The organism is Mycobacterium sp. 050128, assembly GCF_036409155.1.
Taxonomy (GTDB): domain Bacteria; phylum Actinomycetota; class Actinomycetes; order Mycobacteriales; family Mycobacteriaceae; genus Mycobacterium.
This window is the reverse complement of sequence record NZ_JAZGLW010000001.1, coordinates 1371154-1428694: the sequence shown is the minus strand read 5'-3', so window position 1 is coordinate 1428694 and position 57541 is coordinate 1371154. Positions and strand designations below refer to the sequence as shown.

Here is a 57541-nt window from a genome sequence, read left to right as displayed (position 1 = left end):
CCGGCCCTCGCCGACGACCACCGCGTTTGCGCCTACGACCGGCCCGGCACCTTGCGCTATCCCGACCCGCCCAGCATCAGCAACCGCAGTTCGCCGGTTGCGATGCCACGCACCGCCCAAGACGTTGTCCAAGATTTGCACGCCCTGCTGGCCGCCGCACATCTGCCGAGCCCCTACGTTCTGGTCGGGCACTCACTCGGGGGGCTGTTCATCCGCCTGTATGCGCAGACCTATCCCGACCAGGTGCGGGCATGCGCGTTCGTCGATGCCTTCGCCGTCGAGATCCCGAGCCTGATGGGATCGGACTGGCCCGTTTATCGTCGGCAGTTGGATCATCCGTTGCCACAGTTCGCGAACGCGGATTCGTTCGAGGTGATCGACATCGACCAGAGCGTCGCGCAGGTCGCGGCGGCCCCGGCCTTCCCTCCGGTGCCGACCGTCGTGCTGACGAGGACCGAGCCGTTCGCGGTTCCCGGCAGCGTCTCGGATGAGCAGAGCGCGACGCTGGAGCGGGCCTGGCGAGACGGCGCGTCAGATCTGATCGCGCTGCGTCCGCAAACGCCCCACCTGATCGCGACCGATAGCGACCACTTCATCCAAATCCACCAGCCCGACCTGGTGGTGGCCGGTGTACGTCTGCTGATCCAGAGGTCTGTCGAAAACCGCTGACGAAGCACTGCGGCATACTCGGCCCAATGACGTTAGTGCTGGCTGTGGTTGCGGTGGCCGAACTGGGCGGCCTCATCGCGCTCGGCGTGCTGCTCATCGTGTCGAGACGCCAGCTCAGCGGCGCGCGTGCCGCGCTCGAGCGCAGCCGTCGCAGCGGTGGCCGGCGCCGACGCCGCCGCGGAGTCGCGCCCATTGCGATCAGAACCGCATTCAAGACGGCCGATTCACTACTGACCAAAGGCGTCGGCGCGACAGTCCGTAACTCGGTCGAAGACCTCGCCGGCTGGGCGCAGGTGGAACGGCCCGACCTCGCCCGGCTCACCGCCGCCGGCGACGTGGTGATCGCCTTCTCCGACATCGAGAATTCGACCGCCCATAACGAGGCCCTGGGCGACCGAGAATGGGTGCGGGTGCTGCAACAACACAACAGGCTCATCCAGAAATTCGTCGACGACCACGGCGGTCACGTCGTGAAAAATCAGGGCGACGGCTTCATGATCGCCTTCGCTGATCCCCGCCAGGCCGTGCTGTGCGGTATCGGTGTCCAGCGCGCCCTACTCGAAGACGCCGAAGGCATTCGCGTCCGGATCGGCATGCACCTCGGACCGTCGGTCCGGCGCGGCGACGACCTTTTCGGGCGCAACGTCGCGATGGCGGCCCGGGTCGCCGGACAGGCCGACGGCGGCGAGATCCTTGTCAGCGAGCCGGTGCGCGACGCGATCGACGGCGCCCCCGATATCGAGCTCTGCGCACCGTGCGAGGCCGAATTGAAAGGCTTCCAGGGCACCCACAACCTCTACCCGGTCAAGATTTCCGAGACCGATTAAAAGAACGTCCCGGCATGGGGGGCCTCGGGAACGGCGAACAACCGATCGGCCACGGCCAGCGTCGCCGGGTCCGCTGCGCGCGCCAGCCCCGCCACGGCCAGACTGCGCCAGGTCGTGCCGCCCAGCAGCGCCGCACCCAGGCCCTCGATCCCGACGTGCAGATCGGCGGGACGGGTCGTGGCCTCGACCCCATCGCCGCTAATCGTGTAGCTGGCCGAATTCTTCGGTAGCAGTGCGTCGTTGACCGCAACGGTGACCGCGTCGTCACCGGCGTAGGAGCGCGCCGCCAGCGCGCGTTCGGCGTCGATGACACGCAGCCATGTTTCGTCGTGCATCGCGGTCACCTTGACCGCCCGGCGATCGACCAATAGCGACGGCAGCGGATCATCGAGCGGCAGCATCCAAAACGTCACTCGGTCAATCAGATCCAGCCCGAACAGGAAGCGCAGCAGCCCCAGGTAGGCGTCGATGTTGGGCGCGAAGAAATCCTCGACCACGATGGTGCGCTGCTCGCTGACAAACCACCTGTCGGTGTCGACGGGGCGGTAGCGGACGAACCCCGACTCGTTTCCGGGCTCCCCGTGCACGGCGACATACCAAGCCCCAGAGGATAATTCGGTGCGCAGCCGTACGCCCTCCCACCACACTGCAGGCCGGTCGATGGTCCCCGGCCGAGATGGGCGATTGGCGTCATAGATGCGAGGCAGCATTTCCCAGGCCTCGGCGGCGCCGACAAGTCGCACCGGGCCACCCGTCCCGACTCCGGGACGAAACGCCGCCCGCACGGTCGTAATCTCCACACTTTGGGCCAAACTCGCCACGCCGTAGCCGTAGCGTCCGTAGATCGTGGCCTCCGAGGCCCGTAATGAGGCGACCACCTCACCCCGCGCGGTGAAGTCGTCCAACTGGTGACGCATCAGGTCGGTGGCGATGCCCCGTCGGGTGAACGACGGCAGCACGCCGACGTCTGTCACGGCGGCGTGGCCGACGATGGCTCCGCCGGGCAGGGTCAGCGAGCTCGTCGCGGCGTATGCGGTGCCGACCAATTGGTCAGCGTCGAACGCGCCGACCATACGCCCGGGGTCGAGCATCTTGGTGATCTGGCCGGGCGGCAGGTCCGGAATCGGCGGAAACCCCACCATCGCGACGCGGAACAGGTTAAGCCCTGCGAGGAGGTCGCTCTCGCTATCGAGAACCCGGATCTCGGTGGTCACTCCGCCATCATGGCCTGTACCGCGAGTGGCGGCAGATGGTTGACGTATCCACCCACGTCAGCCCGAAGACGAACTGCAGAGACCCGAAATAAAGTCCGACTCAGGTCGACACCTCACCCGATCGATGTGATCCCCGCATTGGAAATGGTGAACCCCTTGCCCGAGGACACGGTGCAGGTGACTCCGTCGGACTTCGATGTGCAGGTGAAGGGACCGACGCCGGCGGTCTGGTCGTAGGCAAGGACGGGCGTGCCCTCTCCAGCGTTGCCGAGGCAGGAAACACCCTTGCAGGTGGTGACGACTCCGCCGGTGGACAGGTGCACGGACTGTTGCGGTTCGTTGGTCTGGCAATAGGCCTCGTCGGGGATGCCCGGGTCGCGCTTGTAGTCGACCTCGCAGCTGATGTTGCGCGACGGAGACAAGAACGCGCACACCGACGCCGTGCAGGCCGGGTTATCCGCTGCGGCCACCGGCATTCGGACCCAGCAGCCGACGACGAGAAATCCGATAATCGCGACCGCACGCTTCATGTCGTCAAACCTAACGGATGGGCAGCCCGGTCAGCGCCCGCGAAATCACCAGGCGCTGGATCTCACTGGTTCCCTCGAAGATGGTGAAGATCTTCGCGTCGCGGTGCATCCGCTCCACCGGGTAGTCGCGGGTGTATCCGTTGCCGCCGAGGATCTGGATGGCCTCGTCGGTGACATACACCGCGGCCTCGCTCGCGACCAGCTTGGCCATCGAGCCCTCGGCGGAGTCGAAGTTCTGGTTGTTGCGGGCCATCCAGCCCGCCCGCCACACCAGCAGGCGGGCGGCGTCGACCCGGCTCTTCATGTCGGCGAGCTTGAACGCCACTGCCTGGAACTCGCCGATCTTGCGGCCGAATTGCTCACGCTGGCAGGCATATTCGAGTGCATATTCATAGGCGGCCCGGGCTACGCCGACGGCCATCGCGCCGACAGTCGGCCGGGTGCGCTCGAAGGTCTTCAGCGCCGCCTGGCCACCCGCCGAGGCGCCGGATTTGACCCGCGCGATCCGGGCCTCGAATTTCTCGCGACCGCCGAGAATGCAGTCCTCGGGCAACCGGACGTTGTCGAGGACCACCTCGGCGGTGTGCGACGCGCGGATGCCGTGCTTCTTGAATTTCTGCCCTTGCGACAGCCCCTTGGTCTCGGGCGGGATGACGAACGACACCTGGCCGCGGGTGCCCAGCTCCGGATAGACCGACGCCACCACGATGTGCACGTTGGCGATACCGCCGTTGGTAGCCCACGTCTTGGTGCCGTTGAGCACCCATTCGTTTGTCGCCTCGTCGAATCGGGCCCGGGTGCGGATGGCGCCGACGTCCGAACCCGCGTCGGGCTCCGACGAGCAGAACGCACCGAGCTTGGGGTCGCCGGGTGTACCGAACATCTCGGGCAAATACTGCCCGAGCTGCTCGGGAGTTCCGTTGCCCGCCAACGCCGCTGCGGCCAGGCCGGTTCCCATGATGGACAGCGCGATGCCGGCGTCGCCCCAGAACATCTCCTCGAACGCGGTGAGGAAGCCCAGGCCGGTCGGTTCGGCGGCCTGCTGTGCAAAGAAGTCGGGGGAGTAGAGGCCCACCTTCGCGGCCTCCTGGATCACCGGCCACGGGGTTTCCTCCCGTTCATCCCATTCGGCCGCGGCGGGGCGGATGGTTTCGGCCGCGAACTGGTGCACCCAATCGCGCACCTCGATGACGTCGTCGCTCAGTTGCATTGAGAAAGTCATGGTTTTACTCCTGGAAGAGGTTGATACTCAACGGTTTCTGGGGTTGGTGTGTTGCGCGAGGACGCTGACGGTCTGGGTGACCCAGGCTTCGAAATAGCGATCCTCGTCGACGTTGCCCGGCAAGCGTCCGGACAGCGCCTGCAGCGTCGCCGCGTGTGACAGGGAAGCGATCGCCACTGCCGCCGTGGCCTCGGGGTCGGGAATGCTGGTACGGCCGGAGCGATTGGACGCGGCCAGCTCATCGGCGAACCGTTGATAGGCGTTGTCGGTGATGACCTGCCAGGTCTTCTCGTCGAGATCGCCGAGCTCTTCGGGTTCGCGCAGCATGACCTTGAGCAAATCCTCGCTTTGGCGCAGGTTGCTCCAGATCAGTTGCCCGGCGGTACGCACCGCCTGCTCGACGCCGCCCGGCTGCCCGGCGTCGAACTGCTCTCGTGCGGCGACGATGCTGTCGATCCGTTGGGTCACCGCCGCCTCCAGCAGTTCACGCTTGGAGGCGAAGTGCTTGTACAACGCGCCCGAGCCGGGGGCGAGGCCGGATGCCCGCTGGATATCGGCGACCGAGGTCGCCGCGTAGCCCTTGGCGGCGAAGAGCTTGAGCGCCTCCGCCAGCAATCGATCGCGTCCCGAATCGGGCATGGTGAGAGAGTACTCACTCACCATGGGGATGGCAAACCGCTGCCGCCCGCACGCACCACGACCGCTGCCAGGTGCAGGTGTCGATCCGACGGCGCGAAATGTTCAGGCCGGTATCAGCTTGAGCGGAAGGTATCGATGGCGGCGGATGATGTTGTTCACCGCCCAGACGGGTTGCCCGACAACCTCGAGACGGTCCACCCGTTGCAGCAGGGCGCGCAAAATGGCAGCGGTTTCCATCCGGGAGAGTCCCTGACCGGCGCAGGCGTGGGTTCCGTGGCCGAAACCGAGGTGGCGCCCGGCGTCGCGACGGATGTCGAAGATTTCGGGTCTGTCCCATTCGTTTTCGTCGCGGTTGGCTGAGGCGTACATGACCAGAACCCGTGATCCGGCAGGTATCGGCGTGCCGGCGATCTCGGTGTCGTGGGGTACCTGGCGGGCGAAGGCTCGCAGCGGCGATTCGTAGCGGATCACTTCGTTGACGGCATTGGGGATCAGCCCGGGGTCCTCTTTCGCCAGGCGCCACTGGTCGGGGTGTGTAGCGAACAGATACAGGGCGTTGGAGATGGCGCTGATCGTCGTGTCCAGGGATGGGGCGATGTAGTCGATCATCAGTGCCGAGCAGTCGTCGTAGCTGAGCCGGCCGGCGTCGACGGCGCAGAGCAGTTCGTGCGCCATGCTTCCGTCCAGGACGGCCCGTTGCCGCACCACACGACGGGCGAACAGCAGCATCTGCAGGCTGCGTGGAGTCGCTTTGACGGCTTGCCAATTGAGCGGGCCGAGGACATCGAACGTGGCGCCGGCCCATTCGATCAAATGCTGACGTCGATCGCGGGGCCAGCCGACGAGATCGGGGACGATGGCGAGCGGCAGGGCCGTCGCCAGATCGGCGACAGCGTCGACGGTGCCGCGTCGTATCGCAGCGTCGACGACGGTATCCGCCATCCTTTCGATGGTTTCGCTGGCGGAGCGCAGTGCCCTGGGCAGCAGCCGGTGAGCAAGAAGCTTCCGGCGTTGATCGTGGTCGGCGCCGTCACTGTTGAGTGTGGTGCCGCGCGATAGTCGGTTACTGAACGGGTTGAGCGCGACGCCGCGTCCGGAGATGAACGCTGAGTCGTTGCGGAGCGTGGCTTTGCACTCGGCATAGCGCGGCAGTGCGTAGACCCGGTGCCGGTGCAGCCGGACCACCGGGCCGGCGTCGCGCAGTCGCCGATAGTGCGGATAGGGGTCGAGCACGGCGGCGCGGCTGTAGATGTCATGCCGGTAGGAGGCGGCCGCATCCTTGCGCCCGTTGCTCATTGGGAATCTCCTCGCTGCCCGGCCGAGCCGCTCATCCGTGACTTGCCGATGCTGACGAAATCGTCACATATGCCGATCAGCTCAGTCAATAGGACCTGATCAACTCACCGGGGTGCGGTGTACCGCCAGGAGTCGAAATGCCTGTAGGCGCGGGGGGTGGCGGTGCGCAATGCTGGGACCTTGGAGGTTCCCAGCGGCGGGCCGCGGACCGGATCAGGCGACGACGGAAGGAACGCAGTGAACGAAGAACAACGCAACGCGATGGCCTCGGGCCACGGCTTCATCGCCGCGCTGGACCAAAGCGGCGGCAGCACGCCGAAAGCTTTGAAGCTCTACGGGATTGGAGAAGACGAATACAGCGGGGACGAGCAGATGTTCGACCTCATCCACCAGATGCGCGCGCGGCTGATCACGAGCCCGAGCTTTACCGGCGACAAGGTGATCGCGACCATCCTGTTCGAACAGACCATGGACCGCACCATCAACGGCGAGGACTCCGCGGCGTTCCTGTGGAAGCAAAAGCACATCGTTCCGTTCGTCAAGGTCGACCAGGGCCTCGCCGACGCCGAAAACGGTGTCCAGCTGATGAAGCCGATGACCAAACTCGACTCCCTGCTGGATCGGGCCGCGGCCTTGGGCATCTTCGGCACCAAGATGCGCTCGTTCATCCAAGAGCCCAGCGAGGCGGGCATCAACGCCATTGTCGACCAGCAATTCGAGTACGCCGCCACGATCGCCGAGCGCGGATTGATGCCGATCGTCGAGCCCGAGGTCAGCATCAAAAGCCCGGACAAGCCCAAGGCGGACGGCCTGCTGGTGGCGGCGCTGCACGCAAAACTCGACGAGCTCCCGGGCGACCGGCAGGTGATGCTCAAGCTGACGTTGCCCGACGAAGACAATCTCTACGCGCCGCTGATCGACCACCCCCGGGTGCTACGGGTGGTCGCGCTGTCCGGCGGCTACAGCCTCACCGAGAGCTGCGAGATCCTGGCCCGCAACCACGGACTGATCGCGAGCTTCTCGCGGGCGTTGACCGAGGGACTGACCGCCCAGCAGAGCGACGCGGAATTCGACGAGAAGCTCGGATCGAACATCGCGGAGATCTACGCGGCATCGATCACCTAGGCGGCCCGGGTCAACGGGCCGGGGGCGAGCCCTGGGTGACGCTGCCGTCGGTGCCGACCGCGATGGATCCGCCGAGCGGCCCGTCGGACGCGTGGATGCGCAGGCTTAGCGGTCCGTCCCTGCGGGACTCCACCGTCAGATAGACGCGGTTGTCGTCGTAGATGTGCAGCATCTGCGGTGCTTGCTGCACGACACCGAGGACGGCCTGCACGTCGAACTTGGCGAGGTCACCCACTGCCGAAGTCACATCGTAAGAGGTGCAGTGGACAGCCGCGCCGGTTCCCGCCGGGTAATCGATCGCGTGCCCCACTAGGCTTCGGGATATGGCTCCGAAGCTGCCCTCGCCGAAGATCTTTCTCGAATGGCCCGTCATCCGTCAGCTGCGTTCGGCCGATGCGTTCGGCCGCGGGCCGGCGGTGACCTCCAGGCACACGCGGGCCCTCGCCCCACGCACCACGACCGCCGACCGCGTCGTGCAAAGCGTCTGCCCGTACTGCGCGGTCGGCTGCGGTCAAAAAGTGTTCGTCAAGGACGAGAAGGTCGTCCAGATCGAGGGCGATCCGGACTCGCCGATCTCGCGGGGACGCTTGTGCCCCAAGGGTTCGGCCAGTGAGCAGCTGGTCAATTCGCCGGGCCGCCAGATCAAAATGCTCTATCGCGCCCCGCGCGCGACCGAGTGGCAGTCGCTGGATCTCGACACCGCCATCGACATGGTGGCCGATCGCTTCGTCGAGGCCCGCCGGCATGCCTGGCAGGACATCGACAAGAAGGGCCACCCCCTACGGCGCACGATGAAGATCGCCGCGCTCGGCGGAGCCACACTGGACAACGAAGAGAACTACGTCATCAAGAAGCTCTTCACCGCCGCGGGCGCGATCCAGATCGAGAACCAAGCTCGTATTTGACACAGCTCCACAGTTCCCGGTCTGGGGACTTCCTTCGGGCGCGGTGGCGCCACCCAATCACTGCAAGACATGGCCAACGCCGACTGCATCATCATCCAGGGCTCCAACATGGCCGAGTGTCATCCCGTCGGCTTCCAATGGGTCGAGGAGGCAAAAGCCCGCGGCGCGAAGCTGATTCACGTCGATCCGCGCTTCACCCGCACCTCGGCCGTGTCGGACAAACACATCCCGATCCGGGCGGGCTCGGATGTGGTGCTGCTCGGCGCGCTGATCAACTACGTCATCAGCAACGACAAGTGGTTCAAGGAGTACGTGGTGGCCTACACCAACGCGGCCACCCTGATCAACGAAAACTACCGCGACGCAGAGGATTTGGGAGGCCTGTTCTCCGGCTATGATCCCGAGACCGGGCAGTACGACCCGTCGACGTGGGCCTACGCCGGACAGGAAGAGGAAGAGAGCCGCCGCGAGCACGGCGCCAGTGCCTCGGCCCGGGCCGCCGGCGACGCGCACGGCAGCGGCGGTCCGCCGTTACCGCACGCCCGCGTGCTGCGCGACGAGACCCTGCAGCATCCGCGGACGGTGTTCCAAATCGTCAAGCGGCACTACGCGCGGTACACCGCGGAGATGGTGCGCGACGTCTGCGGCATCGGTATCGAGGACTTCGACTACCTCGCACGCACGCTCGTCGCTAACTCGGGCCGGGAGCGCACCACCTGCTTCGCCTATGCCGTCGGCTGGACCCAGCACACGCTGGGGGCCCAATTCATCCGTACCGCAACGATTCTGCAGCTACTGCTGGGCAACGTCGGGCGCCCGGGCAGCGGCATCATGGCGTTGCGCGGACACGCCACCATCCAAGGGTCTACCGACATACCGACGTTGTTCAACTTGCTGCCCGGCTACCTGTCGATGCCGAAAGCCGGTGTGCACGACACCTTCGCTGACTACATCGAAGCGGTCGGGCCGAAGAACCAGAAAGGTTTCTGGGCCAACGCCGACACCTACATCGTCAGCCTGCTCAAGGCATGGTGGGGCGACGCCGCCCGCGAGGACAACGACTGGGCCTACCACTACCTGCCGCGACTGTCCGGGCCGCACGGCACGTATCAGACGGTCATGTCGATGCTTGAAGACGAGGTCGACGGGTACTTCCTGCTGGGACAGAACCCGGCCGTCGGATCGGCGCATGGCCGGATGCAGCGCATGGGTATGTCGCACCTGAAGTGGCTGGTGGTTCGCGACCTTAACCTGATCGAGTCGGCCACCTTCTGGAAGGACGGTCCCGAGATCGCTTCCGGCGAGCTGAAGACCGAGGACATCGAAACCGAGGTGTTCTTCTTCCCGGCGGCGTCGCACGTGGAGAAGGCCGGTTCCTTCACCCAGACTCAACGACTGGTGCAGTGGCGGCACAAGGCCGTCGACCCACCCGGCGACTGCCAGAGCGAGTTGCAGTTCTTCTTCGAACTGGGCAAGCGAATTCGGCAGCGGCTGGCCGGATCCACCGACGAACGCGATCGGCCTCTGCTCGATCTGACCTGGGACTATCCCACCGATGAGCATGGCGAGCCCGATTCGACAGCAGTGCTGGCCGAGATCAGTGGCTGCTACTTGACCGGGCCGAAAGCCGGCCAGCCTGTACCCGGGTACACCGAACTGGGCGCCGACGGATCGACGTCCTGCGGATGCTGGATTTACTCGGGTGTGTACGCGGACGGCGTCAACCGGGCCGCCCGTCGGGTACCGCATGGCGGCACCGGCCCGAGCCAGTCGGAGTGGGGCTGGGCGTGGCCGCTCGACCGGCGGATTCTGTACAACCGCGCCTCGGCCGACCCAGACGGCAAGCCGTGGAGTGAGCGCAAGCGCTACATCTGGTGGGACCCCGAGCAGCAGCGCTGGGTCGGTCACGACGTGCCCGACTTCGTGGCCGACCGGGCGCCGGGCAGCCGCCCGGACCCAGACGTCGGCGGCCCGGACGCCCTCGCCGGCGACGACCCGTTCATCATGCAGGCCGACGGCAAGGGTTGGCTGTTCGCGCCCAAGGGAATGGTGGACGGACCGCTGCCCACACACTACGAGCCGCAAGAGTCGCCGGTCGCCAACGCGGTCTACCCGCAACAGCGGAACCCCTCGCGAATCATCTTCCCGCGCAAGGACAATCTGAGCGCTCCGAGCGCGGGCGATCCCGGCGCCGACGTGTACCCGTTCGTGTTCACCACCTACCGGCTCACCGAGCACCACACCGCCGGCGGCATGAGTCGATGGCTGCCCTATCTCTCCGAGTTGCAACCGGAGATGTTCTGCGAGGTCTCGCCGGAGCTGGCCGCCGAACGCGGGCTCGAGCCCTACGGTTGGGCGACGATCATCTCGCCACGCGCGGCGATCGAGGCACGGGTGCTGGTCACCGAGCGGATGACCCCGCTGTGGATCGGCGGCCACACCGTGCACCAGATCGGGCTGCCCTATCACTGGGGTGTGGGCAGCGACGCGCTGGTGAGCGGGGACGCGGCCAACGATCTGCTAGGCGTCACACTGGATCCCAACGTGCAGATCCAGGAGTCCAAGGCCGGGTCCTGTGACATCCGACCGGGCCGGCGGCCGCAGGGCGCGAAGTTGCTGCAATTGATCGAGGAGTACCAGTCCCGCGCGGGCGCCACCGTGGAGACGGACAATATCCGAGTCAGCGAAGCTGTCTGGGAGAGCATCGAACGCGAGCAGGACGGGAAGGGAGGCCAGTGAAGTTCAAGGGTCAGCTGACCGGACCGAGTGACCCTGCCGCCGATGCCGGTTGGGGAGATGCCAAGCCCCGCAAGGGCTTTTTCACCGACACCTCGATCTGCATCGGTTGCAAGGCGTGCGAAGTGGCGTGCAAGGAATGGAACCGCAACCCCCGCGACGGCGACCTCGAACTGCTGGGCTCGTCGTACGACAACACCGGCTCGCTGGGCGCCAGCACCTGGCGGCACGTGGCGTTCATCGAGCAGGGTCGCGACCGGATCGAGGAGGCCCGCGAATCCGGGCGCGCGTTGGTGAGCCTGGGTATGCCCGCGGTCCCCGGTGCTGCCGACGCCCAGGCTGATTCGAAACCGCCCGACACCCCGGAGTTTCGCTGGCTGATGTCCTCCGATGTCTGCAAGCACTGCACCCATGCGGGCTGCCTCGACGTGTGCCCCACGGGAGCGTTGTTCCGCACCGAGTTCGGGACCGTGGTGGTGCAGCACGACGTGTGCAACGGTTGCGGAACGTGCGTCGCGGGTTGCCCCTTCGGCGTGGTCGAGCGCCGCAGCGACGGCACGTATGCGACGCCGGTGGAACGGCCGGGCCGCCCGCAGGAGGAGTTCGTCACCGGCGTCGCCCAGAAATGCACGCTGTGCTACGACCGCCTGATCGAGGACCAGATACCCGCCTGCGCCCAGACCTGTCCGACCACGTCGATCAAGTTCGGCGATCACTACGACCTGGTGGACCGAGCGCGGCAGCGGGTAGCTCAGTTGCACGCCGAAGGGCGCACTGAGGCAAGGCTTTACGGCGCCAACGAGCACGACGGTGTCGGCGGCACGGGGTCGATCTTCTTATTGCTCGACGAACCGGAGGTCTACGGCCTGCCGCCGGATCCGCGGGTGTGCACCGCCGACCTGCCGACGATGTTCAAGCGGGCAACGATGGCCGCGGCCGGCATGGTCGGCGCGGCCGTGCTGGCGTTTTGGAGTAGCCGGTGAGCACCTCGGAATTCGACAGCTTCCGCCCGCCCGAACCCGAGGGGGGCAAGCGGCGTAGGAGACGCGAGCGCGGCGCCCGTCGGGGCGGTGGCAGTGGTTCCGACGGCTCGCGCGAAATGCCGATGGTCCCCGACGCCGAGTTCACCTCGTATTACGGGCGTCCGGTCGTCAAGCCCGCGCCCTGGGGACACGAAGTGGCGGCCTACTTGTTCTTGGGCGGCGTCGCCGGAGGGTCTGGCCTGCTGGCGGCAGGTGCTCAGCTCACCGGACGAAAGAAGTTGCGCCGCAACACAAGACTGTCCGCTCTGATCGCGGTGTCACTGGGCGCGGCCGCGCTGGTGAAAGACCTGGGCCGACCCGAGCGATTCGTCAACATGCTGCGGACCGTCAAACTGACCTCTCCGATGAGCATCGGTTCGTGGATCCTCAGCCTGTTCAGCGGCGGCATCGGGATAGCCGCGGTTGCCGAGATCGATCGGATGACCGGCGAGCGAATTCCGTTGGGCCCGTTGCGGTCCGTGCTGCACGCCGTGGAGGCCCCGGCCGGCCTGGCAGCGGCCGTGCTGTCGCCACCGCTGGCCGTCTACACCGCGGTGCTGCTCACCGACACCGCCACCCCGACGTGGAATGCCGCGTACCGAGACCTGCCGTTCGTGTTCGTCAGCTCCGCGAGCCTGGCCGCTTCGGGATTGGCGATGATCACCACCCCGGTCTCCGAGGCCGGGCCCGCGCGCAAGCTGGCCGTCATGGGTGCGGTCGGTGATCTGATCTCCGCCAGGTTCACCGAGTTCCGGATGGACCCGGTGACCAGAGAACCGCTGCACCACGGCAGGCCCGGCTGGCTGCTACAGACGAGCGAAATACTCGCCGCTGCAGGCGGTTTGGGCGCATTACTCGGCGGGCATCGCCGCGATGTCGCCGCGCTGTCCGGCCTGACGCTGCTGACGGCGTCGGCGATGTTGAGGTTCGGCTTCTTCGAGGCGGGCAAGGAATCGGCCGGCGACCCTCGCTACACGATGGAGCCGCAGAAGCGTCGGCTGGCGGCTCGCCGCGCGGCGGGCATCACCGGCGACTCGATCACCACCGCCCGTTAAAGCGGACTAGCGGACCTCGATGCCCTCGCCGGCGACGGTGTGGCCGATCACCGGGTGACCGGGTAGTTCGCCCACCACGAGCAGGCCGCCCGAGGTTTGCGCGTCGGCGAGCAGCAGGAGATCGTCCTCGGTCATGCCGGGGCCGGGACGCAGATGCGGCCGCACCCAATCGAGGTTGCGCCGAGACCCGCCGGAGACGAACCCGTCACGCAGCGCCGCCCGGCCGGCATCGAGCACCGGCACCGCGGAGCGGTCGAGGACGGCGCCCACCTTTGAGGCCCGGCACATCTTGTAGAGATGGCCGAGCAACCCGAAGCCGGTCACATCCGTGGCCGCGCGCACACCGTTTGCCACCGCGGCCTCGGCAGCGTCGCGGTTGAGCCGGGCCATCGTCGCGATCGCTTCCGCGAACACCTCGCCGGTCTGCTTGTGCCGATTGTTGAGCAGCCCGACCCCCAGCGGTTTGGTGAGGGTCAGCGGCAGCCCGGGTTCGGCGGCGTCGTTGCGCAGCAACCGATTCGGGTCGGCCACACCGGTCACGGCCATGCCGTACTTCGGCTCGGGATCGTCGATGGAGTGACCGCCGATCACCGGGCAGCCGGCCTCCGAGGCCACCGCCAGCCCGCCGCGCAGCACCTCGGTCATCAGCTCCAGTGGCAGTACCTCGCGCGGCCAGCCGACCAGGTTGATCGCGACCACCGGGTGCCCGCCCATTGCGTAGATGTCGGAGAGCGCGTTGGCTGCGGCGATCCGACCCCAGTCGTAGGCGTCGTCGACGACCGGCGTGAAGAAGTCCGCCGTGGACAGCACCGCGATGTCGCCGACTAACACCGCGGCCGCGTCGTCGCCGTCGTCCAGGCCGACCAGAACGTTCCCGCTGGTCTGTCCGGCCAGGCCGCGGACCGCCTCTTCCAGCTCGCCGGGCGGGATCTTGCAGGCACAGCCACCGCCGTGCGCATAGCCGGTCAGGCGGGTCTGCGTCTGGGTCATGCCACGAGCCTACGAGGAGCGGGTGGGCTCACCGGCCGCCCGCCCCGCAGCGACGACGGTCAACGTCGCCACACTCGTGTGCTGGGCGTCGCGGGACGTCTCGGGCCGTTGAGTGTGCGCCCACGGCGGCGACACGCCGGGGCAGGCCGCCGCACCCGCACACTCAACGCCATGACCCGAGCGGACCACTGCGGCGGAGGTGACCTCCGCCTACGGAATACTCGGCGTCGGCGCTGACCACGCTAGTTTGAGCAGGGAGGCGTTTGGGTTCCTGGTGGTCCCCCCGGTCTTCAAAACCGGTGAGATCGAGTATCTCGGTCTGGCGGGTTCGATTCCCGTCCGCCTCCGCCAGCACTGGACGCGAGGAGACCGAGGAGGCACGTGACACAGGTCGACCCGCGCCGCCTGATTCCGCGCACGGATCAACTGCTTTCGCTTCCGCCGGTGCAGGAGGCGCGAAACCGGCTGGGCGAACACGCCGTCAGGGACCTGGTGCGCGACATCCAGGACCGGGCCCGGCGCGGCGACCTGCCGCCCGATCAGGTGCAGGCCGCGGTGCTGGCGTCGCTGGCCGCGCACCGCAACACGAAGCTGCGTCCGGTGCTCAACGCCACCGGGGTCGTCGTGCACACCAACCTGGGCCGGGCGCCGTTGGCCGCGAGTGCGATCGAGGCGCTGGTATCCGCGAGCGGCTACGTCGACGTGGAACTCGACCTCGCGACGGGCACCCGCTCGAAGCGCGCGGTCGCCCTTCGCCAAGCGCTGCTGGATGTCTGCCCCGGCGCCGAGGACGCGCTGGTGGTCAACAACGGCGCCGCCGCGCTGGTGCTGGCGACCACCGCGCTGGCGGCCGGCGGTGAGGTCGTGGTGAGCCGCGGCGAGCTGATCGAGATCGGTGCCGGATTCCGGCTGCCCGACCTGATCGCCTCCACCGGCGCCCGGCTGCGTGAGGTCGGAACCACCAACCGCACCCACCTGAAGGACTACGCCGACGCGATCGGGCCGCAGACCGGATGTGTGCTCAAGGTGCACCAGAGCAATTTCCGGGTGCAGGGATTCACCTCCGCCGTCGCGGTGTCCCAGCTGCGGGCGTTGGCCGACGAGAAGTGCGTGCCCTTGGTCGTCGACCTCGGCAGCGGGCTGCTCGCGCCCGATCCGCTGCTGCCCGACGAGCCGGACGCCGCCACCACGCTGGCCGAGGGCGCTGACGTAATCACCGCCAGCGGCGACAAACTGCTGGGCGGCCCGCAGGCGGGCATCGTGCTCGGCCGCGGCGATGTGGTCACCCGGATGGCGCGTCATCCGCTGGCGCGCGCCGTGCGAGCCGACAAGCTCACCCTCGCCGCGCTTGAGGCGACGATCCGGGCCGGCACCTCACCGGTCACCCAGGCCCTGCACGCCGATCCCGAACGGCTGCGGGCGCGTGCCCAGCGTCTGGCGGCGGCGGTCGGCGCGTCCGTCGTCGCGCACGACGGCCGAGTCGGTGGCGGTGGAGCCCCGGGCGTGCCGTTGCCCGGGTGGGCCGTCCGCCTGCCCGAGCCCGCGGCGGCCGTCCTGCGTGCGGGCGACCCGGCGGTGCTGCCGCGGGTACACGACGGCGCTTGCCTGGTGGATCTGCGCTGCATCCCCGAGTCCGACGACGACCGTCTGCTGCACGCGGTGCGCGCCGCGCTGGCGGGAATGTCCGAGGCGGACCGCTGAGCACCCACGTCCTGGCCACCGCCGGCCACGTCGACCACGGCAAGAGCACCCTGATCCGCGCCCTGACCGGCATGGAGCCCGACCGGTGGGAGGAGGAGCGACGCCGCGGCCTGACCGTCGACCTCGGCTTCGCCTGGACCACCCTGCCGTCGGGCCGCGAGGTGGCCTTTGTCGACGTGCCCGGACACCAGCGCTTCCTGGCCAACACGCTGGCCGGCCTCGGCCCCGCGCCGGTGGTCTGCTTTGTCGTGGCCGCGGACGAGGGTTGGCAGGCGCAGTCCGGCGACCACCGCGACGCGCTCGCGGCGCTGGGCATCCGGCACGGCCTGATCGTGGTGACCCGTGCCGACCGCGCGCCGGACCGTGCCACCGAGGTGCTGGCGCAGTCACGTGACGAGCTGGCCGGCACCGGGCTGCGGGATGCACCCGGCGTCGTCGTGTCGGCGGTCGACGGGACCGGGCTGACCGAATTGCGTGCCACCCTCGATCGCGTCTTGGAGCAGCTGCCCGCGCCCGAAACCACCGCCCGGGTGCGGTTGTGGGTCGATCGCTCCTTCACGATCACCGGCGCGGGCACCGTCGTGACCGGCACGCTCGCGGCGGGCACCGTGGCGCGCGGCGATCGGTTGAACGTGCTCGGCGCGGACCGGCCGCAATCGGTGGTGATCCGCGGTTTGCAGAGCCGCGGCGAGCCCTACCCGACGCTGGGGCCGGTGGCGCGGGTCGCGCTGAACCTGCGTGGCGTCTCGCGCGACGTCATCCACCGTGGGAGCGCGCTGGTCACCCCTGGAGCGTGGGCGAGCACCGGCACACTCGACATTCGCCGCACCGCCGGCGGCCCGTTGACCGAGGCTGCCGCCCGGCTGGTCGTCCACGTCGGTACCGCGGCCGTGCCCGCGCGGATGCGGCCGTTCGACGACGACCATGGCCGGCTCACGCTCGACCGGGCACTGCCGCTGGTGCTCGGCGACCGATTGGTGCTGCGCGACCCGGGCGGCCAGCGGGTCCTGGGCGGCGCCCTGGTGCTCGACGCCGATCCTCCGGTGCTGCGGCGGCGCGGTGACGGAACCCGTCGGGCCGCGGCGCTGAGTGCGATGGACGCGGCCGGCGACGTCGGCGCCGAGGTGGCGCGCCGCGGCGCGGTGCGGGAGAGCCATCTGCGCCGTCTGGGGTTCCTATCATCAGCGACACCCGAGAGCGTGCGGGTGCTCGACGGCTGGTGGGTGCACGCCGCGACGTACGAGGCCTGGCAGCAGCGTCTAAGGGCCGCGGTCGAGGAACTGCATGCGCGAGACCCGTTGGCAGAAGGGCTATCTCGCGGTGGCGCGCGTGACCTGCTGGCCCTGCCGGACGAGTCGCTGCTCGACGCGGTCACCCGCGACGCGGGACTTGAGCAGCGGGGCGGCCACATCCGGGTGCCCGGCGCTCGCGACGACCTCGGGTTGGCCGAGGCCGCCGTGGGCGAACTGGAAGCGCGACTGCGGGCCGAGCCCTTCCGCGCGCCGGAGGCCGACGATCTGTCGGCGCTGCAGCTGTCCGCCCGCGAACTGGCCGCGGCCGAGCGGGCCGGGCGGGTGCTGCGGCTGCGCGACGGCGTCGTATTGTTGCCCACCGCACCGGCTTTGGCTATGCGGGAGTTGGCCCGGCTGGAGCAGCCGTTCACCACCAGCCAAGCGCGCCAAGCCCTCAACACCACCCGGCGGGTGGCGATTCCGTTGTTGGAACACCTCGACGCGCGGGGCTGGACCCGCCGACTCGACGCCGGTCATCGCGAGGTGCTGCGATGAATCCCATTGTGGGGGAGGTATTTAGGTGATCATTGTCGTTGGCGCGGGAATATGTGGTCTCGCCGCCGCCTATGAGTTGACCAGACGCGGTGAGCCGACGGTTGTGTTCGAACGCGGCGAACCGTTCTCCGAACTGTCCGCGGGTCTGGCGCGGATCTTCCGCATCGCCCATCAGCGCCCAGCGCTGTGCCGGCTGGCCATCGCTGCCCGCGCCGGCTGGCAGCGTTGGGAGAGCGAGCTCGAGGTGGGGCGGCTGCTCGGTTCCGAGGGCTTCGTCGCGGCGGCCCCGCCCGAGGAGACCGCAACGGCGATGACGGAGGCCGGCGCCGAATTCTGCTGGCTCGACCGCGACCAGATCCAGGCCCGGATACCGTTTGTCACGCCGCCCTGGCAGACCGGGATCTTCGATCCGCTCGGCGGCAGCCTACGCATTCGCCGTGCTCTGAGCGCCTTGGCGGCCAAGGTGGAGATCAGGCGCGGCCAGGTTGTCTCGCTCGGCGACGACGGCTCGGTCCGTCTCGCGGATGGCACCGTGACGCGGGGCGACCAAGTTCTGGTGTGCGTGGGAGCCCAGACACCGGACCTGCTGGGCCCGCTCGATGTCGAGCTCACCCCGCACACCCGCTACACGTACGAGGGCGCCGATGCCACCGGCGCCGCCTGCCTGGCGGCACCCGAGGGCTACGGGCTGCCACTGGGCAGCACGGGCCAATGGGCGTTCGGTCAGCCGATACCGGAGCCGCCCAGGGTGCGCGCGCTCTTCCCGTCGCTGTCGCCGGTGGGCCAGGTGGATTGCTTCACGGTGCACGCACCGTGGCTCGACGCGGGCGGGGATGGGTGGAAGGCGGTGCGCCGCGGCCGTGTGGTTGGCTTCGTCGGCAACAACCTGATGAAGTTCGGGCCGTTGCTCGGGGAGCTGCTCGCCGAGGCCGCTTGCAGCGAGGGGCTACCCGTCGAGTTGAATCTTGCATGAATCGAAAGTTTCTGCACCGCAGGCGATTTCAGATGCGTATTGGAACGCGTCTTTTGTGTCACGCGGTCGAGCGGTCCAGTGGACGATCAATGGGCCATGATGGTCGCGAAGCAGTAGTAGTTCAGCAAGGGAGCCCACCATTCGCGCGTTGAGAAGAATTCGACTGCCGATGCGTGTCTTGTCTTTGCGTACCATCGTCATCGTTGCGCAATTGGGCGTGATCGCTCTCGTCGTCACGCTGGGTGTATGGGTCTGGGTGGGCGTCACCAACGATCAATACAGCCAGCTCGACCGCCGCCTGGACTCCGTGAGCAGCCTCGGCGATATCAACACCCTGCTCAGCAGCGGCCGCCAGAGCACTCCCGACCGGCCCTCGCCGGATGGCAATCTGGTGCGCACCGCCCGCATCGGGGCCCTGACCGTGGCAGTGCCCAGCGACATCGTCTTGCCCCAACTCGCCAACGGCTACGCGAACACCACGATCAACGGCGTGCAGTACCGCGTCCGTACCTTCAACGCGGGTCCGGTATCGATTGCGCTCGCCGCGCCGCTGGCCGAGGCTCAGCATCGGATCAACGAACTGCACCTGCGGGTGTTGTTGATCTGCGCCGGCGTGATCACCGGCACTTTCCTGGTCGGCTGGGTGATCTCGTTGATCATGGTCAATCCCTTCGTGCTGCTGGCCCGGCAAGCCCGCGCCATCAATGCGCAGTCCAGCCCCGACGAGGTTCAGGTCCGCGGCGTGCGGGAGGCCGTCGAGATCGCCGAGGCGGTCGAGCAGATGCTGGACCGCATCGGCAACGAGCAGCAACGCACCAAGGCAGCACTCGAGTCGGCTCGCGACTTCGCCGCCGTCGCCTCCCACGAGCTGCGCACGCCGCTGACCGCGATGCGCACCAACCTCGAGGTGCTGTCCACCTTGGAACTGGCCGCCGAGCAGCGCAGTGAGGTCATCGGCGACGTCATCCGTACCCAGAGCCGCATCGAAGCGACGCTGACCGCGCTGGAAAGGCTGGCGCAGGGCGAGCTGACCACCGTCGACGACTTCGTCCCGTTCGACATCACCGAGCTTCTGGATCGCGCCGCGCACGACGCGCTTCGCATCTACCCCGACGTGGAGGTGTCGCTGGTACCGTCGCCCACCGTTTTGATGGTGGGATTGCCTACGGGCCTGCGGCTGGTGATCGACAACGCCATCGCCAATGCCGTCAAACACGGTGGTGCATCGACGATTAAACTCGCGGTGAGCAGTTCGGGTGAAGGCGTCGAAATCGCGATCGACGACGACGGCACCGGCGTCCCAGAATCCGAACGCACCGCGGTATTCGAACGCTTCTCCCGCGGTTCGACGGCATCGCGGTCGGGTTCCGGACTGGGGCTGGCGCTGGTTGCCCAACAGGCAGAATTGCACGGCGGGGAGGCATCCCTGCACGCCAGTCCGCTGGGCGGAACCCGACTTCTGCTCAAGTTGGCAGGCGACGGCCGCGGTCCCGCTTGAATCGCTAAATGAAATATCCAGCAGGCCAACCGGTTTAGCGCGGAAGAGGGCTAGCGCCGGGCATTTACTTAGGGTACCCTAACTTCAACGACGAGTTAGGAGACGCGATGTCGACGACCTGGATGGATGCTCTGCTCCACAAGCGCCGCCACCAAGGCGCCGCTCCCTATCCGCATCAGGCGGCATTCTTTCTCAACAATCCGGTCCGCCGGACGCTGTCCAACCCGGCACGCAAGGTCGACAGCATCGGCCTCACCGGTTCCGAGCACGTGCTCGAAGTCGGGCCCGGCCCGGGCTTCTACAGTGTGCAGATCGCTCGTCGGCTCACTTACGGCCGGCTCGACCTGTTCGACCTTCAACCCGAGATGCTGGACAAGGCGCGGCGGCAGCTCGAGCGGGCCGGATTCCACGACGTCGGCTTTACAACGGGTGAGGCGAGCGACGGATTTCCTTACCCCGATGACACTTTCGACGTCGCGTTCCTGGCGGCCGTGATCGGCGAGGTGCCCGACAAGCCGGCCTGCATCCGTTCCCTGGGCCGGGTGCTGAAGCCGGGAGGGCAACTCGTGTTCGCCGAAGCGTTTCCGGACCCGGACCGGATGAGCGTGCGGGAATTGCGCGATCTTGTCGAGCCCGAGAACTTCGAATTCGGGCAAGCGACCGGCAATCGATGGCACGACATCGTGCGCTTTCGCAGGGCTGCCTGACCTAACGCTGCTGCTGTGCGACAACGGCTTTGAGTGTGCGATCACGCCGGCTGGCGTCGGCGTGTCGCCGCACTGAACGCACACTCGACGAACGGGACTACAGCGTTACAGCGGGGCCTGGTCGGTCAGGTTGAGCATCAGGTAGGCCAGGCAGAACAAGAAGTTCAGCACCAGCAGAATCATCCCCGCGAACATCAGCGAGCGGGTGCCCTGGCGCTGGAGTTGCTTGCGTTTCGCGTTGCGCTCGTCGCGCTTGATCTGGGTCGCGATGAGAGCGAAATTGACGTCGGTCATTTCTTCTTCGGTGACGGGCATGCCCGCGAGCATCTGCTGCAGACGAACCGGACCGGTGTCGACACCCACGTCCGCGAAAGACCGGCACATCCGTCGCGCCCGCCGCTGGCCGACGATCTGATATCGCATGTACAACCGGTGCGGTAGCTGCCCCTGTTCGTCACCACACGGATTCGACGCGGTCGTCACAAGCCGGAAGTCTAGACCCGTGACGGCGCTTTCGGGGGGCGCTCGCCATTAAATTGTCGACGCGAATTCGCCGGGTTCTCCTATGCCCCCGGTCATCCGATCGGATTCCGGTAGGTCGAGGTAACGCTCGAGATTGCGGTGCATGTTGATCACCCGACGCTCCTCACCGGAGAGCACCACGTGGGTGAATCCGGGTTGGTGCATACCGCGCTGCAAGCCCGGGAGCACCCGGATGTCTTGGGTGAGCACCAGGCCGGGCTCGGCCTCCGCGGCGTTCACCCGAACGTCTGTCGGCTTGTTGCGCGCGGCGCCCGGCGGCATCCGCGTCATCAAGAACATAACCAACTCGCCCTGATCGGGAGTCGAGCCGGGATCGGGGCCGGGGCGTGAGCACATGATCGTCAGGTGGTCGGCATTGGCCAGCAACGTCATGTTCGGGAACACGTTGTACTGGTGTAGCCGGGTGATCCGATCGGTGTCGGCCCAGTCCAGGTCCACGCCCCGCGAAGCCGCGAATTCCCGGGTACGATCCGCGATCAGCTCCTGCACCGTCTGTCCGGGCCGGCGTTCGTCGGCGGGGAAGGGAGTGCCTTCGGCCGCTCCCATCAGCGCACCTTGGGTGTATACGTAAGCGTCCCAGACCTCTTCGTCGCTCAAAGTGCCGTCGAAGCGAGGGCTCGGCACGCCATAGGGCTGATCGGACTTACCCGTGTGTCCCCAGATCTGTTGTGGCGCATGGATGTCATCGATGCAGCGCAGCAATTCCGGGTGCAGGGTCTGGACGTGGTAGGTCTCGCTGTACCCGTCGGCGATCGTCTTCCAATTTGCCTCGACGTCGACCGTAAGGGTCGCGTAGCAGCGGAAGTCTTCCAAACGACACCAGGCGATGTCATCGGGAATCGCCTCTAGATACTCGATCAGCGGCATCGCGCCCAGGTCGAGATTGACGAAGACAAGGCCGGCCCAGCTGTCGACCTTGGCCGGAACCAGCGGGAAGTCGGACATGTGCAGGGCGCCGAAGCCCTTGCGGTTGGGGACCCGCTTGAGCGTGCCAGCCAGATCCCAGGTCCACCCGTGATAGCCGCATTTGAGCTCGCGCAGTCCCGAACCCGAGCCGGTGCACAGCGAGTTGCCGCGATGGCGACAGGCGTTCTGGAATGCCCGCAGCACGCCGTCGTGACCGCGGACGATCAGCACCCCGTAAGGGCCGCAGCGATATTCGAAGTAGTCGCCCGGTTCGGCGACGTGGTCGACCATGCAGGCGACCTGCCATACCTTCGGCCACATGCGCTCGATCTCGAGCTGTGCGAATGCCGGCGAGTAGTAGCGCTGCGCCGGCACCAGCGTCGGGCCGTCGGGCGGGGTGCCGATCGCATCCTCGTCCCGGGTGCGTGCCGGATTGCCGGCAGCCGCGGTCACCGACCGAGTCCTTAGCGTGCTCCGCGTACCAGGCGACCGGGTCGTGCTCCGGTGTCGACGTCCTTGCGACGGGTCACGGTTCCGCTGACGATCGTCGCCGCGTATCCGCTGGCCCCCTGCAGGATCCGGTTACCGCCGGCGGGCAGGTCGAAGGCCATCGCCGCGGGATGCAGCTGCAACGCGTTCATGTCAATGACGTTGATGTCGGCCTTCTTGCCGCGCTCGATGGTGCCGCGGTCGGTCAGCCCGAAGAGGTGAGCGGTATCGCGAGACTGCTTGCGGATCACGTATTCCAGCGCCAGCTTGTCGCCCCGATGCCGGTCTCGCGCCCAGTGCGTCAGCAGGAAGGTGGGATAGGACGCGTCGCAGATCATCCCGCAGTGGGCGCCGCCGTCGGAAAGCCCGAGCACGCCGGCGGGGTGCAGCAGCATCTCACGGATCGCGTCGTGGTTGCCCTCGGCGTAGTTGAACAGCGGCAGCATCAGCATCGCCGTCGCGTCCCGCTCGAGCATCAGGTCATACAGCGTCGACAGCGGGTCCTCGCCGCGGGCCTTGGCGATGGCCGCGACGGTGCGGTCGGCTGTGGGCTCGTAGTCGGGCGGATCGCCCAGCGCGAAGAGCCGGCGAAGCGAGTGCTGCACCAACGCGAACATGCCGTCGAACAGCAGGCTCGGGTCGGCGGGCAGGTCGTCCTCGGACAGGATCGCGGCCTTCACCGCGGGGTCGGCCAGCCGATGCGCGAGCTCCTCGCGGCTGCATTCGGCCTTCAGTCGGCGGTAGGTGGGCCGGTGGCTGAAGCCGTGGTGACCCTGGAATCCGATCATCATGCCGAACGGGCGGGCGGCGACCTGCGGGTAAAGCCGGGCGCCGTCGGCGTGTGCGTCGGCGGACAGGTCCAGCATTTCGCGCCACAGGTTTGGGTCGGCGTCCACCTGGATCAGGGCGAACGACACCGGTCGGTCGATCTCACCGCTCAACCGTCGCATCCAGTCCAGTTCCTTCTTGGGCGCGACGATGTCTTCACCCGCGGATCCCTGCGGTGCAAGCTCGAACACCGCCTGGCCGCCGGCCGCCATGGCCCGGCCGAGACCGAATAGCTCATCCTCGGCCGCGTAGGTGCCGGGGACCGGTTCGCCATCCATCGCGCGGTGCCCCATCGTGCGCGACGTCGAGAAGCCGAGCGCGCCGGCCTCGATCGCTTCGGTCACCAGCCGGCCCATCGCCTCGATGTCGTCGGGTGTCGCCGGTTCGTTGCGGGCCCCGCGCACGCCCATCGCGTAGGCGCGAATGGCGCCGTGGGCAACCTGGCTGCCGACGTCGATCGAGAACTTGTGCTTGCCGATCGCGTCGAGGTACTCGGGGTAGGTCTCCCAGCCCCATTCGATGCCTTCGGTCAAGGCAGTGCCGGGGATGTCTTCGACGCCCTCCATCAACTCGATCAGCCACTGCTCGCTGCCCGGCCGCACCGGCGCGAAACCGACGCCGCAGTTGCCGGTCACGATCGTGGTGACGCCGTGGCCACTGGACGGCTCGAGCAAGCCGTCCCAGCTCACCTGGCCGTCGTAATGGGTGTGGATGTCGACGAATCCGGGAGCGACAACATGCCCTGTCGCATCGATGGTTTCGGCCGCCTCACCGCCCATCTCGGGGTCGCCGGCACCGCGACGCACGACGTCGACGATCCGGCCGTCTTTGATACCGATGTCGGCGGTGTAGCGCTCGGCGCCGGTGCCGTCGACGACAGTTCCACCAGTGATCTTGAGGTCGAACACGAGTGTCCTCCGAGTCTGTTCGGGGTCGCCATGGGGCTGGCTGGCCGGAGATGGTGGACACGAGACCGGGGGACGCCCGGCCTCGGCCGATCATTACGCTACGCCTCGGAGCGTAAATAGTGAAGGTCTTCGTAAGGGTTGAACGAAATCTTCCGCCGAGTCGTGGTCCGGATTGTGCGCGTCGTTAGCCCCGAAGAGTTGCGCACCTCAACAGCCCCTGGATTGAATTGCCTTCAGCGACTTAGTTCCACGCTGCGCGGCAGACCGGAAAGGACGGTGGGCCATGGAGCCCGCTGATCGCGATCAGGAGCCGGAGGATCGGCCCGCTGAACCACAACCGGGCCGAGGGCGCTTCGGCGCGCTCACCCGGCGCGGCGCGTTGTTGGGGATGGGCGCGGTGGCCGGCGTCGCCGCCGTGGACGTCGGCGGATTCGCCTACGCGGGCGGTTGGCTCGGCTTTTCAGGGGCCGACGCGCTGACCCCGCCCCGCTTCGCCGATCGGTTCGAACACGTCTTCGGCCGCCATGACGGATTCCGGCGAAATCATGCCAAAGGGCTGAGCGCGACGGGGTCGTTTACCAGCAACGGGGCGGGCGCGGCCGTCTGCCGGGCAACGGTCTTCCGGGCCGGAAGCGTGCCGCTGATCGGTCGATTCTCGCTGGGCGGTGGCCTGCCTGACCAGAGCGACAAGCCAGACACGGTCCGTGGTCTCGGGCTGATGTTCCAGGTGCCCGACGGCCAGCAGTGGCGCACCGCGATGGTGAATTTCCCCGTCTTCACCGACCGCACGCCGGAAGGCTTTTACGAGCGGTTGCTCGCGTCCAAACCCGTTCCCGCGACGGGTAAGCCCGATCCCCAAAAGATGGCCGCATTTCTTGACCGGCATCCCGAGACCGTTGCGGCGCTGAAGATCATCAAGCAGATGCCGCCCAGCGTGGGGTTCGCGGACAGCGCGTTTCACGGTCTGAATGCGTTTTACTTCACCAACAGTGCCGGTGCGACCGTCCCGGTGCGCTGGTCGGCGGTTGCCCAGCAGGCGGCCACGCCGGCTTCGTCCGGCAAGGACTACTTGTTCGACGACCTCATCCGTGCGGTCGTGCAGCGGCCGCTGACCTGGAAGCTCATTCTCACGATCGGTGAACCGGGCGACCCGACTAGCGACGCCACCAAACCCTGGCCGCAATCGCGGCGGTCGATCGACGCCGGCACCATCACCATCGACGCGGTGCAGACGGAGGAGGCCGGCAACGCACGCGACATCAACTTCGATCCGACGGTGTTGCCGGACGGCATCGCGGTGTCCGACGACCCGTTGCTGGCTGCGCGGTCGGCCGTTTACGCGCGCTCTTTCACCCGCCGTGCCGAAGAACCCAAGTCGCCCAGCGAGGTCAATGTCGGCCAGGTGCGCTCATGACCGACGAAAAAGTCGAAAAAGCCAGCACAGCAGCATGTTTCACGATCCTCTCCCGGATACTGCACTGGACAATGGCGCCGATGGTCATCGCGCAGTTGCTCATTGGCGTGACGATGATCGCTTCGCTGAGCTATTACCCACTGCTGCTGGCCATCCACCGGCCATTGGGTGTGGCCATCCTGATCTTCGCGGTGGTGCGGCTGGCGAACCGGCTCACGCACCGCCCGCCGGCGTTTTTGGCGACGATGAGCCGCGCCGAACGCCGGATCGCGACGTGGTCGGAGTACGCGCTCTACGCATTGCTTCTGATACAGCCGCTGATCGGATGGGCCACACTGTCGGCCGCGAGACTCCCGGTCACCATGGCAGGGCCGATCCGCCTGCCGGGCATCGCACCGCAGAACCTCGATCTGTATGCGGTGCTACGCGAATGCCACGGGGTCTTCGCCTTCCTGCTGTTCGCCGCGTTTACCGCCCACATGTGCGCGGTGCTGTTTCACACCCTGGTGTTGCGGGACGGTCTACTCGATCGAATGGCACTGTGGCCCAGCAGGTTCCGTGCTGCGGATCAAGACAGTCAAATCGGTTCCTGAGTTGAGGCGTCTGAAAGGTATTCCCTTGGCCGCCAAGATAAGTCATGGCCGCACAATTCCTGGTAGCCGGCGCGCTAGCTAACGGCCCACCCGGCTGCTGACCGCGCTGTCGAAGGTGACCCGAACGGTGTCGGCGCGCAACCACCGCTGCGTCAGCGACACCGGCCGCAACGTGCCGTCGTCGACGTTGAGGCTTTCGATGTACCACCCCAGGCTGGACTGTGGTGCGTCGAGTTGCTCGGCGACTTCGCCTTCGAATATCTCAGTGCTGGCGTGTACCCACGACCGTCGCGGCGAAAGGCCCGCGTTGGTAAGGACTTCGTGTAGCGAGTCGTTGGCGCGCATCGCCAGTGCGAGGTCGGGAGCCAATGTGGCGGGCACCCATTCGATCCCCCAGGCTGCGGGCAAGTCGTTGACGTACGACAGCCGCACCAGGCGATGACATGGATCCGAGGGCAGCTGTTGCAGTTTGGCGGCGATCTCCATGGGGGGCAGCTGCTGAGTGCAGGTGCGCACCACGCTTCGGGGTGAGGCGCCGGCCGCGCGCACCGTGGCGCTCCACGAAGGGGCGCGTTCCGCATCGATCGGATAGTCGATGCGGTGAGTAGCGAAGCTCCCGGCTCCACGCACCCGGCGGATCACATTGCGCGCGGTCAGATACTGCAGCGCGGCACGCGCGGTCGAGCGGGCGACGGTGAAACGCTGCGCCACCTCGTTTTCGCTCGGGACCCGCTGCCCGTCGTTGAATTCGCGAATCTCTGCTTCCAGGATTCGGGCGATCGAACGGTACTTCGGGTCGGCGACCACAGCGCACCCTAACGCCGCGCCGATCCTCCCGCTTTGCCAGAGACCGATGATCTTCGAGTTGTTCGGACAACTGCGACGAAATCGGCTGTCAACGTTCACCTTTCGTACACCTTCGCGAAGCCGTCGCGCCAGGGCTCAGCCAGACGGTTTCAGCAACCCTCGGTGCGGTGCTCACATGCCCGCCGACGACCTACCTGCCCAACGCTGGCACCCAGAGGAGAGACATGATCAGATTGGCCTGCCTGGACATGGCGGGCACCACCGTGCTCGACGACGGCGCCGTCGCGGATGCGTTCGACGCGTCCCTGTCGTCGTCAGGGTTGTCTACCGGCAGCCCCGACTATCAGGCGGCCGTCCGCTACGTTCACGAGACGATGGGACAGTCGAAGATCGAGGTGTTTCGGGCCATCTTCGACGACGACGTGCAGCGCGCGGAAGCGGCCAACGCCGCGTTCGAAACGGCCTACGTCGAAGCCATCCAGAGCAACCGGGTGGCGCCCATTCCGCAGGCCGCCGAGACCATCGAAAAGCTCCGCGGATCGGGCTGCGCCGTCGTGCTCACCACGGGCTTTGCCCCGACCACGCGCGACTACATCATCGCGGCCCTAGGGTGGGGCGACTTGATCACACATGCGTTGTCACCCGCGGATGCCGGCCGCGGACGGCCCTATCCCGACATGATCCTCACGGCTTTGCTGCGCACCGGAACCGAGGCCGTCGACCAGATCGCCGTCGCCGGCGATACCACTAGCGACCTGTGGGCCGGTTCGCGAGCCGGCGCGGCGATCGTGGCCGGCGTCCGGACCGGGGCACACGGTGATGCCGACTTCGCGACCGTGCCGCACACCCACGTGCTGGACTCGGTCGCCGACCTGGTCGGCTGCATCGACACGCACAACCAGGCGGTGTCGCGATGACGACGCTGGACCCCACCGGGGTGCGTGCGCGGCTCGACGATGCGCCGGTCAGCCGATTTCATCTGAAGGCCGCCGTGACCGCGGGCATGGGATTCTTCACCGATTCCTACGACCTCAACGTCATCGGCACGGTGACCTTGTTGGTCAAGCCCGAATTTCATCTGTCGGCCGGCCAGGTCGGGGCGCTGACCAGTTCGACCCTGCTGGCGGTCGCGGTGGGCGCGGTCCTGTTCGGGCGCCTTGGTGATCTGTTGGGCCGGCGGCGGGTGTACGGGCTGGAGGCGGTGCTGATGATCATCGGTGCGCTCGCTTCGGCCTTCGCCCCGAACTTCATCAGCCTGCTGATCGCCCGCGCTGTGCTCGGGATCGGTATCGGCGGCGACTATCCGGCCTCCGGGGTGATCATGACCGAGTACGCCAACCGGCGAAATCGCGGTCGACTGGTCGGATTGACCTTTCTGTTCTACGTTTTCGGACAGGTCGCGGCCTACGTGGTCGCGCTGGTCGTCGTTGCTCTGGGTACGTCGCCGGGGCTGTCCTGGCGGCTGATTCTCGGCCTCGGGGCGATCCCGGCATTGCTGGTGCTGTGGAATCGCCGGCACATGCCGGAATCCCCGCGGTGGACCCTGGTCGTGGCCGGCGATGCCGTCCGGGCGGCGCGGGATCTGAGCGTCTTCTCCGGAAGCGCGGTAGAGCCAGCCGCTGCCGACCGCGCGCCCGGGTCGGTGACATTGTGGAAAGCGCTGCGCTCCCGGTCCTTTCAGCTGACCCTGCTGGGCACCGCGGGTAGCTGGTTCTTCTTCAACGTTGCCGTGTATGGAAATTCGGTGAGCCAGCCGTTGCTCATCAATAGCATTGCGCCGCATACCAGCATCGTCACCAACGTCGCGATCAACGCCGCGCTGGTGGTGTGTTTCAGCCTGGTCGCCGCCCTCGTCGGCCTCGCGTTGTTGGACCGAATCGGCCGTAAACCATTGCAGATGATCGGCTTCAGCCTCTCCGCGCTGTCGATGGCGTTGATCGCCGCGATACCGGGGCTCACGTCGACGGTGACACCGTTCGCGGTAGTCTTCGGGTTGTCGCTGTTCGGCATCGCCGTCGGACCCAACTACACGACCATGCTGTTGGCCGCCGAATCGTATCCGACCGCGATCCGCAGTACCGCACATGGGATTTCGGCCGGCACCGCGAAGGTGGGCGCCTTCCTGGGTGCCCTGATCACTCCCGTCGCCCTCGCCCAGCTAGGGCTGCGGCCGACGGTGCTGATCGCCGGTGTGTGCTTTGCGCTCGGCATCGCCGCCACGATGTTGCTCGCCGAGCCCAAGGACGTCGCGCTGGATACCGTCGACGTCGAGGCAAGGCAACGGAATCGGCGCGCTCGCAAGCTCATTGCGCCGACAACCTCGCAACCGGTGTCGGCATGACTGCGGTCAACGGCGTCGTCGCCGCACGGTATGCACGCTGGGACGGGGTGGGGCAGCCGATCACCGTGGTGACGACCAGCGCGGCGACCGACCCCGGCCCCGGCCGGGTGCTGGTCGCAGTCGATCTGGCCACCATCTGCGGGAGCGACCTGCACACCGTGAATGGACGCAGGGATGCGCCGCATCCGGGCATCCTCGGCCACGAACAGGTCGGCCATGTGGTGGCCATCGGTTCCGGCGGGCGTCCCCGCTATCCCAACGACGCCGAGGTGTCGATCGGAGACCGGGTCGTGTGGTCCATCACGGCGTCCTGCGGACGATGCCGCAACTGCGTGTGGGGCTTGGAACAGAAGTGTCTGCATCTCAAGAAGTACGGTCACGAGGCGCTCGACAGCGCCTGGCCGCTCAACGGCGGCTTCGCCAGTCACTGTGTTCTGTTGCCGGGCACCACGATTGTCGAGGTACCCGATAGCGTGCCGGACGCGGTGGCCGCACCCGCGTCGTGCGCTACCGCGACCGTCGCTGCAGTGTTCGACGCAGCCGAACTCGATCGGCACCGCGATCCCACGCGGATCCTGATCACCGGTGCGGGCATGCTGGGAGTCACCGCTGCGGCGATGGCCGATGCGCTCGGTGCCTGGGTTGCGGTATGCGATCCGGACCCGGTGCGGCAGGAGACGGCGTATAACTTCGGTGCCGACCTCGTTGTCGGCGATCCCGAGGACGTGCCGCCCGTCGACGTGGCGCTGGAGTTGTCGGGAAGCCCATTGGCCGTCGAGGCATGCATCGCCAGCTTGGATGTCGGTGGCCGGGCCGTTCTCGCGGGATCGGTGGCCGCCGGTCAGCCCATATCAATCGACCCCGAGTATCTGGTCCGAAATCTCATGACAATCACTGGGGTGCACAACTATCGTCCCCTGCATCTTCGAGCTGCCATCGATTTCCTGGCGGCTCACCACGACCGCTATCCCTTCGCCGAGCTGGTGTCGGCGGCGGCGGATCTGGATCACCTCGACGACGCGTTGCGCAGCGCGGCGGCATCACAGTCACTACGTCAATCCGTTTGCCCCACATGATGATTAGTCTGCAAGCCGCCCGGGTGATCACCGGGACTACGGAACAAGTCGACCACGACGAAGCCGTCGCGCCCCGTTGGGTGACGATCGAAGATGGTTGTATCAGCTCCGTCGACACCCAGCCACCACCACACGCGACCCAAGTCGATCTGCGACCATTGCAGCTTTGGCCCGCGTTCACCGACCTGCACGCCGATTCGTTGCCGCGCTTCGAATCTCCCCGGCCGGGAACCTCGATTCCGCTGGACGCCGCGCTGGAGGACTTCGCGACAGACGCGGTCGCCCACGGCGTCGTGCGTCCCTACTTGTGCATCTCGGTGGGCGAAGGACCCGACACCGCCGACGGATATCGCCGCGCTCATTGCGTGTTGGAGACCCTGCACCGGGTCGCGGCCGCGCTCCCGGTGCCGGTGCCGGTCCATCTTCGTGTCGACGTCAGCGACCCCGAATCAGTGGACGGCACAGCCGAACTGCTGCGCCGACACGGCCGCCGGATCGGGCTGCTGTCGGTGATGGACCACACACCCGGTCAGGGGCAATACCAAACCGAACGGGCATGGCGTCCGGCGATGGGGACAAGGTTGCGCCTGGACGACGACGAACTCAACCGCTGGCTGGGGACGCTGCACCGGCATGCCACCGGAACACCGTTGCGCCGCAGACAGATTGCCCGGTTCGCCGCGGCACACAACACGGTCTTCGCCACGCACGACCCGGACAGCGAAAGCGCCGTCATCGAGGCGGCCGCGATGCGGGCCAGCATTTGTGAGTTCCCCCTGACCCTGGACGCTGCTGCGGCGGCCCGCAATAACGGACTCGCCGTCGTCATGGGCGCACCTAACGCCTGGCGGGGTTCCTCGCACTTGAGCAACCTGTCCGCGCGGGATGCGATCGAGGCCGGCGTGGTGGACGTGCTGACATCGGACTACCACAGCGGGTCACTGGCCCGGGCCGCCGTGGCCATCAGCGAGGCGGGGGTGGCTTCGATCGACTCCGCGGTGGCGCTGCTCACCACGCATCCGCGCCACGTCATTGCGTCCTCGAGCCGCGAGGCCGGAGGGCTGACACCGGGTCAACCCGCCGACCTGGTCGCGGTCCGCACCGAGCCCCTGGCTGCGGTGGTGGCGACCTGGTCGGCGGGCCGGCAGGTCAGCGGACCCGCGCTTTGGTGATGTGTCCCAACGGAAGAGCGCGAGCGGTCAGTACGGCGAAGACTGTTGGGCCAGGTTCAGCAGCGCGTAGGCCGCGCACAGCAGGAAATTCAATGCGAGCAGCGTCATGCCGGCGATCAGTAATGATCGCGCGCCCTCGCGTCTCATCTGCCGGTACTTCGCGGTGCGGGCTTCACGGTCGAGTTCGGCCGCGATCAAGGCGAATCGGACATCGGCCTCTTCACTCGCCGCACACGGTGCTCCGGCCAGCATCGCTCGCAGGCGCGCCGGCGAAGTGTTGACGCCGACGCGCGCGAAGCGGTGGCAAAGCCGCCGCGCGTGCCTGCGGCCGAGAACCTCACCGCGCATGTCCAACTGGTGCGAGAGCTTTGCTCGCTCATGCCCCCACGGACTCGGCCGGTCCGTCATAATCCGAAGCCTAATTCGCTCGCGCCGGATTTGGGGTGGCCGCAGGACTACTACCACCTTGAGTATCGCGGCAACCCCGGATGCAGATGCTCGGCGTAGTAGTTTGCGAGTTCCACACTCGCTGAATGGACAGGTCCATTGCTGGGCTCCTGGATTGTCGTCCGATCGAGGTACTGAACGGATCTTTACATCCGACCGGATCGAGGTCCAATCCGAATTCGTGATACCCACAATCCGCATAGATGATGCTCTATGCCAGCCACTTTCGCGGCGAGCGGGGCGGAGCCGCACAACGCCTGAGCGGAACCGCAAATTTCGCCGATGGGCCGCGATATAGCTCGCTAATCTAACTATTTCCCGGGACCCCGGACCGTATTTCGGCACCGATCTCCATCACGCAATACAGCGCGTTCAGCGTTTGCGCTTCAAGGAATCGACGATGATTTGCGTGGTCAATTCGGCCCGGCGCCGCGAATACTGCCGCGCGTCCGAGAGGATCGGATAAACCACGCCGCCGACAATGGCATCGGCCGCCGACTCCGCAGTGGCCGCATCGATGCCGTCGGCCAACAGCCGGGTGCGGACGCTGTTGTGCAGCGGCAAACTGAATCCGGCACGCAACTTGACCGCGGTCTCCTCGTGCTCCATGCAGGCAACGGTCAACGTCCGCAGCATCGCCGAGCCGCGTTCCGTCGTCAGTGTCGAGGCCAGCTTGCGCACCCACCCCAACAGGTCGGCAGCCAGGTCGTCGGTGTGCTCGACCGACGCGAGGATCTTGTCGGCGTCTTCCAGCATGACGTCGGCGACGAGCGCCGGGCGACTGGGCCACCAGCGATAGATCGTCTGCTTGCCCACGCCGGCGCGCGCGGCGACCGCCTCGATCGTCAACCCGTCGAATCCGCGTTCGAGAAGGAGCTCACGCGTGGCGGTGACAATGGCCGTCCGCGACTTCTCGCTGCGGCGTCTTGGAGAGCCGGCCGGTGGACTCGCCTGGGTGAGATCGGTTGGCATCTGGTGATCCTCGTCTGTCAGGTCCCTCGCCGTCCTCGCCGTCCTCGCCGCGGGCGGCGGAGCCCGGGGGTCGCTTTGCAGATCTCGACCCGCCCCGGTAATCTTCCACAAGACGAGACGGTTCGTCTTGTAAGACGGAAGGATATCAGCCGGTGCGGCCGAAGCCCATGTTCGCCACTGCGCGGGCGCGGTCATGACCCTGGGACTGACCCCTGAGCAGCAGCATCTCAGCGAGGCCGTCGGCCAGTTCGCCGGCCGGCACGCACCGATCGCCTCGACACGAGACAACTTCGACGCCCTAGCGGCCGGTCAGCTTCCCGAATGGTGGGACGCGTTGGTGAGCAACGGTTTTCACGCCGTGCATCTTCCGGAGAACCTCGGCGGCCAGGGCGGGCGGCTGATCGATGCCGCATGCGTCCTGGAATCCGCGGCCAAGGCACTACTGCCGGGACCGCTGTTGCCGACGGTAATCACGGGAGCCGTTGCGCTACTGGCCGATCCGAAGCCGGCGGCGGAATCGCTGCTGGGAGAGCTGGCGTCCGGGGCACCCGCCGCAGTCGTGCTACCCGACGGGGGAGACTTTCGGGCGCGCCCCGACGGCCAGGGTTGGCTGATCTCCGGGACCTCCGAGGTGACCGCGGGCGTGTGCTCGGCGCGGATGCTGCTGCTCGGCGCCCGCACCGACGGTGACGATGTCGTATGGGCCGTTGTTCGCAAGGAAAATTCAACGACGACAATCGAATCCGTGACCGGCACGGACCTGGTCACCGATATCGGAATCGTGCGGCTGGCCGACTATCCGGTGGCCGAGCCGGATGTCCTCACCGGTATCGACCCCGATCGCGCCGGGTGCCTCGCGGTAGGACTGGTGGCCAGTACCACCGCCGGCATAGTGCAGTGGTGCGTCGACGTGGTCACCGCGCACCTGCGCACCCGGGAACAGTTCGGCAAGGTGATCGGGACCTTCCAGGCGCTGCAGCACAGTGCGGCGATGCTGCTGGTCAATAGCGAGCTGGCCACCGCCTCGGCCTGGGATGCGGTGCGCGCTGCCGACGAATCACTCGACCAGCATCGCCTCGCGGCCGCCGGCGCCGCGACGATCGCGGTCTCGCCGATCCCGGACCTGGTGCTCGATGCCCTGACGATGCTCGGCGCCATCGGCTTTACCTGGGAACACGACGTGCATCTGTACTGGCGCCGGGCCATCAGCCTGGCGGGATCGATCGGCCCGGCGAATCGCTGGGCGAGACGGCTGGGCGAGCTCACGTGTACCCAGACGCGCGACATGTCGGTGAATCTCGGCGACGCGGAAGCCGAATTCCGGTCGTGGGTCGCCGAGACGCTTGATGCCGCGATGCAACTGCGCAACGACAAGCCCGCCCCGCACGGCGACTACGAGGACCAGGCTTCCGGGCCGCAGCGTACGTTGCTCGCCGACGCCGGTCTGCTGGCGCCGCACTGGCCGGCACCTTGGGGCGTCGATGCGGGTCCCCTTAAACAGCTCATCATCGACGAGGAGTTCGCCAAGCGACCCGGTCTGGTTCGGACATCGCTGAACATCGCCGAATGGATCCTGCCCTCGGTACTCGCCGCCGGTCCAAAAGACTTGCAGGAGCGCCTGATACCGGCGACCCAACGTGGCGATATCCATTGGTGCCAGCTGTTCAGCGAGCCGGGAGCCGGCTCCGACCTCGCATCGCTGGCCACCAGGGCCACCAAGGTCGACGGCGGCTGGCGGATCAACGGCCACAAGATCTGGACGTCGTTGGCGCAGTACGCCGACCTCGGTGCGCTGCTAGCGCGCACCGACCCCGAAGCCAGTAAGCACCGTGGCATCGGCTATTTCCTCCTCGATATGCGCTCGCCCGGCATCGAAATCCAGCCCATCAAAACGGCCACCGGTCAGGCACATTTCAACGAAGTGTTCCTCAACGACGTCTTCGTCCCCGACGAGATGCTGCTGGGCGGTCCGACCGACGGCTGGAGCCTCGCGATTGCCACAATGGCCGAAGAGCGTTCGGCCATCAGTGGGTACGTGAAATTCGACCGGGCCATAGCACTGCGCCGCCTCGCATCGGAACCCGGGCCCGACCGCGACGACGCGCTGCGTGAGCTCGGTGAGCTCGACGCGTACACCAACGCGATTCGGGCGCTCGGGGTGCGCGAGACCATCCGGCTGCTCGACGGGCAGGCGTCTGGTCCGGCGTCCAGCATCGCCAAGGTAGCGATGAACGTGTTGCTGCGAAGGACTTTCCAGTCCACCCTGCAGTTGACGGGCCAGGTCGCGATGGTGGACGACGCCGACGCCGCGGTCGTGGAACCTTATCTGCATCTACCGGCCGAGTTGATCGGTGGCGGGACCAGGGAGATCCAGCTGAACATCATCGCGCAGATGATCTTGGGCCTGCCCCGCAAGTAAACTCCAAAATAAGGACACGCCATGGGATTACGCGGAGAGGCCGCGATCGTCGGCTACGTCGAGCTGCCCCCGGAGCGCTTGAACAAGGCGTCACCCGCCCCCTTCGCCCTTGAGCAATGGGCCGAGCTTTCCGCCGCGGCGCTCGACGACGCGGGACTGCCGGGTGAGGTCGTCAACGGGATCGTCGCCTCCCACCTCGCCGAGTCGGAGATCTTCGTCCCCTCCACGATTGCCGAATACCTGGGCGTGGGTGCACGATTCGCCGAGCACGTAGATCTCGGGGGAGCCAGCGCCGCAGCCATGGTGTGGCGGGCGGCCGCGGCCGTCGAGCTCGGCATCTGCGATGCCGTGCTGTGTGCGCTGCCCGCGCGCTACATCACACCGATGTCGAAGCAGAAGCCCCGGCCAATGGTCGACGCCATGTTCTTCGGCTCCTCGAGCAACCAATATGGCTCTCCGCAAGCCGAATTCGAGATTCCCTACGGGAACCTCGGGCAGAACGGACCTTATGGTCAGGTGGCCCAGCGTTATGCGGCGATCTACGGCTACGACGAGCGGGCGATGGCCAAGATCGTCGTCGATACCCGCACCAACGCCAACCACACCGACGGCGCGATCTGGAAGGACAAGCCGCTCACGGTCGAGGACGTGTTGGCCAGCCCGGTGATCGCCGACCCGTTGCACATGCTGGAGATCGTCATGCCGTGTGTCGGGGGCGCCGCGGTAGTCGTCGCGAACGCCGACGTCGCCAGGCGTTCGCGCAATCGCCCGGTGTGGATCAAAGGATTCGGCGAGCACGTGCCGTTCAAGACACCGACCTACGCCGAAGATCTGCTGTCGACACCGATTGCCGCGGCCGCTGACACCGCATTCGCGATGACCGACCTGACCCGTGAGCAGATGGACATGGTGTCGATCTACGACTGCTACACAATCACCGTGCTGCTGTCGCTGGAAGATGCGGGCTTCTGCGAGAAGGGCACGGGGATGGAGTTCGTCGCCAACCACGACTTGACCTTCCGGGGTGACTTTCCGCTCAACACCGCCGGCGGTCAGCTCGGCTTTGGCCAAGCGGGGCTGGCCGGCGGCATGCACCATGTCTGCGACGCCACCCGCCAGATCATGGGCCGCGCGGGCGCCGCGCAGGTCGCCGACTGCAACCGGGCTTTCGTATCTGGCAACGGCGGAATCCTGTCCGAGCAGACGACGCTCATCCTGCAGGGGGACTGACTGATGAACTTCGACCGTCCGATGCCCGTCAAAACACCCACCACCGCCCCATTTTGGGACGCGCTGGCCCAGCATCGCATCGTGATTCAGTACTCGCCGTCGTCGGACGCGTACGTGTTCTATCCGCGGGTACGCGCGCCGCGCACGCTGGCCAACGACCTGGAATGGCGCGAGATTTCCGGTATGGGGACGTTGTATTCCTTCACCGTGGCGCACCGGCCCGTCAGCCCGCATTTCGCCGACGCCGTTCCACAGCTGCTCGCCATCGTCGAATGGGACGAGGGCCCAAGGTTTTCCACCGAGATGGTCAATGTCGATCCGGTGGATCTCAACGTCGGCATGCGGGTGCGCCCGGTGTTCTTCGACTATCCCGAGCACGACGTCACGATGTTGCGCTACGAGCCCGCCGACTAGCCTCTCCTTCTGCGCCGAGCGCCCGGCTGGCCGGGCCCAGGAGTGCGAGCGCCCGGCTGGGGGGGAACTCGGTCTGCGTAGCAGTCGGCCGGGCTACTTCAGCTCCTCGGTCGGTACGTCGTAGCGCTGCTGGTAATCACGCACCCGCTCGCGCACTTCGTCGGCTTCCAGGCCGGTGTCAGACCAGGTGTAGCGTCCGCGTCCGCCGTCACCGGGGTGGGCGGTCAGGAAGTCACGCATCTTCTGCTCGGCCTCGGGCTTGAGCTCGCGGCCCAGTCTCTGATAGATGTCGCCGATCGTGCGCCACGGGTCCTTCATGAAATCCGTGAACTGAACGTCGATCATCCGGCCCTCGGGCACAACGCCCTTGTCGCGCATCGCCATCCCGCGCTCAAGGCCGACGACGATCTCTTCATACGACTGCGCCGCGCACTCGGCGATGCTCGTTTCGTCGCTGCCCATCCGCCGCAGGTGATTGGTCAGCGCGGCGATCGACGAGATGACGTTGAGCGGATCGCGGTGCGTCTGCACCACCAGCGCGTCGGGGTATTCGGCCATCAACTTGTCCAACTGCCATAGATGCGCGGGCGACTTCAGCAACCACTGTCCGGGAATCCCAGACTGCAGATGCTGCAAGAAGATTCGGTGATAGTGGTAGGCGCCGGCGTGATCCGCCTCGTAGAGCAGCCAGCGATAGTAACGCGGCAGCCGATACTGAACGGTGTAGATCATGCTGATGAACTCGCTGCCCGTGATGCGCACACACTCCTGGGCGAGCAGCGCGCCCATCGGGTGAAAGGCCAGGAAGCCCGGAACGATCTGCTCGGACATGTCGATGCTGGCCTGCGCCTGCGCAATGCGCGGATCGTTGTGATAGGTCTCGGGCCGCGGGACCGGGCACGGCTCGTCGACCTCCCAGGTCAACGGTGCGCGCAGCTCGGGATCCTGGGCCAGCAGGTCGTGCAGGATGGTGGTCCCGGTGCGCGGTTGTCCCACGATGAAGATCGGCGCGGTGATCGGCTTCTCCGCGATCTCGGGATGTTGCTTGCGCCAGGCGATCACGCCGAGTCGGTTCTTCAGGGCCCGCATGAGGTCGAGGTGGGCGACCTCGACGCCGATCGGCGATAGCCGCGCGTCGTTGACCAGGCCGTCGGTCAACAGTTGCAGCCCGGGCTGCCAGCCGTCATCGCCGAAGTCGTCGCTGCCGACTTGTTCGCAGGCGGCGGCGATCAGGTTGTCGGGGTTGAATCGTTCCTGCAGCGTCATGCCTGCTCCCCGGCCTCGCGCACGGACACCTTCACGTCGGGCGGGGTGGGGTTGTCCAGCCAGCGCAGGACCACGAAACCGCGATGCCGGCCACCGGTGTCGAGCCAATGCCCAAACCCCAAGTCCTGCGCGGAGATCGCGATACGCACCCGCCCGTCGGCATCCGGCTGCACCCCGCGGTTCGTCACCGAACTGTGCCGGCGACGCGGTTCGAAGCACTCGTGCCAAACGCTTTCCAGCGTGACGTTCCAGTACCGGGTGTCGGGCGGCTCGATGTCGAGTACCAGCGCCTGGCCGGGGTCGAGCCGGAAGGTGCCCATCATGTACAGGTTGTCCGGCGTCGTGTCGGCCGCACCCAGGTCGGCGGCCTCGGCGGTCAACAGTGTGTTGGGCTGCTGTAGCAGTTGCGGCTTGATCGTGCGGTGCAGCGTGGTCAGCTTCATCAGCGACCACGCCATCGCGGTGAACTGTTCGGCCAGTTCGTTATCGGACAGCACGGTCACTGGATCGGGGTCGAGCGCCTCGATGCGCATCGTGGCCGGCTCTTCGGCGTCGCGATCGGCGATGTACTCGCGGACCACGACCGACGACGCGTCATCGGGGATCTGTATCCATTGCGCCCCGGCTGGATCCGCGGGCTCGTCGGCCGACAGCACCAGCGCGAACTCACCGGAGGTGAGCTCCAGGTTGGTGTCGCCGAGGTAGTTGGACATTCGCCGTGGGGTCAGGCCGGTGCCGGCCAGGATCTGGAATCCGAGATAGGTAGTCGTGCCGCGAGTACCGGTGATCCGATAGCGCCGATCACCGCGGATCATCGCCAGGAAATAATTGCCGTCGGGATTGGGCCCGCCGATCATCCGGGTGTCCGAACACATATCGAAGAACCCCGGGCGAGCAGTGTCGGCCTCGACGGCCATCTGCGAACACAGCGACGACACCCGGGCGATCACCCGCAGCCCCTCGAGAAGCTCGCGCTCGGTCTCGGCGTCCTCGGTCACGATCTTGGTGACGTCGGCGATCATCTGCTGGAAGAAATGCCACGCGGCACGCGCTTGCGGCGCGCTATCGGTCGGCGACACTGCCGGACTTTGAGACATAGTCTCATGTTAAGGCTATGGTCCGTCTCCTGAACAGCGATTCACGCGAATTGCGCGGCACGGCTCACCGGAAGTGCGACTTGTCGATTTGCGCGTGCACCCCGACCGTGCGGTCGACCACCTGAGAGACACAGAAATCGGCCGCGGCGGACAGGTATGCGTATGCCGTGGCCCGGTCCATACCCCTGTCGGACTCGAGAAAGTCCAGGGCATTGACCACCGCCCGGCGCATCGCCACGTTGAGATCAGTGATCTGTCCGTTGACGCTGGCATCGGGATCGGACAGCCCGATGGGCACCCAGAGATCGGCGGTCTCGGCGAAGGGGTAGCGGTAGGCCACCGACGGTGCATCACCGGTTTTCGGTTTGCACACCGTGAGCCGAAAGGTTCCTCGCAGCGATCCTTCCATCGCGGTCAGCGCGACCTCGCCACTGCCCATCGCGTGGTGGGGGTCACCGACGTAGAACAGTGCGCCTTCGGCGAACACGGGCAGGTAGAAAGTGGAGCCCACACCCAGCAACCGGATGTCGATGTTGCCCCCGCCCAAGGTCGGCGGTATCGAGTTGGCGCTTGCCGCCGTGAGATCCGAATCCGGCGAGAAGGCGACACCCATCATGCCCATGAACGGGTTGAGCGGAAATCGCACCGACGCTGTGCCGTAGCGCATCACGCCATGGCCGTCCTCGATGGACGTGAATGTGAAGGAGTCGCCATATTTCGTCGGGTCGGGGTTGGGTCGGTGGTCTTCGCTTACCGGCGGCATGACTTCCGCGAGCGTGATTCCCGCGGGTGCCTTGCCGTCGGTGGTCCTGGCCAATGCGCCCTTGCCGTGCCGACTAGAGACGACGCCGTAAGGCACTCGCGGCGTCGCCTCGAGCGTCTCGATCTTGAGCACATCTCCCGGCTGCGCTCCTTCGACGAACACCGGACCGGTGACCACATGGGGACCGTCCTTATCGAAATCGCGTGGTGTGCGCCGATATTCCGCAGCGATCGCGATGGCGTCCGTGAGGACCTCGGATTGGCGGACGCCCTTCGACGCGAAGTACGCGACGGGATTACGCCCCTGATCCTCCAGGATGCCCTCGTGCGAGACGGCGTCGACGGTGAGCGTTTCTCCCGACTTCATTTGCAGCACCGGTTTGGCATGCACGTTGGGGACGTAACCCCAGAGCACCTGGTCGGGCGTGGACTGCAGGTAGTGGTTGCCCCCGATATTGCCCTCGCCTGGCTGCAGAACCCGGTTGGCACTGAAAGTTGAAGCCGCCGAACCGGTTCTGGCGCAACCGGCTGCGATGCCGGCTACGCCGACCCCGGCACCGATTGCCGCGACGGCCCTGACGAAATCGCGTCGGCCAACACCGTCGACGAGGGTGTCCCGTGCACTCTGCATAAAGGTTTGATCCATCGCTTGGTCTCCAGGAATATGGCGTCGGTCGTTCAACGGATCTTCGCAGCCCGGAATAATTACGGTCCAATACGAATTCGTGATGAGAGCTATCCGTGCCGATGATGCTGTTGCCCAATGACTTTGGGAGCAGGTAGGAATGCCATCACCTTGTTCCGGACAAATTAATACTCGGTTACGATAATTGGGTCAAGCAGGATGCGGTGTGTGATGTAGGCCCGGTCGGGCCCCGAGCGGCGTCGGTGAAACGCCCGCCTTCGCCGACTCGAGCAACAAAACGATTCGCATGGATATGGTGGGCGAATGTCTGCGACGTCTTCGTCGATGTCCCTCGCGGAGCAAAAGCGCATGGCGACACGACAGCGTATCGCCAAGGCGGCCGCGCAGCTGGTGATCAGCCGCGGCCTGGCCGGGGCGACGGTCGACGACATCGCCGACACGGCCGAGATCGGGCGGGCAACGTTCTTCCGCTATTTCAACTCCAAGGAAGACGCCGTCGCAGAGGGCATGAACACCCACTGGCTGGATCGGATCACCACCGCGCTGGCGGCGCAACCCGCGGGAATGGGCGCCCTGGAAGCCGTGGCCCGCGCCTTCGGTGACCTGGGGCGGGGATTCGCCGAGATCGAGGACCAGGTACGCGAGCTTGCCACCCTGACCCGTTCGTCGGAAACGCTCGATGCGTGGACGCTACGTATCTATGTGCGCTATGAAGCGGCGATCGCCGACCTGATCGCGCCCCGGCTACCCGAGCTTGGCCCCCAAGACCCCAGGCCCCGGCTGATCGGTGCACTGGCGATGGCGGCGGTCCGCATCGCCCTGGACGACTGGCTCAGCGACGGGGGGTCGTTGCCCGATCGGGTGCGGCACGGCCTGGCCGCCATCGCAATCGCCTGACGCGGCTACGAATCAACTTGTGGCGCTGGCCATTTCAGAATCCGGCGCGCAGTTCCACCAAGAATCCAGGCCTTCTCGTCCTGCGATAGCGACGAGGAGTCGCGGATGCTGAACAGGTTCTCGGCCCAGGTGGCGCGGTGCCGGGTAATCGTATAGTCGCTGGCCCACATCACGCGCTCGGGTCCGAAGGCGTCGATCGCGCGGCGCAGCTTCGGTTCGAGGTCGCTGAACGGGTAGGGCTCGGTCGACAAGAAGGACGGCGCGTGGGCCCATTTGTAGGCCACGTTGGCGTAGCTCGCCATCGCCAGCGCATCGTCGATGCCGGCTTGGCCGGGCGGCGCATCGAAAGCGGCGCCGCAATGATCGATGACGAATTGGACGTCGGGAAAGCGCTCCACATATTGCGTCAGGTGCGCCACCACGCCGGGACACGTGACGAACACCGGCAGGCTGTGCGAGACGGCGGCTTTCAGTAACCGATCGTGGCCGCCCTGCTCGAACACCGCAGCTTCGGTCGGAGTGAAAATCATGGTGCGCAGGGCCTTGAAGCCGGGTGCGGCGGTCAGGGTTTCAATCCAGGATTCGATGCCCGGGTCGGTCGGATCCACCCGCATCAGGAAGGCGAAGCGCTCGGGATAACGTATCGCCGCAGCTTCGGCATTCGGCCCCACACAGCGAAAGGCGCCGTTGGCCAGGCGATAGCCGGGCTGAAATCCTTCGTCGGTGAACGTGTCGAACTCGTCGAACAGCACGCCCGCGATGCCCAAGGCGTCCATGATCGCCAGCGTGACCTCGGTGCCGAGCATGTTGGCGTGGACCTGGGCGTCGACGATGTCCATCGGACTGCTCCTCTCCGGCGGTGCGCTAGACGGGAGTATGCCAGTGCGGTGCTAGGTCGAGGACCGCACGATCAGGCGGGCGATATCGGTGGGCTCGCCCGATGGCGGGGGCGGGTACCCCAATCGTTCGAGCAGAGCAGCAAGAGCGATATCGGCGACGGCGCGCGAAGCGAATTGCACGGTGGTCAGGGGTGGGCTGCTCACCACGCCCATCGGGGTGGCGTCGACGCCCATCACCGCGAGGTCGCGCGGGCAGCGCAGCCCTGCTTCATGAATCCCGTGCAAGACAAGGCAGGCGATTTCGTCACTTTGCGCACACACGGCCGTCACGCCGTCCCGCACCCATCCCCGCACCACCTCGGCGGCGTTGTCCACCGTCACCTCGGCGACGGCCAATCGCGGCAAGTCCCGCGACTTCGCCGCGCGCGCGACACCCTCGAACCAGTAGTCGCCCAACGCGCGCCACCTGGGAATTCCGGTGTAGGCGAACCCGATCTGCCGGTGACCACGCGATACGAGATGGTCAACCCGCATCTCGCCAATGTCGAGGTGCGGATCGCCGAGCGCGGGCAGCGTCCCGATCTCAATGTTGGGTATGCCAGCGGCCCGTAGCGCTGTCGTTGCGGCAGCGTTGAGCGGGAACAGGCTCGTGACCGCAATCGGGTCGAGGTTCTCGATCGCGTCGACGATGTACTGATCGTCCTCGGTCTCGAAGATCTGCACCTGGAGCAAGCCCAGGCGCGCCAGCTCGGTGGTCATTCGGCTGCCGGCGATCATGGGCATCTCGCCGACCGCCACATGCGGCACCACGTACAGAACCACTCCGCTCTTGCCCCGGGCGAGGTTGCGCGCGGCCAGGTTGGGCCGGTAGCCCAATCGCTCGGCGGCGCGTTGGACTGCCTCGCGCGTTTGCGCCGAGATCCTGCGGCCCGCAGCGTTGTTGAGGACATAGCTGACCGTCGCGGTCGACACGCTGGCCAAACGCGCTACGTCAGCATTGGTGGGCCGCACCACCTTATTCGCGTTCACCTCGGGCCCAGCCATGACTCATGGTGGCATGCGGTGACGAGCGACAACCACGATCCGGCAATCCCAGACCAGGCCAGACGCCCCATACAGAGAGACTATTAGTCCCTCTCCGGTCCCGGGCTGACCTGGCAGGTGCTCAGGTGCCCATCAGCGGCATTACTGCTGTTATGTCGCTTTGACTTCCCCAGCAGTAACGCCGCCCAACGTTGACTCTGTGACCGAGATCATTGTCTACTAGTCACTGTATTCAAGGAGAGCGGCATGAAAAACGACGATCTGATCCTGATCAGCGTGGACGACCATATCGCCGAGCCGGCGGACATGTTCGACGCGCATGTTCCGGCGAAGTACAAAGACCTCGCTCCGCGGGTGGTCATGGAGCCCGACGGCGTCCAGCAGTGGTACTACGGCGAGGTGCGCGGGCGAAACATGGGCCTGAACGCCGTCGCCGGCAAGCCCCGCGAGATGTACAACATCGACGCCTCGCGCTATGACGAGATGCGGCCAGGCTGTTTCAACGTCGACGAGCGCGTCCGCGACATGAACGCCGGTGGACAGCTGGCGGGGCTGAACTTCCCGAACTTCACCGGGTTCTCCGGCCAGGTCCTCAACCAGGGTCCCGACCGCGACGTCAACCTGGTGATGATCAAGGCCTACAACGACTGGCACGTCGACGAATGGTGCGCAGCGTACCCCGGGCGGTTCATCCCGTGCGGAATCCTGCCTCTGTACGACGTCGCCGAGTCCGCCAAGGAAGTCAAGCGCCTGGCGGACAAGGGATGTCACGCGGTGACGTTCTCGGAGAATCCAGAAGCGTTGCAAATGCCCAGTATTCACACCAAGTACTGGTACCCGCTGTTCGAAGCGGTCTGCGAGAACCAAACGGTGCTGTGCACGCATGTCGGCTCCGCGTCACGCTCTCCGCAGGTGTCGACCGACGCCCCGCCGAGTGTGCAGATGACGGCATCGTCGATGATGAGCATGTTCACCTTCACCGAGCTGATCTGGGCCGAATTCTGGGCCGACTTCCCCCAACTGAAATTCTCGCTCACCGAGGGCGATGTCGGCTGGATCCCGTACTTCCTGTGGCGTGCCGAGCATGTCTACAACCGTCATTCGGGCTGGACGCTCGCGGAGTTCCCGCCCGGCTACAGCGGACCCGTAGACGTGTTCAAGCGGCACTTCTACACCTGCTTCATCAGCGACAAAGTCGGCGTACACAACATGGAGTGGTTCAACGAGGACATGCTGTGCTGGGAATCGGACTTCCCACACTCCGACAGCAACTGGCCGTTCGCGCCCGAGGACATCATTGAGACAATGGGCCACCTCGACGACGCGGTCATCAACAAGATCACGCACGAAAACGCCATGGCCGCTTATTCTTTCGACCCGTTCCGGTACATCCCCAAGGAGCACGCCCGGGCAGGCCGGTTGCGCGCACAGGCCACCGACGTCGACGTGGTCACCCATGTCGGGCGCCAGGCCAGCCAGCGGGACCGGGACGCGTGGACCCGGATGACGCAATTCGCGCTGCAGGCCCAGGCCTCCGCACAGGCGCCGGTGACCGCCGAGGCCTCTGATATTTCCGGGCGATCCGCCCGGCTGCGCGCGACCACGCTGGGCAACTGAGCGTGGCGGCCCAAGCACCGTTCAGCGATTGGCGTGTGCTGGAGCTGTCCAACGGGATCGCGGTGTCGTACTGCGCCAAGATGTTCGCCGACGCCGGCGCCGAGGTAGTGAAGATCGAATCCCCGCAGGGCGATTCGATGCGCGGCTGGTCGGCCGGGGGGCCGCCGGGGGCATTGTTCGGCTACCTGGCCGCGGGTAAGAAATCGGTGGTGCGTCGCGACGACGCGGAGATCACCGCACTCTTGGCCGGCGCCGACGTCGTGCTCACCGACCTGACCGACGGCTGGGCGCTCGACGACATCACCGCGCACACCGGCCCGTCGGCGGTGGTCGTCGCGGTGACCCCGTTCGGTACGACCGGGCCCTATGTCGACGACCAACTTGTCGCCAACGAGTTCATCCTGCAAGCGTTGTGCGGCTCGACCTCCGGTAGAGGCTGGCCGGGCGACGAACCAGTGCAGGCGGGCGGACGGCTCGGAGAGTGGTTGGCGGCCTCGTTCGCGGCTCCGGTCGCGGCCGCCGCGGCCCGGCATGCCGCCCGGGGTGGTGGTGGCGAAGTCATCGACGTCTCGACGTACGAGGCGATGGCGATCGCGATGGGCGGTCTGTCCGCCATGTCGGCCAGCGTCTTGGGCGCGGATTCCCTGCTGCACCAACGCAGTCTGGAACTCCCGTCGATCGTCCCCACTGCCGACGGCAACGTCGGGTTCTGCACGATCACCGCGCAGCAGTTCCAGGATTTCTTGATCATGATCGACCGCGCTGATCTGGTCGACGACGCCGAGCTGGCATCGTTCGTCGGTCGAGTCGAGCGCCGCGACGAGTTCCTGGGCATGGTGACCCAGTGGACCCAGACTCGGACCACGCAGGAGATCGTCGACCTCGCGGTGGCGTTCCGTATCCCGGTGGCCCCCATCGGTGCTCCCGCCACGCTGTCGACGGTCGACCACTTCCTCGAGCGGGGCGTGTTCGTCGAATCCGAGGCCGGGGTGTTGCAGCCGCGGGTGCCGTATCGCAGCGACGCCATCGCGACGCGGGCACCCGGACGAGCGCCGCTGCTGGCCGCCGACAACGGCCGCGTGCACTGGCCGCCGCGGCCTGCCCGGCCGAAAGCCGGTCACGCTGATGCACTTCCGCTGTCCGACATCCGGATTACCGACTTCACCGCGTTTTGGGCCGGGCCGGTGGCTACCCAATTCCTCGGCTCGCTGGGCGCCGACGTGATCAAGCTCGAGGGCGTTCGCCGTCCCGACGGTATGCGGTTCTCCGCGGGCCGCCCGCCCGATTGGGACCAGTGGTGGGAGTGGGGACCAGTCTTCCTGTGCAGCAACAACAATAAGCGCGGTGTCAGTGTCGAGCTCAGCACCGACGCCGGTCGCGAGCTGGCGCTAAGGCTGGTCGCCGCAAGCGATCTGGTCATCGAGAACTTCTCCCCGAGGGTAATGGAAAACTTCGGCCTGCAATGGGATACGGTGCGGGCGGCCAATCCACGCGCCGTGATGGTCCGGATGCCGGCGTTCGGTCTCGACGGTCCGTGGCGTGACCGCGTCGGGTTCGCGCAGACGATGGAACAGGCGACCGGGATGGCGTGGATGACGGGGCATGCCGATGGGCCGCCGGTGATTCCGCGCGGGGTGTGCGATCCGATAGCCGGGTTGCATGCCGCGTTCGCGGCCGTTGCGGCCCTGGTGATCCGCGACCGGGACGGGATCGGCATGCATGTCGAGTCCACGATGGTGGAATCAGCGCTCAACGTTGCGGCCGAGATGTTGCTTGAGCACTCGCGCAACGGAATTCAGATGCGCCGGGACGGAAATCGGGGTCCCGGCGCGAGTCCGCAGGGCGTGTACCGCTGTCAGGGGGACGACGAATGGGTAGCGCTCGCCGCGATGACCGACGCCGCGCGCGCCGCGCTGGCGACGCTGATCGACCGGCCCGAACTCGGGACGGACGAGGCCGGTTGGCGGGAGCGAGCCGACGAGATTGACAAGCTGCTCTCGGATTGGACGGCGCGCCATCAGGTGGACGACGCGGTCGCCACGCTGCGGGCCGCGGGGGTGCCTGCGGCGCGGGTGACGGAGGCGGCCGCGCTGCTGACCGACCCGCAACTGCTCGCCCGGGGGTTCTGGGAGACGGTCGATCACCCGGTGGCCGGCTCGTTCCGTTGTGTCGGAATGCCTTTCGTGTTCATCGGGAAACCGAGGCGCTGGATTCGTCGCTGCGCACCGTTGTACGGGCAGCACACCACCGAGGTGCTGACCGGCGTGCTGGGGAACAGCGAAGAAGATTTGGCGCAATTGCGCGCGGCGGGCGCGACCAGCGCCCGGCCGGCGGGCCTGTGACATGGCCGTCACGCTGTGCGTGCTGCCGCGGGCCGGGGAGCTCTGCGCGCCGGTGCGCTTCCTGGTGCGTCAGGACTCCGTTGTGATGGAACTGACCGCGCGGCACCGGATCACCGGCGTGGAGTGGGATGAGCAAGAGGGCGCGGTGGCAATGGTCGTCGAGATCACCGACCCGCAAACCGCGCGGCCGATCGACGTGCGGATCGACGTCGTGGAAAAGGGCGGGGCCGCCGGCACACCGGCCGTCGATGCGCGCACCCGAACGATCGGCACGGTGTTGCGCGATGGACGGCAATACCAGGTCTTGGGAACCTATCTCGGGGTAGTAGCAGATGAGAACTGAAGGGCCGCAACGGATGGAACAAGGGTGAGCGCGCCGCAACGCACCGCGGCGATCGTCGGGGTGCACAACACCCGACAGGGACGACGCCTCGACGGCGAAACGTCGCGCGGGCTGGCGATCAAGGCGATTCTGGGTGCACTCGACGACGCCGGCCTGAGCCTCGACGACGTGGACGGTATCAGCGCGAGCCCGCACTCGACGTCGTTGATCTACGACCTGCGGATCGGTCCGGCGTGGCAGGGCCTGGCCTTCGGGGTCGGCATGATCACCGAGGCGGTCACCGCGATCGAGCACGGCATGGCCGACGTCGTGGTCCTGGTCGCCGCCCAGGCCGGCGAATACCGCGACCACGAGGCGACGGCGCCATGGACCAGGCCCGAGAACGAGTTCGTCGCGCCGTGGGGCATGTTCACCACCGCCGAGTTCGCGTTGATCGCCCGGCGTCACATGCACGTCTACGGCACCACCCGCGAGCAGCTGTCGATCGTCGCGTCGACAATCCGCAACAACGGATCCCAGAACCCCGAAGCTGTTTACTACCAACGCGGTCCGTTCACCCCGGACGACATCACCGCCTCCCGGCCGATTGCCGAACCGTTTCACCTGCTCGACTGCGCCACCACCTCCGAGGGCGGCTGTGCGCTGGTGGTGGCGAACATCGACAAGGTCATGGACAAACGCGAGTCGGCGAGCCGGCCGATCTACGTGCTGGGCAGCGGCGCGGACTTTCACGGGCCGTCGTATCAGCATCCACCGGCCTGGGACCTGGCCGGGCGGCGCGGCGATCACGTCCGGTACGTCAATGGCGTCGTCGGACGACGCGCGGCCGAAGGCGCGTTCCGCCACGCCGGAATTCGGCCCGACGACGTCGACGTGCTGGAACTCTACGATCCGTTCTCGTTCGAAATCATCCGTCAGCTCGAGGCTTTCGGCTTCTGCGGCGAGGGCGAAGGCGGACCGTTCGTCGCCGACGGCCACATCGCCATCAACGGCAGTCATCCGATCACCACCGATGGAGGAACCATGTCCTTCAGCCACGCCGGGGCCAATCCGCAAATGATGCAACGCGCCATCCGCGCCGTGCAGCAGTTGCGCGGTGAGGCCGGTGCGCTCCAGGTACCCGACGCGCATGTTGCGTTTTGCAGCAACGGGGGAGCGGGTGCCTTGTTCACCACGGTGCTGATCGTCGGAGACGAGCCACGATGACCGAGTTGCAACCTCAGACCGGGCCGCTGCCACACGCGAGCAGCCACCTCAGCGTGCCGTTCTGGCAGGGATGTCAATCACGGGAGCTGCGCTATCAGCGCTGCGATGCGTGCGGCCTGGCCAACTTCCCCCCGACCGAGCACTGCCGCCAATGCCTCTCGACCGAATTACACTGGGCCAACAGCGCCGGGTCGGGCGAAATCTACAGCTGGACAGTGGTTTCCCGCCCCGTCACGCCCGAGTTCGAACCACCCTACGCGCCGGCGATCATCACGCTCGACGAGGGCTATCAGATGCTCACCAACATCGTCGGTGTGGCACCCGAGCAGCTGGCGATCGGGATGCGCGTGCAGGTGGACTTCCACGTCGTTGACCCGGACTTGACCCTGCCCTACTTCACCAACCAGAAGTAGTCAGTCGTGAGTACCCGGCGCAGCACCAATGGCCTACCGGTAACGGCCTACCTGGTGCTGGGCGTGCTGGCGGCAAACGACGAACAGTTGACCGCCGGTGAGATCAAGATGCGCGCCGAGCTGACGGTCGGCCACTTCTATTGGTCGCCCTCGGTCAGTCACGTGCGACGCGAACTGAGTCGGCTGCTGCAGTGGGGGATGGTCAACGAAATTGCCGCTCACTCCGGCAAGCGTGCGATCACCTTGTACGAGACCACCGATTCCGGGCTCGACGCTCTTCGCCGTTGGGTCCAACACTTTCCGGGCGACGATCAGGTGGTCATCAAGCACCCGGTCATCTTGCGTACCTGGCTCGCGCGAGGCGAGGATCCCGAGCGAGTCGTCGACACGCTGGATCGACATCTCGAAGCCACCCGGGCCCGCCTCGACGAGGCACTGTGGTCGCGACAGCGTTCCCGCGAACTCGGCATCACCGACGATCCGGACCAGCGCTTCTCGTTTGCCGTGCTGGACTACGCGATTCGCGGGTTGTATGCGGAGATCTCCAACATCGCGCAGCTGCGCGACGAGATCGCCGGCGGCACAGACAGAGATCCCGTTAAGCGGGTGCCACGGGCGAAGGGGCAGATCCGCCGCCGGGCACCAAGGAATTAGCCGCGTCCCGGTAGGCCGTGCCGCGAGGTTCGCGTACCCACAGAGTTTCCTCCGCGCCGATCGCCGTTCCCTGCGCGATCAACTGGCGCTTGAGAACCTTGTGCGTGGCGGTGCTGGGCAGGTCGGTGGCGATGCGCACATAGCGCGGGCGCGCCTTGGGGGACAGGTCGGGTTGGCGGCCCAGGAAGGCTTCGAATTCCTCGGGCCCAAGCGTGCGGCCCTCATTCAGCACCACAGCGGCCATCACCTGATCGCCGACATGCCCATCCGGCATGGCGTACACCGCGACTCGATTGATCGCGTTGTGGCGCAGTAGGATTCGCTCGATCGGGGCGGCGGCCATGTTTTCACCGTCGACCCGCATCCAGTCCGCGGTGCGGCCGGCGAGGTAGATCCATCCGTCGGCGTCGCGGTAGGCGAGGTCCCCGGACCAGTACATGCCGTGGCGCATCCGTTCGGCGTTCGCGGCGGGGTCGTTGTAGTAGCCGGTGAAGAAACCCGATCCCGCGGTGTTGACCAGCTCGCCCACCGCCTCGTCGGCATTGGCGAGCGCGCCGCTGTCGTCGAAGCGCGCGACCGCACATTCGGTGATGGTGTCGCTGTTGTAGATCGCGATCCCGTCGATGCCCTTGCCGATGGACCCCTTCGGCGTGCCTTCTTCGCGAATCACGATGACCGCGTTCTCGGTTGAGCCGAAACCGTCCTCGACCTGAACGCCGAAGCGGCGACCGAACTCTTCGATATCCTTGTCGTTGGCCTCGTTGCCGAACGCGACCCGTAGCGGGTTGTCGGCGTCGTCGTCACGCTCGGGCGTGGCCAGGATATAGGCCAGCGGCTTGCCGACGTAGTTCATGTAGGTCGCACCGTAGTGGCGGACGTCGTCGAGGAAGCTGGTCGCCGAGAACTTCGTCGGCACGATCGCGGCGCCGGAACAGACCGCGGGCGCCCAGCCGGCGACGACCGCGTTGGAGTGAAACAACGGCATGGACACGTAGCAGGTGTCCTGTTCGGTGAGGGCGAAACGTTGGACCAGATTAGTGCCGGCGAACATCGCCATCAGGTGGGAGACCTGAACCGCCTTGGGATTTCCGCTCGTGCCCGAGGTGAAGATCATCATGAACGCGTCCGTCGCGGCGACTTCCCGATACGGGACCAGTTCGCCGGCCGCACTGATGAATTCGGTCCATTGCGGTGTCGAGATATCAAAGATCCGCGTGCCCGCGAGGTCCAAGTCGTCCAGCAGTGGCCGGTGCTCGGCGTCGGTCACGACGAACTGGCAGTCGGCGCGCCGGACGTCGGCGGCCAGCGCCTCACCGCGCCGGGTGTTGTTCAGTCCGCACAACACGTAGCCGCCCAGCCCGGCGGCCGCCATCTGGTTGACCATCTCGGGAGTGTTGCCCAGCAACGCACCGACGTGCAGCGGTCGCTGCGGGTCGGCGGCACCGATCAGCGCCGCGGCCCGCGCGGTGGCGTGCTCCAGGTGCTCGATCCAACTCCATTGCAGATCGCGGTGTTTCACGGCGACGTTCGGATCCGACAGGCGGCGGCGCAGGAACGCCTGCATGGTGTCGTCAGCCATCGAGATTCACCTTCACCCTTACGAGACGAGACGGTCCGTCTTATCTTAGCGGGTCGAGCGATACCCGTCGGTTTCCTACCCGCCGACCATCATCAGGCCGCCGTCCACGGCCAGCAGCTGCCCGGTGATGAAGCCCGACCCCGGACCGGCCAGGAAAACCAGCATCGGGCCGAGGTCGCGCGCCGGATCTCCCAAGGTCCCGCCGAGCGGAATCATCATCTGCATCTGCTGGTCGATCAGCGCGGCGGCGTCCGGCCCGAGGAATTCGCGCAGCCGGTCGGCGCCGGCCGTCTGTACCGCGGGCGCCAGCGAGTTGACGGTGATCTTGTCAGAGGCCCAGGCCTTGGCGGCCGATCGCGTCCAGGCCTGCACGGCCCCCTTGGTCGCGGCATAGACGGCCGAAATCGGGCTGCCCATAACGGCTTCGGAGGATCCGAAGTTGATGATCCTGCCGCCCTTGGGTTTCTGCTCCTTCATCACGGCATACGCCGCCTGATTGGTGAGGATGGTCGCCTTGACGTTGGTGTCCAACAGGAACGAAATGTCGTCGGCGCCGACGTACCCGGGTATCCCGGCCATCCAGAGCCCGGCGGCGTTGACGAGGACATCGAGGCCGCCCAGCCGCTCGGCGGATTGTTGGACCATCGCCGAGACGGCGTCGGCGTCGCGCACATCGCACTGCGTCCAGTTGGCCGCGAGGCCCTCGGGTGGCGGCGTCTTGTGATAGGTCGCGGCGAGGTCAGCCCCCGCCGCGGTGAGAACTTCGACGGCGGCCGCGCCGATTCCGGTCGCCCCGCCGGTCACCAGGATTCGTCGGCCCTTGAGCACCTGTGTCGACTCTGACATGGGCGAAACGCTATACGGCCAGGGCAACGGCTCCCACACCGCCTTACGTGGAGCGCGTCGGTGGACGTCAGTCCTTCTTCAGCTCCTCGGCGAGCATCACGATGATGCCGCTGGGGCCGCGGAGGTAGGTGAGCCTGTAGGCGTCCTCATATGTCGCCACGCCGCGAAGTGGAAGGCAGCCGTGCCGCGCGGCTATCTCAACGGCCTGGTCGATGTCGTCGACCGAGAAGGCAACGCGGTGCATACCAATCTCGTTGGGAAGCGTGGGCTTCGAGTCGATCGCGATCGGGTGGATGTACTCGAACAGCTCAAGGCGGCCGTGACCGTCTGGCGTCTGGAGCATCGCAATGTTGGCGTGGTTGCCATCGAGGCCGACGGCAGTGTCTGCCCACTCACCGCTGACCGTGTCACGGCCGACGACCGTGAGACCGAGATCGGTGAAAAAGGAGATCGTCGCTTCCAGGTCGCGAACCGCGATGCCGATGTTCTCGAGTTTGATGGCCATGCGTTGCAGGCTACGAGAACCTGCGTGCGGGCCGCCCGGCCCTAGGCGCGCACCGCGATCGTCGACAACAGATCGGCGAGCCGGTCCGGTTGGTCCACCATTGAGAACGTCCGGGCGCCGTCGATGACCTCGAGGCGGGCGTTTGGGATGGTGGCGGCCAGTTTTTCGCCGTCGGCGAGTTCGAAGAACGTGTCGTCGCCCGACCACGCGATGAGCGTGGGCTTGTCGAATTCGGGTAACCGGGCCGCGACGCCCGTGGTCACCTCGGTGCGCAGCGAGAGCGACAGCTGGCGCAGGTCTTCGACGACGCCGGGATCGGATAGCCCTGGGCGCACCCAGATCTCGGTGAGATCGTCGATGTTGCGATGCGCCAGGCCGTCAAACGCGCGCTTGCGCGCGGCCGGCACCCGCATCGCCTGGGCCACCGCTTTAAACGTCGCCTTCGACTTGGCCGCCAGGATCACCGGCTTGAGGATCGGCGGCGGAAAGTGTTCGAACGCATCACAACTCGTCAGCACCAGCGCACCGAGCCGCTCCGGGTAGTGCACCGCGACGAGTTGCGTCACAACTCCGCCGGTGTCGTTGCCGACCAGCACCACGTCGTCGAGCTCAAGGGCGTCCAGCACGTCGGCGACGATGCGGGCCACGCCGTAGATGGTCCGGTCGGCCCCCGGGCGCAGCGGTTCCGGATGCGCGCCAAGGGGCCAGGTGGGGGCGATACACCGCAGCCCGCGCGCGGCGAGCTTCTCGCTGACCTGGCGCCAGAGCTCTCGGCCCATCATGTAGCCGTGCACAAAGACGACTGGCCTGCCGTTTTCGGGTCCGATTGCTTCGTAATGGATCGTCCCGGCACTAATGTCGATCGTCGACATGGATGGCTCCTACTCAGAGGTGGGCATTTACAAACAGGCTGTCTGTTCGTAAGTTACCAACAGGTTGTATGGAAAGCAAGAGAAGGACTCAGGAGGAGCGCTCCGCGGCGACCCGCGACGCGCTGATCTCGGCTGCCCGACGGTTATGGGGCGAGCGGGGCTACGTCGAAGTGGGCACGCCCGAGATCGCCGCGACCGCCGGTGTCACCCGCGGCGCGATGTATCACCAATTCGCCGACAAGGCAGCACTATTCGGAGAAGTCGTCGAGGTGGTGGAACAGGACGTGATGGCCCGGATGGCCACCATCGTGGCGACGTCGGGCGCAACGACACCCGCCGACGCGATCCGCGCCGCCGTCGATGCCTGGCTGGAGGTTTCCAGTGATCCCGAGGTCCGGCAGCTGATCCTGCTCGACGCGCCCAGCGTGCTGGGCTGGGCGGGGTTCCGCGACGTCGCTCAGCGGTACAGCCTGGGGATGACCGAACAGCTGCTGGCCGAGGCCATCAAGGCGGGCCAGCTGGCGCGCCAGCCGACGCGACCGCTGGCACACGTGCTGATCGGCGCGCTCGACGAGGCGGCGATGGCGATCGCCACCTCGGACGACCCCAAGCGAGCCCGCCGCGAAACCCGCCAGGTGCTCCATCGTTTGATCGACGGGATGCTGCACGACCCGACGCGCTAGCGGTGGCTCTGGGTGAAGAACTGCCAGATGGTGCCGGTGGCGTCGAGCGCGGTGGACGGCGCCGGGATGCCGCCGACCCGCTCGGCAAGGGGGCTCGGCTCGCCACCGGGCCACTGGTGTCCCGCGCCGGCCACCGAGATCAACTCCACGGTGCGCCCGTCCGCACAGCCGGCCGTTTGAGTCGTCACGTCCCCGGCCGTTGTCGACGTCGGCGAGCCGCAGCCGTCGATGGCACGCCAGGTGGCATTGACCGCCTCCGCCGATGGCCCGTCCACCCGTGGAACTCCGTCGGCGCCAAATGCTTTGCCAGGCCCACCGTTGTACGGCACCCGGTCGTCGGCCGTGCCGTGGACCTGCAGAACCGACGTCGGCCGGGCCCCGCCGCAGTCCGTCAGCAGAGTCCCCGCGACGGGAGCGATCGCGGCGAAGGTATCGGTCTGGCAGCCCAGCCGCAGCGCCATCATCGCCCCGTTCGACATGCCGGTGACGTAGACGCGGGCGCGATCGATCGGGATCTCTTGCGCGATGGCGCCGACCATCGCGGTGAGGAATCCGACGTCGTCGACGTTGTCGCGCTGCGGCTCACCACAGCAGGTGCCGGCATTCCAGGCACGGTTGAGACCGTCGGGGTAGGCGACCAGGAAATGACCAGCGTTGGCCGCGTCGTCCCAGTGATAGGAGCGCTCGGCCTGCGCACCGTTGCCGAAGCCGCCGTGCAGCATCACCACCAGCGGAACCGCTTCGGTCAGGCCTTGCGGCCGGTAGAGATGGAACGTCCTGGTGACCCCGCCCGACTCGATACTCTGGGTGGATTGCCCGACCGGAATCGACTGAGAACCCGGTGTTCCCAACGCATGTCCGCCGCCCACGCAGCCGCCGAGCACGACGATCAAAGTCCCGAGGACGCACACGTGCAGCGTGCGGATGAAGCCGGATCGCATAACGCCATCGTGGCACTCCGGGCCATATTTGACAAGTAACTTGTCAATTGAGACGGGAATGGCACACTCCTTGTATGCGACGTGTTGTGGAGGGCGAATGGCAACCCACCGTTCCGGCGCTGGTGAATCTGGTTGCCGCATCGGGTGCGCCGCAGTTACGGGCGGCATTCGCCGCGGCTGGGCTGGACGGGATCCGGCCCGCGCAAGCCGTCGCTTTGGTACCGCTGGCATTAGGCGGACTTCATGCGTCGGCGCTGGCCGATCGGCTCAAGGTGAGCCGGCAGGCGGTGGCCCAGGCGGTGGTGGCCCTGGAGCGGCACGGATACGTCACCCGAGTACCGGACCCGGCCGACGCGCGCGCCCGAATCATCGAGCTGACACCGCGCGGTCGTCAGGCTTTGCAGGTAATGCGCTCCAACGCAATCGAATTGGAGAAGCGCTGGCAGCAGGTGCTGGGTAAGCAGCGGCTGGGCGAATTTCGCGAGACGTTGGTGATGCTGCTCTCGGCGGAATCGACCGAATCCGACGCAGACTGACGACCGGAGCCGCCCTGTCGCCGGCAGGTCACACCACCGGCGTACCTTCGAACCGAGGCGCGTCTACCGAGAGGCGGCGGTTGTGATCACTCGTGATGTCGAGGTAGGCGCCGTAGCCGATCTGGCGCTTTCTCCACCACGCGCGGCGTTGGCCGCCGTCATCGACAACGAAATCCAATTGCTTCCGGTGGCGGTGGCTCTAGAAGAACCGGCCGATCCCGCCTCGTCGGCGCGCATCGTGCGGGTGACTGCCGACAGCCCAGACCTCGCCGGCTGCCCCGTCGTGCTGGTAGCTGACGACGGCCCGCAGTGGTTTCGGTTGCGCGCGCTGACTGTCCGGGGCACCGCCGATGCCGCGGGCGATCACACTTATCGGGTCGTGCCCGAGCGGGTCACCGCGTGGGACTACGGCGCGCTTCGCGCTATACCGGAACCGCCGTTAGGCCCGCTGCCCACATCCACTTCGACCGCGCACGACGCGGATGACGGCTCTCATCTGGAGTCGCCGAAACTCCAGGCGGCGGTGAAGAATTCGCGAGTCATGGTGCTGGCGACCCGGTCACGCAAGGGCATGGCATTCGCCGTACCGCTGTGGTTCGTACCCCACCGCGGCCGGCTCTACGCGACGACCTCGGCGTCGTCGTGGACGGTGCGCAATCTTGCTGCTACGTCCCAGGTGGCCCTGTTACTCGGTGGCGAAGGCCGGGACAACGGCAGTCGTCTTCTGGTGCATGCAAGCGCTCGAGCGGTCCTCGCCATGCCGCCGCCAGAGGTGCTCGCCCGGATCGCCTGGCGCTACTATCTGCAACCCCGATTCGCGGCGGTCGAGTTGCGTCACATCGGCTTGTGGCCGCTGCGCCTGCGGTACTACGGCCAGTCGCAGCCGGCCCACGTCGTGATCGCGCCGCACACAGCGACCGAATGTGGCGTGCCGTAAATGAGATGGGGCCTCGCTGCTTCGGCTCTGGGGCTGGTCGGCTATGACGTGTTGATCCGGC

The 57541-nt window shown here is 66.7% G+C and carries 54 protein-coding genes and 1 tRNA gene (2 of these 55 running past the window's edge); 32 read left to right on the top strand and 23 right to left on the bottom strand.

The features are described from left to right. Positions 1-669, top strand: the 3' portion of a protein-coding gene (locus SKC41_RS06905; RefSeq protein ID WP_330976950.1) for an alpha/beta fold hydrolase. The gene continues 273 nt to the left of window position 1, outside the view; only the last 669 of its 942 coding nucleotides appear in the window; the start codon falls outside the window, past its left edge; its stop codon occupies positions 667-669. A gap of 26 nt (positions 670-695) precedes the next feature. Further along, a complete protein-coding gene (locus SKC41_RS06900; protein WP_330976949.1) occupies positions 696-1496 on the top strand; it encodes an adenylate/guanylate cyclase domain-containing protein in 801 nt (266 codons plus the stop codon). Here the strand turns inward: SKC41_RS06900 and SKC41_RS06895 are convergent. The 5 genes from SKC41_RS06895 to SKC41_RS06875 form a co-directional block, all read right to left on the bottom strand. Further along, a complete protein-coding gene (locus SKC41_RS06895; protein WP_330976948.1) occupies positions 1493-2710 on the bottom strand; it encodes a GNAT family N-acetyltransferase in 1218 nt (405 codons plus the stop codon). The two genes, SKC41_RS06900 and SKC41_RS06895, sit on opposite strands and share 4 nt — an antisense overlap. Before the next feature lie 113 nt (positions 2711-2823). Then, the gene (locus SKC41_RS06890) at positions 2824-3240 is read right to left on the bottom strand and encodes a DUF6636 domain-containing protein (protein ID WP_330976947.1); all 417 of its coding nucleotides are present in this window, start codon (positions 3238-3240) and stop codon (positions 2824-2826) included. A 10-nt stretch (positions 3241-3250) separates the two neighbouring features. After that, positions 3251-4462 (bottom strand): acyl-CoA dehydrogenase family protein, encoded by a 1212-nt coding sequence (locus SKC41_RS06885; protein WP_330976946.1) that lies wholly within the window; start codon positions 4460-4462, stop codon positions 3251-3253. A 27-nt stretch (positions 4463-4489) separates the two neighbouring features. After that, complete coding sequence (locus SKC41_RS06880) at positions 4490-5101, bottom strand: TetR/AcrR family transcriptional regulator (protein WP_330976945.1); 612 nt, start codon at positions 5099-5101, stop codon at positions 4490-4492. Between the two features lie 102 nt (positions 5102-5203). Beyond that, positions 5204-6397 carry a cytochrome P450 gene (locus tag SKC41_RS06875; RefSeq protein WP_330976944.1) on the bottom strand — a complete coding sequence of 398 codons (1194 nt, stop codon included), beginning with the start codon at positions 6395-6397 and terminating at the stop codon, positions 5204-5206. A gap of 237 nt (positions 6398-6634) precedes the next feature. On the opposite strand from SKC41_RS06875, the gene SKC41_RS06870 reads away from it, so the two are divergent. After that, positions 6635-7522: a fructose bisphosphate aldolase gene (locus SKC41_RS06870; RefSeq protein ID WP_330976943.1), complete on the top strand. Its 888-nt coding sequence runs from the start codon at positions 6635-6637 to the stop codon at positions 7520-7522. Positions 7523-7532: 10 nt separating this feature from the next. On the opposite strand, the gene SKC41_RS06865 is transcribed toward SKC41_RS06870, so the two are convergent. Beyond that, positions 7533-7769, bottom strand: a complete 237-nt coding sequence (locus SKC41_RS06865) for a hypothetical protein (protein WP_330976942.1) — start codon at positions 7767-7769, stop codon at positions 7533-7535. A gap of 76 nt (positions 7770-7845) precedes the next feature. Between SKC41_RS06865 and fdh the strand changes: the two genes are divergently transcribed. The 3 genes from fdh to nrfD are packed head-to-tail and all read left to right on the top strand — an operon-like array spanning position 7846 to position 13240. After that, complete coding sequence (fdh, locus tag SKC41_RS06860; protein ID WP_330976941.1) at positions 7846-11166, top strand: formate dehydrogenase; 3321 nt, start codon at positions 7846-7848, stop codon at positions 11164-11166. After that, positions 11163-12146 (top strand): 4Fe-4S dicluster domain-containing protein, encoded by a 984-nt coding sequence (locus SKC41_RS06855; protein WP_330976940.1) that lies wholly within the window; start codon positions 11163-11165, stop codon positions 12144-12146. Before fdh ends, SKC41_RS06855 begins: the two co-directional genes overlap by 4 nt. After that, positions 12143-13240, top strand: coding sequence for an NrfD/PsrC family molybdoenzyme membrane anchor subunit (nrfD, locus tag SKC41_RS06850; protein WP_330976939.1), 1098 nt, complete (start codon positions 12143-12145; stop codon positions 13238-13240). Before SKC41_RS06855 ends, nrfD begins: the two co-directional genes overlap by 4 nt. A 6-nt stretch (positions 13241-13246) precedes the next feature. Here nrfD and selD read toward each other — a convergent pair whose 3' ends face one another. Next, positions 13247-14230, bottom strand: a complete 984-nt coding sequence (gene selD, locus SKC41_RS06845) for a selenide, water dikinase SelD (protein ID WP_330976938.1) — start codon at positions 14228-14230, stop codon at positions 13247-13249. A gap of 255 nt (positions 14231-14485) precedes the next feature. Here selD and SKC41_RS06840 point away from each other — a divergent pair. The 6 genes from SKC41_RS06840 (at position 14486) to SKC41_RS06815 (ending at position 20896) form a co-directional block, all read left to right on the top strand. After that, positions 14486-14581, top strand: a tRNA-Sec gene (locus tag SKC41_RS06840). A 30-nt stretch (positions 14582-14611) separates the two neighbouring features. Continuing rightward, positions 14612-15931: an L-seryl-tRNA(Sec) selenium transferase gene (selA, locus tag SKC41_RS06835; protein WP_330976937.1), complete on the top strand. Its 1320-nt coding sequence runs from the start codon at positions 14612-14614 to the stop codon at positions 15929-15931. Beyond that, entirely contained in the window at positions 15928-17718 is a 1791-nt protein-coding gene (gene selB / locus SKC41_RS06830; protein WP_330978778.1) for a selenocysteine-specific translation elongation factor, read from the top strand. The genes selA and selB overlap by 4 nt, the downstream gene beginning before the upstream one ends. Positions 17719-17743: 25 nt before the next feature. Continuing rightward, positions 17744-18691 carry an NAD(P)/FAD-dependent oxidoreductase gene (locus tag SKC41_RS06825; protein ID WP_330976936.1) on the top strand — a complete coding sequence of 316 codons (948 nt, stop codon included), beginning with the start codon at positions 17744-17746 and terminating at the stop codon, positions 18689-18691. Positions 18692-18860: 169 nt separating this feature from the next. Further along, positions 18861-20189, top strand: coding sequence for a sensor histidine kinase (locus SKC41_RS06820; protein WP_330976935.1), 1329 nt, complete (start codon positions 18861-18863; stop codon positions 20187-20189). A gap of 122 nt (positions 20190-20311) precedes the next feature. Beyond that, positions 20312-20896, top strand: coding sequence for a class I SAM-dependent methyltransferase (locus SKC41_RS06815; protein WP_330978777.1), 585 nt, complete (start codon positions 20312-20314; stop codon positions 20894-20896). A 105-nt stretch (positions 20897-21001) separates the two neighbouring features. Here SKC41_RS06815 and SKC41_RS06810 read toward each other — a convergent pair whose 3' ends face one another. From SKC41_RS06810 to SKC41_RS06800, 3 genes are read right to left on the bottom strand one after another with little or no spacing between them, the layout of a single operon-like run. After that, positions 21002-21379, bottom strand: a complete 378-nt coding sequence (locus tag SKC41_RS06810; RefSeq protein WP_330976934.1) for a hypothetical protein — start codon at positions 21377-21379, stop codon at positions 21002-21004. A gap of 48 nt (positions 21380-21427) precedes the next feature. Beyond that, a complete protein-coding gene (locus SKC41_RS06805; RefSeq protein ID WP_330976933.1) occupies positions 21428-22798 on the bottom strand; it encodes an aromatic ring-hydroxylating oxygenase subunit alpha in 1371 nt (456 codons plus the stop codon). An 11-nt stretch (positions 22799-22809) separates the two neighbouring features. Next, positions 22810-24570: an N-acyl-D-amino-acid deacylase family protein gene (locus SKC41_RS06800; RefSeq protein ID WP_330976932.1), complete on the bottom strand. Its 1761-nt coding sequence runs from the start codon at positions 24568-24570 to the stop codon at positions 22810-22812. Between the two features lie 283 nt (positions 24571-24853). Between SKC41_RS06800 and SKC41_RS06795 the strand changes: the two genes are divergently transcribed. Together SKC41_RS06795 and SKC41_RS06790 are read left to right on the top strand one after the other, a co-directional pair. Further along, entirely contained in the window at positions 24854-25984 is a 1131-nt protein-coding gene (locus tag SKC41_RS06795) for a catalase family peroxidase (protein ID WP_330976931.1), read from the top strand. Beyond that, positions 25981-26577: a cytochrome b gene (locus SKC41_RS06790; protein WP_330976930.1), complete on the top strand. Its 597-nt coding sequence runs from the start codon at positions 25981-25983 to the stop codon at positions 26575-26577. The genes SKC41_RS06795 and SKC41_RS06790 overlap by 4 nt, the downstream gene beginning before the upstream one ends. A gap of 78 nt (positions 26578-26655) precedes the next feature. Here SKC41_RS06790 and SKC41_RS06785 read toward each other — a convergent pair whose 3' ends face one another. Continuing rightward, the gene (locus tag SKC41_RS06785) at positions 26656-27384 is read right to left on the bottom strand and encodes a GntR family transcriptional regulator (RefSeq protein WP_330976929.1); all 729 of its coding nucleotides are present in this window, start codon (positions 27382-27384) and stop codon (positions 26656-26658) included. A 224-nt stretch (positions 27385-27608) separates the two neighbouring features. On the opposite strand from SKC41_RS06785, the gene SKC41_RS06780 reads away from it, so the two are divergent. The 4 genes from SKC41_RS06780 to SKC41_RS06765 are packed head-to-tail and all read left to right on the top strand — an operon-like array spanning position 27609 to position 31973. After that, the gene (locus SKC41_RS06780; RefSeq protein ID WP_330976928.1) at positions 27609-28301 is read left to right on the top strand and encodes an HAD family hydrolase; all 693 of its coding nucleotides are present in this window, start codon (positions 27609-27611) and stop codon (positions 28299-28301) included. Beyond that, entirely contained in the window at positions 28298-29725 is a 1428-nt protein-coding gene (locus SKC41_RS06775; protein ID WP_330976927.1) for an MFS transporter, read from the top strand. The genes SKC41_RS06780 and SKC41_RS06775 overlap by 4 nt, the downstream gene beginning before the upstream one ends. Continuing rightward, on the top strand, positions 29722-30801 hold the full coding sequence (locus SKC41_RS06770; RefSeq protein ID WP_330976926.1) for a zinc-binding dehydrogenase: 1080 nt from the start codon (positions 29722-29724) through the stop codon (positions 30799-30801). Before SKC41_RS06775 ends, SKC41_RS06770 begins: the two co-directional genes overlap by 4 nt. Further along, entirely contained in the window at positions 30798-31973 is a 1176-nt protein-coding gene (locus SKC41_RS06765; protein WP_330976925.1) for an alpha-D-ribose 1-methylphosphonate 5-triphosphate diphosphatase, read from the top strand. The genes SKC41_RS06770 and SKC41_RS06765 overlap by 4 nt, the downstream gene beginning before the upstream one ends. 27 nt (positions 31974-32000) lie before the next feature. On the opposite strand, the gene SKC41_RS06760 is transcribed toward SKC41_RS06765, so the two are convergent. Beyond that, positions 32001-32381 carry a hypothetical protein gene (locus SKC41_RS06760; protein ID WP_330976924.1) on the bottom strand — a complete coding sequence of 127 codons (381 nt, stop codon included), beginning with the start codon at positions 32379-32381 and terminating at the stop codon, positions 32001-32003. A 411-nt stretch (positions 32382-32792) separates the two neighbouring features. Further along, on the bottom strand, positions 32793-33392 hold the full coding sequence (locus tag SKC41_RS06755) for a TetR/AcrR family transcriptional regulator (RefSeq protein WP_330976923.1): 600 nt from the start codon (positions 33390-33392) through the stop codon (positions 32793-32795). A 193-nt stretch (positions 33393-33585) separates the two neighbouring features. Here SKC41_RS06755 and SKC41_RS06750 point away from each other — a divergent pair, with 193 nt between their 5' ends. The 3 genes from SKC41_RS06750 to SKC41_RS06740 are packed head-to-tail and all read left to right on the top strand — an operon-like array spanning position 33586 to position 37455. Beyond that, positions 33586-35811 carry an acyl-CoA dehydrogenase gene (locus tag SKC41_RS06750; RefSeq protein WP_330976922.1) on the top strand — a complete coding sequence of 742 codons (2226 nt, stop codon included), beginning with the start codon at positions 33586-33588 and terminating at the stop codon, positions 35809-35811. A gap of 21 nt (positions 35812-35832) precedes the next feature. Continuing rightward, complete coding sequence (locus SKC41_RS06745) at positions 35833-37041, top strand: thiolase family protein (protein WP_330976921.1); 1209 nt, start codon at positions 35833-35835, stop codon at positions 37039-37041. Continuing rightward, positions 37042-37455, top strand: a complete 414-nt coding sequence (locus tag SKC41_RS06740; protein WP_330978776.1) for a Zn-ribbon domain-containing OB-fold protein — start codon at positions 37042-37044, stop codon at positions 37453-37455. A 93-nt stretch (positions 37456-37548) separates the two neighbouring features. Here the strand turns inward: SKC41_RS06740 and SKC41_RS06735 are convergent, their stop codons facing one another. The 3 genes from SKC41_RS06735 to SKC41_RS06725 all read right to left on the bottom strand — a co-directional run bounded on the left by SKC41_RS06735 (position 37549) and on the right by SKC41_RS06725 (position 41226). Continuing rightward, the gene (locus SKC41_RS06735; protein WP_330976920.1) at positions 37549-38721 is read right to left on the bottom strand and encodes a sulfotransferase family protein; all 1173 of its coding nucleotides are present in this window, start codon (positions 38719-38721) and stop codon (positions 37549-37551) included. Continuing rightward, a complete protein-coding gene (locus tag SKC41_RS06730; RefSeq protein WP_442931566.1) occupies positions 38718-39818 on the bottom strand; it encodes a DUF1214 domain-containing protein in 1101 nt (366 codons plus the stop codon). The genes SKC41_RS06735 and SKC41_RS06730 overlap by 4 nt, the downstream gene beginning before the upstream one ends. A gap of 64 nt (positions 39819-39882) precedes the next feature. Then, positions 39883-41226: an acetamidase/formamidase family protein gene (locus SKC41_RS06725; protein ID WP_330976919.1), complete on the bottom strand. Its 1344-nt coding sequence runs from the start codon at positions 41224-41226 to the stop codon at positions 39883-39885. 303 nt (positions 41227-41529) lie between these two features. Here SKC41_RS06725 and SKC41_RS06720 point away from each other — a divergent pair, with 303 nt between their 5' ends. Continuing rightward, a complete protein-coding gene (locus SKC41_RS06720) occupies positions 41530-42123 on the top strand; it encodes a TetR family transcriptional regulator (protein WP_330976918.1) in 594 nt (197 codons plus the stop codon). A 5-nt stretch (positions 42124-42128) separates the two neighbouring features. On the opposite strand, the gene SKC41_RS06715 is transcribed toward SKC41_RS06720, so the two are convergent. Together SKC41_RS06715 and SKC41_RS06710 are read right to left on the bottom strand one after the other, a co-directional pair. After that, positions 42129-42929 (bottom strand): amidohydrolase family protein, encoded by an 801-nt coding sequence (locus SKC41_RS06715; RefSeq protein ID WP_330976917.1) that lies wholly within the window; start codon positions 42927-42929, stop codon positions 42129-42131. Between the two features lie 84 nt (positions 42930-43013). After that, positions 43014-44006: a LacI family DNA-binding transcriptional regulator gene (locus SKC41_RS06710; RefSeq protein ID WP_330976916.1), complete on the bottom strand. Its 993-nt coding sequence runs from the start codon at positions 44004-44006 to the stop codon at positions 43014-43016. Between the two features lie 246 nt (positions 44007-44252). On the opposite strand from SKC41_RS06710, the gene SKC41_RS06705 reads away from it, so the two are divergent. From SKC41_RS06705 to SKC41_RS06680, 6 genes are read left to right on the top strand one after another with little or no spacing between them, the layout of a single operon-like run. Next, positions 44253-45623: an amidohydrolase family protein gene (locus SKC41_RS06705; RefSeq protein WP_330976915.1), complete on the top strand. Its 1371-nt coding sequence runs from the start codon at positions 44253-44255 to the stop codon at positions 45621-45623. 2 nt (positions 45624-45625) lie between these two features. Then, positions 45626-47965 carry a CaiB/BaiF CoA-transferase family protein gene (locus SKC41_RS06700; RefSeq protein WP_330976914.1) on the top strand — a complete coding sequence of 780 codons (2340 nt, stop codon included), beginning with the start codon at positions 45626-45628 and terminating at the stop codon, positions 47963-47965. 1 nt (position 47966) lies between these two features. After that, positions 47967-48308, top strand: a complete 342-nt coding sequence (locus SKC41_RS06695; protein WP_330976913.1) for a hypothetical protein — start codon at positions 47967-47969, stop codon at positions 48306-48308. Positions 48309-48332: 24 nt separating this feature from the next. After that, positions 48333-49514 (top strand): thiolase family protein, encoded by a 1182-nt coding sequence (locus SKC41_RS06690; RefSeq protein ID WP_330976912.1) that lies wholly within the window; start codon positions 48333-48335, stop codon positions 49512-49514. After that, positions 49511-49927 carry a Zn-ribbon domain-containing OB-fold protein gene (locus tag SKC41_RS06685; RefSeq protein ID WP_330976911.1) on the top strand — a complete coding sequence of 139 codons (417 nt, stop codon included), beginning with the start codon at positions 49511-49513 and terminating at the stop codon, positions 49925-49927. The genes SKC41_RS06690 and SKC41_RS06685 overlap by 4 nt, the downstream gene beginning before the upstream one ends. Positions 49928-49933: 6 nt before the next feature. Then, complete coding sequence (locus SKC41_RS06680; protein WP_330976910.1) at positions 49934-50581, top strand: MarR family transcriptional regulator; 648 nt, start codon at positions 49934-49936, stop codon at positions 50579-50581. Here the strand turns inward: SKC41_RS06680 and fadD1 are convergent. The 4 genes from fadD1 to SKC41_RS06660 all read right to left on the bottom strand — a co-directional run bounded on the left by fadD1 (position 50526) and on the right by SKC41_RS06660 (position 54383). Further along, positions 50526-52160: a fatty-acid--CoA ligase FadD1 gene (fadD1, locus tag SKC41_RS06675; RefSeq protein WP_330976909.1), complete on the bottom strand. Its 1635-nt coding sequence runs from the start codon at positions 52158-52160 to the stop codon at positions 50526-50528. The two genes, SKC41_RS06680 and fadD1, sit on opposite strands and share 56 nt — an antisense overlap. Positions 52161-52235: 75 nt before the next feature. Beyond that, positions 52236-53006 (bottom strand): SDR family NAD(P)-dependent oxidoreductase, encoded by a 771-nt coding sequence (locus tag SKC41_RS06670; RefSeq protein WP_330976908.1) that lies wholly within the window; start codon positions 53004-53006, stop codon positions 52236-52238. Positions 53007-53073: 67 nt separating this feature from the next. Further along, positions 53074-53511 (bottom strand): VOC family protein, encoded by a 438-nt coding sequence (locus SKC41_RS06665; RefSeq protein ID WP_330976907.1) that lies wholly within the window; start codon positions 53509-53511, stop codon positions 53074-53076. 41 nt (positions 53512-53552) lie between these two features. Further along, positions 53553-54383: an alpha/beta fold hydrolase gene (locus tag SKC41_RS06660; RefSeq protein WP_330976906.1), complete on the bottom strand. Its 831-nt coding sequence runs from the start codon at positions 54381-54383 to the stop codon at positions 53553-53555. A gap of 68 nt (positions 54384-54451) precedes the next feature. On the opposite strand from SKC41_RS06660, the gene SKC41_RS06655 reads away from it, so the two are divergent. After that, positions 54452-55066, top strand: coding sequence for a TetR/AcrR family transcriptional regulator (locus tag SKC41_RS06655; RefSeq protein WP_330976905.1), 615 nt, complete (start codon positions 54452-54454; stop codon positions 55064-55066). On the opposite strand, the gene SKC41_RS06650 is transcribed toward SKC41_RS06655, so the two are convergent. Continuing rightward, positions 55063-56007, bottom strand: a complete 945-nt coding sequence (locus SKC41_RS06650; protein ID WP_330976904.1) for an alpha/beta hydrolase family esterase — start codon at positions 56005-56007, stop codon at positions 55063-55065. The genes SKC41_RS06655 and SKC41_RS06650 overlap by 4 nt on opposite strands. Positions 56008-56081: 74 nt before the next feature. On the opposite strand from SKC41_RS06650, the gene SKC41_RS06645 reads away from it, so the two are divergent. The 3 genes from SKC41_RS06645 to SKC41_RS06635 all read left to right on the top strand — a co-directional run. Continuing rightward, on the top strand, positions 56082-56543 hold the full coding sequence (locus SKC41_RS06645; protein WP_330976903.1) for a MarR family winged helix-turn-helix transcriptional regulator: 462 nt from the start codon (positions 56082-56084) through the stop codon (positions 56541-56543). 82 nt (positions 56544-56625) lie between these two features. Then, positions 56626-57480 carry a pyridoxamine 5'-phosphate oxidase family protein gene (locus SKC41_RS06640; protein ID WP_330976902.1) on the top strand — a complete coding sequence of 285 codons (855 nt, stop codon included), beginning with the start codon at positions 56626-56628 and terminating at the stop codon, positions 57478-57480. Further along, positions 57481-57541, top strand: the beginning of a protein-coding gene (locus tag SKC41_RS06635; protein ID WP_330976901.1) for a hypothetical protein. The gene runs 596 nt beyond the window's last position; 61 of the gene's 657 nt are visible here — the first part of the coding sequence; the start codon lies at positions 57481-57483; its stop codon lies off the right edge, out of view.

Excerpts from the sequence above, each read along its gene's own strand:
- SKC41_RS06780 (WP_330976928.1), top strand. The coding sequence starts at position 27,609 with ATGATCAGATTGGCCTGCCTGGACATGGCGGGCACCACCGTGCTCGAC.
- SKC41_RS06755 (WP_330976923.1), bottom strand. The coding sequence starts at position 33,392 with ATGCCAACCGATCTCACCCAGGCGAGTCCACCGGCCGGCTCTCCAAGA.
- SKC41_RS06900 (WP_330976949.1), top strand. The coding sequence starts at position 696 with ATGACGTTAGTGCTGGCTGTGGTTGCGGTGGCCGAACTGGGCGGCCTC.
- SKC41_RS06695 (WP_330976913.1), top strand. The coding sequence starts at position 47,967 with ATGGCCGTCACGCTGTGCGTGCTGCCGCGGGCCGGGGAGCTCTGCGCG.
- SKC41_RS06750 (WP_330976922.1), top strand. The coding sequence starts at position 33,586 with ATGACCCTGGGACTGACCCCTGAGCAGCAGCATCTCAGCGAGGCCGTC.
- SKC41_RS06730 (WP_442931566.1), bottom strand. The coding sequence starts at position 39,818 with ATGTCTCAAAGTCCGGCAGTGTCGCCGACCGATAGCGCGCCGCAAGCG.
- fadD1 (WP_330976909.1), bottom strand. The coding sequence starts at position 52,160 with ATGGCTGACGACACCATGCAGGCGTTCCTGCGCCGCCGCCTGTCGGAT.
- SKC41_RS06775 (WP_330976927.1), top strand. The coding sequence starts at position 28,298 with ATGACGACGCTGGACCCCACCGGGGTGCGTGCGCGGCTCGACGATGCG.
- SKC41_RS06670 (WP_330976908.1), bottom strand. The coding sequence starts at position 53,006 with ATGTCAGAGTCGACACAGGTGCTCAAGGGCCGACGAATCCTGGTGACC.
- SKC41_RS06720 (WP_330976918.1), top strand. The coding sequence starts at position 41,530 with ATGTCTGCGACGTCTTCGTCGATGTCCCTCGCGGAGCAAAAGCGCATG.
- SKC41_RS06820 (WP_330976935.1), top strand. The coding sequence starts at position 18,861 with ATGCGTGTCTTGTCTTTGCGTACCATCGTCATCGTTGCGCAATTGGGC.
- SKC41_RS06875 (WP_330976944.1), bottom strand. The coding sequence starts at position 6,397 with ATGAGCAACGGGCGCAAGGATGCGGCCGCCTCCTACCGGCATGACATC.
- SKC41_RS06710 (WP_330976916.1), bottom strand. The coding sequence starts at position 44,006 with ATGGCTGGGCCCGAGGTGAACGCGAATAAGGTGGTGCGGCCCACCAAT.
- SKC41_RS06815 (WP_330978777.1), top strand. The coding sequence starts at position 20,312 with ATGGATGCTCTGCTCCACAAGCGCCGCCACCAAGGCGCCGCTCCCTAT.
- SKC41_RS06760 (WP_330976924.1), bottom strand. The coding sequence starts at position 32,381 with ATGACGGACCGGCCGAGTCCGTGGGGGCATGAGCGAGCAAAGCTCTCG.
- SKC41_RS06880 (WP_330976945.1), bottom strand. The coding sequence starts at position 5,101 with ATGCCCGATTCGGGACGCGATCGATTGCTGGCGGAGGCGCTCAAGCTC.
- SKC41_RS06735 (WP_330976920.1), bottom strand. The coding sequence starts at position 38,721 with ATGACGCTGCAGGAACGATTCAACCCCGACAACCTGATCGCCGCCGCC.
- SKC41_RS06645 (WP_330976903.1), top strand. The coding sequence starts at position 56,082 with ATGCGACGTGTTGTGGAGGGCGAATGGCAACCCACCGTTCCGGCGCTG.
- selD (WP_330976938.1), bottom strand. The coding sequence starts at position 14,230 with ATGACCCAGACGCAGACCCGCCTGACCGGCTATGCGCACGGCGGTGGC.
- SKC41_RS06655 (WP_330976905.1), top strand. The coding sequence starts at position 54,452 with ATGGAAAGCAAGAGAAGGACTCAGGAGGAGCGCTCCGCGGCGACCCGC.
- SKC41_RS06685 (WP_330976911.1), top strand. The coding sequence starts at position 49,511 with ATGACCGAGTTGCAACCTCAGACCGGGCCGCTGCCACACGCGAGCAGC.
- SKC41_RS06715 (WP_330976917.1), bottom strand. The coding sequence starts at position 42,929 with ATGCTCGGCACCGAGGTCACGCTGGCGATCATGGACGCCTTGGGCATC.
- SKC41_RS06725 (WP_330976919.1), bottom strand. The coding sequence starts at position 41,226 with ATGGATCAAACCTTTATGCAGAGTGCACGGGACACCCTCGTCGACGGT.
- SKC41_RS06765 (WP_330976925.1), top strand. The coding sequence starts at position 30,798 with ATGATGATTAGTCTGCAAGCCGCCCGGGTGATCACCGGGACTACGGAA.
- SKC41_RS06705 (WP_330976915.1), top strand. The coding sequence starts at position 44,253 with ATGAAAAACGACGATCTGATCCTGATCAGCGTGGACGACCATATCGCC.
- SKC41_RS06745 (WP_330976921.1), top strand. The coding sequence starts at position 35,833 with ATGGGATTACGCGGAGAGGCCGCGATCGTCGGCTACGTCGAGCTGCCC.
- SKC41_RS06795 (WP_330976931.1), top strand. The coding sequence starts at position 24,854 with ATGGAGCCCGCTGATCGCGATCAGGAGCCGGAGGATCGGCCCGCTGAA.
- SKC41_RS06885 (WP_330976946.1), bottom strand. The coding sequence starts at position 4,462 with ATGACTTTCTCAATGCAACTGAGCGACGACGTCATCGAGGTGCGCGAT.
- SKC41_RS06665 (WP_330976907.1), bottom strand. The coding sequence starts at position 53,511 with ATGGCCATCAAACTCGAGAACATCGGCATCGCGGTTCGCGACCTGGAA.
- SKC41_RS06650 (WP_330976904.1), bottom strand. The coding sequence starts at position 56,007 with ATGCGATCCGGCTTCATCCGCACGCTGCACGTGTGCGTCCTCGGGACT.
- SKC41_RS06790 (WP_330976930.1), top strand. The coding sequence starts at position 25,981 with ATGACCGACGAAAAAGTCGAAAAAGCCAGCACAGCAGCATGTTTCACG.
- SKC41_RS06660 (WP_330976906.1), bottom strand. The coding sequence starts at position 54,383 with ATGTCGACGATCGACATTAGTGCCGGGACGATCCATTACGAAGCAATC.
- SKC41_RS06770 (WP_330976926.1), top strand. The coding sequence starts at position 29,722 with ATGACTGCGGTCAACGGCGTCGTCGCCGCACGGTATGCACGCTGGGAC.
- SKC41_RS06890 (WP_330976947.1), bottom strand. The coding sequence starts at position 3,240 with ATGAAGCGTGCGGTCGCGATTATCGGATTTCTCGTCGTCGGCTGCTGG.